This window comes from Rhizobium sp. WYJ-E13 (assembly GCF_018987265.1).
In the GTDB taxonomy this organism is placed as follows: domain Bacteria; phylum Pseudomonadota; class Alphaproteobacteria; order Rhizobiales; family Rhizobiaceae; genus Rhizobium.
In genome coordinates, this window is record NZ_CP076853.1 from 3,933,913 (window position 1) to 3,991,583 (window position 57,671).

Below are 57,671 nucleotides of genomic sequence, written 5' to 3' on the forward strand. Positions count from 1 at the left end.
ATCGAGTGGCAGTTTCTTGTCGATGACGGCCGCAAGGATCTTCGCAGCCGCCGCGCGCGCAGGCAGGCCGGGCTTTACCGGCGCTGGCGCTGAGCGTTCTGCGGAAGGCTTATATTTATGAACTGGCTTCTTCTTGCCGTCTGAATTCAAGACCACGGACCTTTTGGCGGTTGCGAGTCGCCGCGGCCAGAACCGGCATTCGGGACCGATCGCGATTTGCGTGTCGGATTAGCAGCGCGAACCGGCTGCGTCGAGACGTCGAAGCCTCCGCGCGCCATTTCCTGCAGGGCAGCGATGCGGTTTTCGGTGTCCGGATGGGTCGAAAACAGGTTGTCCATGCGCTCGCCGGAGAGCGGATTGATGATGAACATGTGCGCAGTGGCCGGGTTGCGCTCCGCATCATAGTTCGGCACATGTGCTGCACCGCGAGCGATTTTCCCAAGCGCAGAGGCGAGCCACAGCGGGTTGCCGCAGATTTCAGCACCACGCCTGTCGGCCGAATATTCGCGCGTACGGCTGATCGCCATCTGCACCAGCATCGCAGCAAGTGGGGCAACGATCATCGCGACGAGCACGCCGATGAAGCCAAGAGGATTATTGTTGTTTTCGCGGTTGCCGCCGAAGAAGAAGGCAAAATTGCCGAGCATGGAGATCGCACCGGCAAGCGTGGCCGTGATCGTCATGGTCAGTGTATCTCGGTTCTGAACGTGAGCAAGTTCATGCGCCATCACGCCCGCAACCTCTTCCGGCGAGAGAGCCGCCAGCAGGCCGGTCGATGCGGCAACAGCAGCATTTTGCGGATTGCGGCCGGTCGCAAAGGCATTCGGCTGAGGGCTGTCATAGAGATAGACCTTCGGTATCGGCAGAGCGGCATTACGGGCTAGATCGCGCACGATTCGGAAATATTCCGGCGCGTTGCGCTCATCGACCTCCTGTGCCCGATAGGCCGACAGCACCATCCGGTCGGCATTCCAGTAGGAGAAGAAATTCATGCCGGCAGCGATGAGAAAGGCGATCATCATGCCGCCCCGGCCGCCGATCAAAAAGCCGACAAACATGAAAAGCGCCGTCATGAAGGCAAGCAACATGGCAGTACGCACGAGGTTCATCAGAGGTCTCCATCTCCTTGATTGCGACGCGATGCTTTAAATCCCGGCGCCGACGCACTATGATTTGGTTATTCGCCAGCCATTTTCAATATTTTTAGGCGGGAGTGCAGCATGCAGACGGCCGATAACGACAATGTGGAAACCCCGGTGCCCGAAGGCTCCGAGCCGCCACGCAAGATGCTTTCTCCTGCTGCCAGGCGTGCGCTTGCCGAAGCCGAGGAACGTCGTAGGAACGTCAAGCCCGCCGAATTGCCGCCAGAGATCGGCGGACGGGGCGGGGCGGAACCCTCCCGCTTCGGCGATTATGAAATCAACGGCCGCGCGATCGATTTCTAAGTAAATATTCCTATTGACTTCCCGGCATGAAAGGAATTTATTCCTCTAATGCTCAAATTGACCCCTATTTTGTTCCTTCTCGCCATGCCGGCTCTTGCGGCAGGGAATGAGATCGACGGACCGGTTTCGGCCGAGATCATCAGGGTCATTGATGGAGATGCGCTGCTGGTCGCCGCGACACCCTGGCCACAGCAGACGATGGAAGTCTATGTCCGAATTCGCGGCATCGACGCACCCGAAATGCATTCGAAATGTCCTGAAGTCAGGAGAGCCGGTATCGAGGCGCAACACGCGCTGGAGCAGATGACCTCAGGCGTTACGGGCATCAAATTGACCGATATCAGTGGTGACAAATATTTCGGACGAATTCTCGCCAATGTCACCTTACCCGACGGGCGCAATCCTGCACGGGATCTGCTCACCTACGGGCTGGTCCGCTCCTATGTTGGCGGCCGCAAACCACGGATTTCCTGCACGGAAGAATGAGGCCGCTCCTCATGGTGGAGCGGCCCTTCAACTCAAGCCGTAGCCTTGTTCTGCCGGTTGGCGATCAGATCGTCGACGACAGCCGGATCTGCCAGCGTAGAAGTATCGCCAAGCGAGCCGAAATCGTCCTCGGCAATCTTGCGCAGGATGCGGCGCATGATCTTGCCGGAGCGGGTCTTCGGTAGCCCCGGTGAGAACTGGATCTTGTCCGGGGCCGCGATCGGGCCGATTTCGGCGCGGACATGTTTGACAAGCTGCTGGCGCAGTTCATCCGTGCCCTCATTGCCCGCCATCAGTGTAACGTAGCAATAGATACCCTGACCCTTGATTGCGTGTGGATAGCCGACGACGGCCGCTTCCGAGACGAGATTGTGCGAGACGAGGGCGGATTCAACTTCCGCCGTACCGAGCCGGTGGCCGGAAACGTTCAGAACGTCGTCGACGCGGCCAGTAATCCAGTAGTAGCCGTCCTCGTCGCGACGGCAGCCATCGCCAGTGAAATATTTGCCCTTGTAGGAGGAGAAATAGGTCTGGATGAAGCGCTCATGGTCGCCGTAGACCGTGCGCATCTGGCCCGGCCAGCTATCGGTGATGCAGAGATTGCCGTCGGCAGCACCTTCCAGCACCTTGCCCTCATTGTCGACCAGCTGCGGCTTCACGCCGAAGAAGGGTTTGGTGGCCGAGCCTGGCTTGAGGTCGGTTGCGCCCGGCAGCGGCGTGATCATGTGGCCGCCGGTTTCCGTCTGCCACCATGTATCGATCACGGGGCAACGCTGATCACCAACGACATTGTAATACCATTCCCAGGCTTCCGGATTGATAGGCTCTCCGACCGTGCCGAGCAAGCGGAGGCTCGCGCGCGAAGAGCGCGTCACGAAATCGTCGCCGGCGCCCATGAGCGAGCGGATGGCCGTCGGTGCCGTGTAGAAAATATTGACCTTGTGCTTGTCGATGATTTCCCAGAAGCGGCCCTGATCCGGGAAGTTTGGCACACCCTCGAACATTAGCGTGGTGGCGCAGTTCGCGAGCGGCCCGTAGACGATATAGGAATGGCCAGTGACCCAGCCGACGTCGGCCGTGCACCAGTAGACGTCGCCGGGGTGGTAATCGAAGACATATTCATGCGTCATCGCCGCATAGACGAGGTAACCACCTGTCGTGTGCAGGACACCCTTCGGCTTGCCTGTGGAACCCGAAGTGTAGAGGATAAAAAGTGGATCTTCCGCCTTCATCTTCACCGGCGGGCACTCAGGCTTCACCTCGGCGACTTCCTGATGATACCAGAGGTCGCGCCCCGGCGCCCAGCCTGTCTTGCCGCCGGTACGGCGCACGACGAGCACCTTGTTGACCGCCACATACTGACGGGCGGCGATATGGATAGCCGTATCCGTATTGTCCTTCAGCGGCACCGGCTTACCGCCGCGGATACCTTCGTCGCAGGTGATGACGAAGGTGGATTCACAGTCGACGATACGGCCGGCCAGCGCTTCGGGGGAAAAGCCGCCGAAAACGACGGAGTGAACCGCGCCGATGCGGGCACAGGCGAGCATCGCGTAGGCCGCCTCCGGAATCATCGGCATATAGATGGTGACCCGATCGCCCTTCTTGACACCATGCTTCTTCAGCACATTCGCCATGCGGCAGACATGCTCGTAGAGCTCGTTATAGGTGATCTTCTTGTCGATATAGGGGTTGTCGCCTTCGAAGATGATGGCGGTCTGGTTGCCGTTCGTCTTCAGGTGACGGTCGATACAGTTATAGGAAACATTGGTCTGGCCGTCTTCGAACCATTTGATCGAGACTTTGCCAGTAAAGGACGTGTTCTTGACCTTGGTATAGGGCTTGAACCAGTCGATGCGCTTGCCGTGTTTACCCCAGAACTTGTCGGGGTTTTCAATGCTTTCTTCGTACCATTGCTCGTACTTGGCCTGATTGATCAGCGCACGGGTCTTCACCGGTTTGGAAACCGGATAGATCTTCTCCGACATGGGAACTCCTCCTCACAAGGCTATGCAATGGCCGATGGTTCCAACGCAGCGACCGGGACTCGAATTGCGCAATTCATATCAGGTAGTCTGATGACGGCAATTAGACAAAGGTCATTTCATTTCTGAAGAATTGCAATTCTGCGACAGTGCGGTTATATAGCGCCATATTTCCCGGACATTGTGGTGACAATCCACGGACCGCGACCGGCGCGGACGATAGAAGGACTATATCCATGGCTCAACAGCTGCTCATGCCGAAGGCGACTGCCATCTGGCTCGTCGACAATACAGCCCTGTCTTTCGACCAGATCGCTCAGTTCTGCAAACTGCATCCGCTCGAAGTCAAGGCGATTGCCGATGGCGAAGCCGCACAGGGCATCAAGGGCCTCGACCCGATCGCCACCGGACAGCTTTCCCGCGATGAGATCGCTCGCGCCGAAGGCAACCCGAACTACAAGCTGAAGCTCTCCGAACCGAAGGTCCGCGTGCCGGAATCCAAGCGCCGCGGCCCGCGCTATACGCCGGTTTCCAAGCGCCAGGACCGCCCGAACGCCATTCTCTGGCTGGTTCGCAACCATCCGGAATTGAAGGATGCGCAGATTTCGCGTCTCGTCGGCACCACTAAATCGACGATCGAGCAGATCCGTGAACGCACTCACTGGAATTCGGCAAACCTGGCTCCGATGGATCCGGTCACGCTCGGCCTCTGCAGCCAGATCGATCTCGACATGGAAGTGGAAAAGGCGTCCAAGGGTCGCCCGCTGCCGACCGCTGCCGAACTCGGCGCAACGCTGCAGTCCGCTCAGGAAACAGAGCGTCTGACACCGAGCTACGAGCGCGAGGAAGAAAAGGAAATCGACGCCGATGCCGTCTTCCGCAAGCTGAGCTCGCTGCGTTCGACGCCTAAGGACGAGGATGAAGACGATCAGTTCTGAGATCGTCATGTCCTGAAATGAATAAACCCCGCCAATGGCGGGGTTCAGACCGCTGACAAACCCGTCGATTTTGTCGGCGGTTTTTTGTCGGAACGCCCGGTGAAGTGACGTTTTGCCGATGAGGTTGGTCTGATGAGAATTACGGCTGTCTGGCCTTATCCCCAGGCTGGCTTTGGGGTCTTGGTCAGCGCTATGGTGATCTTCTTGATGTTCTGGGCGGCAGCGGCCAGCAGGCATTGGCAGCGGACTCTGACGAGGCCTCGGAAGCGGGCGTAGCGGTGGCCGTGAAGTTGTTTGGCGTCGGCAAAGGAACGTTCGACGGTCTCTTTTCGCCGCTTATAGATTGCCTTGCCCCAGGGTGTCTTTCTGTTGGCATCTGTTCGTTCTCGGGCGTCTTGCCAGACATGGCGGGTGATGGTGCGCTCAGCCTTGGCATTGGACGTGCAGGAGGCAAGCAGCGGGCAGTTTCGGCAGATGGCAGGATCGGAGCGGTAGTGCTTGTAGCCGTTGCGGTCGGTGGTGGCATAGGTCAGCAACTGGCCCTCGGGGCAGCGATAGCCGTCCGTCTCGGGCTCGAACACGAACTTCGATTTGCGCATCATCCCGTCCTTGGGTGGGGTGGGATTGCGATAGCCGGTGACGCCGAGGATTTTTCTGTCCTCCAGTCCCTTGGCGATGCCTGATGTCGCATAGCCCGCATCGAGCCCGACCGCGCCGACATGCAAGTCGAAGCGGTCGCGCTGCCGGTCCAGCCGCTCCAGGTAGACGATCGAGTCATGCACATTGGCCGGCGTCACATGCGTGTCGGTGATGATGGCATGGCGACCATCGACGGTCCGATGATCGAGATAAAAGAAGCCCTTGGGCTTGCCGTCGCGCACCATGTAGCCGCTTTCAGGGTCGGTGCGGCTGACCTTGGTTTCCTTCACCTCGGGCTCGCGCGCCTTCTCCTTCAGCGGCTTCTGGCCATGCGCGGCCCGTTCGGCCTCGATCGCCCGGTCAAGATCGGCCCAGTAATCGGCCCGCGATTTCTGGAGCATCTCAAGATCATATTTGCCCTTGTTGGCATTGGCCTTCAGATGCGTGGAATCCGTATACAGTACCGTGCCGTCGACCAGGCCGTGCCGGATCGCCTGCTTCACGATCGCATCGAAGATGTCCTGGACCACGGACGTATCGTTGAAGCGGCGGCGACGGTTTTGCGACAGCGTCGAGGCATCGAAGACCGGCTCAGTCAGCTTCATCCGAAGGAACCAGCGATAGGCGACATTGACCTCGATCTCGCGCACCAACTGCCGCTCCGAGCGAACCCCGAACAGGTAGCCGATGAACAGAGCCTTGAACATTAAGGTAGGATCGAGCGGCGGACGCCCGTTGTCGGCGCAGTAGAGCCCGGCAACACGATCATGGATGAAGGAAAAGTCGATCACCGCATCGATCTTGCGAAGCAGGTGATCCTTCGGCACCAGGCTGTCGAGCGTCACCATCTCGAGAGCCGTTTGTTCGGGAGCAGGTTTCTTCAACATGTCCCAGTGAATCACAAACCCCTGGCTGTGGCCAGGGGTTTGTCAGCAGTCTGAAGCCCGCCAATGGCGGGGTTTTTTGTTGCCGTTCTCCTGCGCGCTATTAGCTGCGGAAGAGCGAGAGAATGTTCTGTGCCGAGGAATTGGCGATCGAGAGCGACTGGATCGCAAGCTGCTGCTGCGTCTGCAGGGCAGAGAGCTTCGAAGACTCTTCTTCCATGTCGGCGTCGACGAGGCGGCCGACGCCTGAGTCGATCGAGTCACCCAGGGCGCTGACGAAGGTTTCCTGCAGCTGAATTCGGGTCGAAATCGAGCCGAGCTGCGAGCCTGCATTCGTCAGGGCCTGGAGCACGAGTTCGACGCCGGAAAGCGCTCCGTCAAGCTGGCCTTGACTGAAATTGGTGATGTCGAGCGCGTAGATCGACGGCATGACGATAACCGTGTTGCCGTAGGTGCCGTTGAATGCAGTGCCAATGATGCCGCTCGTTGTCTGGATCGTGCCGTTGCTGTTCATGCCGAACAACACATTGCCGAGCGTACCGGCATCAAGAACATAGTCCGTCATCTTGACCGAAACGGCATTGGAACCGTCACGGACGAAGGACGAGACGACGCTCTTCGTCCCCGAAGCGCCGGCAACCCAATTTTCACCGGAGAAGGAAGCCGACTGGGCAATACTCACCAGCTGGTCCTGCAGCTGGTCGAGCTCTTCCTGGATCTTGGTCTTGTCGACGCCCTTTTCTGTGGCGGCGACGATCTTCGCCTTGATTTCCATAACAACGTCAATGGCGTTGTCCATCGCAGTATAGGCGGTGTCGACCTTGGCAGCGCCGAGACCAAGAGCGTCGGAAACGGCCGAAAGGGCCTTGTTGTCCGAACGCATGGTCGTTGCAATCGACCAGTAGGCAGCGTTGTCAGCAGCTTTGTCGATGCGATAGCCCGAGGAGACGCGGCCCTGGGTATCCTTGAGGCTGTCGTTTACGCCGCGCAGGGTCTGCAGCGCTGCCATGGCAGCGTTGTTGGTGAGGATGCTTGTCATGTTCCGTTTCCGCAATCAAAGTGAAAGGGGTCATCCGGACAAGTCCGGTAACGGCGACGCTTCATGCAAAACCCGAGAGAGCCGGGTCATTGCCGTTAACGAATGGTTGCGCCTAACATAGTTAATAATTCCTCAATTAGCCTTGCTGAAGATTTAATTTAAGCTCTTATTAGGGCTTGAGGCAGCAATCGATCGGCTTTGGGAAAGTTTCGGAAATCGGCAGGAATTCCCCAATGATTTAAGAAGCTTAGAAAGTTGTCACGGGTGCTGCTCAATGTGAGCTCAACCAGAGAAATCGCCCGCTTAAACTTTTTTTCGTATTAATGAATATTATCGCTTTCCAAACAACGGCCGCTGGATACCCACTCAAATCATGAGTAATCCTCTGATTCGAAGAGCGCTCTTGCGCTATTCGTTAACGTGCGCCGAAAATCGCCGAGCCGACGCGCACGCTGGTGGCGCCAAACGCTATGGCAGTTTCATAGTCGCCGGACATGCCCATTGAGAGCTTTTTCAGGCTGCATTTTTCGGCGAGCTTTGCGAGCAGGGCAAAGTGCGGGCCGGGATTGTCTTCTGCCGGCGGAATACACATCAGCCCTTCGATGGTAAGGCCGAGCTCATCGCGACAAAAGTTTATGAAAGCCGCTGCGTCATCTGGTGCTATGCCGGCCTTCTGTGGCTCCAGACCAGTATTGACCTGCACATAAAGGCGAAGCTCTTTGCCCTGCCGCTTCATTTCCTCGGCTATGGCGCGGGCAATCTTCTCGCGGTCAATGGACTCGATGACGTCGAAGAGCGCAACCGCTTCGGCAGCCTTGTTGGATTGCAGCGGACCGATGAGGTGCAACTCGATGCCGGGCATTTCCTTTTTCAGCTCCGGCCATTTTCCCTGGCTTTCCTGGACGCGGTTTTCTCCGAAGACGCGCTGGCCCGCTTTGATTGCCAGACGGATGGTATCGGCCTCGAAGGTCTTCGAGACAGCCACGAGTTCAACAGAGCGCGCAGAACGACCCGCATCCCGCTCCGCCGTGGCGATCTTGGATCGTACTTCGTTCAACCGCTCTTGAAGTTCCATCGCTCGGCCTCGACATCACACATAATTCACTGGCAATGCACTAATCACCTGCAGTGGCCTTGCCAAGACTTCTCTCCAAGATATCACCCCAAAGCCGAGATCGAACGTCTGAAGCGGCCGCAAAACTTGACGCTTGGTTGGTTTCATGGTGAAGGTCTCGACCAACCTCCCCTGATTTTCCGGAAATTCTGATACCATGGCTACCGAACGTTACAATCCGCGCGATGCTGAGCCCCGCTGGCAGCAAAAATGGAACGAGGAAAAGGTCTTCGAGACCGACAACTCCGATCCGCGCGAGAAATATTACGTCCTGGAAATGTTCCCCTATCCGTCGGGCCGTATCCACATGGGCCATGTCCGCAACTATGCCATGGGTGACGTGGTGGCACGTTACAAACGCGCCCGGGGCTACAACGTCCTTCATCCGATGGGCTGGGACGCTTTCGGTATGCCAGCAGAAAATGCGGCAATGGAGCGCGGCGTACACCCAGCCTCCTGGACCTATCAGAATATCGGCTCGATGAAGGCACAGCTTAAGGCGATGGGCTTGTCGCTGGATTGGTCGCGCGAATTAGCGACCTGCGACGTCGAATACTACCAGCAGCAGCAACACCTTTTCCTGGACTTCCTGGAAAAGGGTCTCGTTTACCGCAAGCAGTCCAAGGTAAATTGGGATCCGGTCGACAACACCGTTCTCGCCAATGAACAGGTCATCGACGGCCGTGGCTGGCGCTCCGGCGCGCTGGTGGAACAGCGCGAATTGACGCAATGGTTCTTCAAGATCACCGATTTCAGCCAGGACCTGCTGGACGCGCTCGATACGCTCGACCAGTGGCCGGAAAAAGTGCGCCTGATGCAGAAGAACTGGATCGGCCGCTCCGAAGGTCTCACGATCCGCTGGGAAATCGTTCCGGAAACCGCACCCGCGGGCGAAACTGAAGTAACGGTCTATACAACGCGCCCGGATACGCTGTTCGGCGCTTCCTTCCTGGCGATCGCCGCCGATCATCCCCTCGCCAAGGAGATGGCGGGCAAGAATGCCGATATCGAAGCCTTCTGCGAGGAATGCCGCCGCGCTGGTACTTCTCTTGCCGCACTCGAGACGGCCGAGAAAAAAGGCATGGATACGGGCATCCGCGTGAAACATCCGCTCGATCCTTCCTGGGAGCTGCCGGTCTATGTCGCCAACTTCGTTCTGATGGATTATGGCACGGGCGCCATCTTCGGCTGCCCCTCCGGCGACCAGCGTGACCTGGATTTCGCTCATAAATATGGTCTGCCGGTCGTGCCGGTCGTCATGCCGAAGGACGGCGATGCCGCAAGCTTCACCGTCGGCGATGTCGCCTATGACGGCGAAGGCGTAATGATCAACTCGCGCTTCCTCGATGGCAAGTCGACGGACGAAGCCTTCCAGGTCGTTGCCGACAAGCTGTCTTCCACCATGCTCGGTAATGCGCCGCAGGGCGAACGCAAGGTCAATTTCCGCCTGCGCGACTGGGGTATCTCCCGCCAGCGCTACTGGGGCTGCCCGATCCCGATCATCCATTGCGATGACTGCGGCGTCATCCCGGTTCCGAAGAAGGATCTACCAGTAAAGCTGCCGCAGGATGTGACTTTCGATCAGCCCGGCAATCCGCTGGATCGCCACCCGACCTGGCGTCACGTCTCCTGCCCGCAATGCGGCAAGGATGCGCGTCGCGAGACGGATACGATGGACACCTTTGTCGATTCGAGCTGGTACTTCACCCGCTTCACGGCACCCTGGGAGAAGCGGCCGACGGACCCGGCCGCAGCCAATCGGTGGCTGCCGGTCGACCAGTATATCGGCGGTATCGAACACGCGATCCTGCACCTGCTTTATTCGCGCTTCTTCACGCGGGCGATGCGCGAGACCGGCCATGTAGACGTCAAGGAGCCCTTCAAGGGCCTCTTCACTCAGGGCATGGTGGTCCATGAAACCTATAGCCGCGGCACCGGCATGCACCGCGAATGGATTTCGCCCGCCGATATCCGCATCGAGGAGATCGATGGGAAGCGCAGCGCCTATCTGCTTGATGGAGGCGAGGAAATCGCCATCGGCTCCATCGAAAAGATGTCGAAGTCGAAGAAGAACGTTGTAGACCCCGACGATATCATCGCGTCCTACGGCGCCGATACTGCGCGTTTCTTCGTTCTGTCCGACTCTCCGCCCGATCGTGACGTCATCTGGTCCGAAGCCGGGGTCGAAGGCGCTCATCGCTTCACGCAGCGCCTCTGGCGCCTGATTTCTGAAGCGGCAGAGGCACTGTCCGCCGTCGAACCCAAGCCGGCAAAGGAAGGCGAAGCACTGGCGATCTCGCAGCTTGCGCACAAGACGCTGAAGGCCGTCCAGAACGATTACGACAGGCTCTGGTTCAACAAGGCAGTCGCCCGCATCTACGAACTCGTCAACGCGCTGGCGGGCCCGCTGACGAAAGTGGCGAGCGGCGAGGGCGATCTAGCTTATCGGGCTGCTATCCGAAACGCGGCCGAGATCCTGGTCCAGCTCGTTGCACCTATGACGCCACACTTGGCCGAGGAATGCTGGATGACCCTCGGCAACAAGAACCTCATCGCCCATGCGGCCTGGCCGGATTATGATGAATCGCTCGTCATCGAAAACGACGTGATCCTTCCGGTGCAGATCAACGGCAAGAAGCGCGCCGAATTGACAATTTCGCGCGACGCAGATCAGAATGCCGTCACCGAAGCCGTGCTGGAATTGGACGCGGTGAAGAATGTCTTGAACGGTCAGGCACCGAAGAAAATCATCGTAGTTCCACAGAGGATTGTAAACATTGTCGTCTGATTTCGCCCGCAAGCTTGCGCGCCGCGCCGGCATCGTAACGATCCTTGCCTCCGCAGCGTTCCTTTCCGCCTGCCAGGTCCGGCCACTTTATTCCGAAAATACCGGCGTTACCGAAAAGCTCGGTTCCGTCGGCTTTTCCGAAGCAAGTACGCGTGTCGGACAGGTAGTTCGCAATCGTCTGATTTTCCTGGCTTCCCGCGGTGCCGGTGAAGTTGAGAAGCCGGATTACATGGTTGATATGCAGGTTTCGTCATACGTTGCCGATACTTTGCTTGTTCAATCCTCCGATACGTCTCGTGCAGGACGCGCGAACGTGACGGTCAGCTATACGTTGCGGACGACGAAAGACAATCAGATCATCAAGGCAGGTAGCCGCTCGGCAACGTCTCTCGTTGACTTCCCGAGCCAGGAATTTGCCAAGCAGCGAGCAATTCTCGATGCGGAAAATCGCGCGGCCAACCAGGCGGCCGAATTCGTGGGAGCGGATCTCGCCGCCGCACTCAGCCGCTAAGGGAGCGGTGGCGTGGCGGAAATCAAATCCCATGAGTTCGAAGGGTTCCTGCAGAAATCCGCACGTTTGTACCGCATCTATCTGATCTATGGTCCGGACCGCGGACTTGTTTCTGAGCGTGCCAGTATGATCGCTGGAAAGACTGGCATCGACCAGAACGATCCCTTCTCTGTCACCAAGCTCGATGTCGGCGATCTTCAGAAAGAGCCTGGCCGGCTGGTCGACGAAGCCCAGTCGATTGGTCTTTTCGGCGGTGAAAAGCTGATATGGGTGAGGGGTGCTGCAAACGAGAAATATCTCGTCGATGCTGTCTCATTTCTATCAGGTGCTTCCCTCGAGGCAGCCAGTATCATCGTTGAAGCAGGCGACCTGAAGAAGGGATCGGCCTTACGCAAGACGGTCGAGGCTGCCCGCAGCACAGCAGTCGCCATCCCCTGCTACGCCGATGATGGCCGCGCACTTAACGCACTGATCGACAGCGAACTCTCCGCAGAACGACTGGGCATAACCCCGGCTGCCCGGCAGGCTCTCATCACCCTGATCGGTGGCGACAGAATTGCGTCCAGAAATGAGATTCGCAAACTGGCGCTCTATTGCCGGGGCATGGGAACGATCGATGATCATCACGTCACCGAAATAATTGGTGACGCTAGCGCCATTTCAGTCGACGATGCTGTTGATGCGATATTAGGTGGCGACAGCAATACCTTCTTGCATGCAATGCAGAAGATCACGAGTTCCAAGACCTCGGTTTTTCTAGTTCTCCAGGCCTGCCTTCGACAATTTCAGCTTCTCGATACGATGCGCGCGGAGATGGATGAGAAGAGACTGCCGCTCGCGCAAGTAATGCAGACGCTAGGCAGGCATCTTCATTTCCGGCGCAAGCCGATTATAGAACAAGCGTTGAAAAGCTGGAGCGCAGACGCTATTTCCCGTGAAACAAAACGTCTGCAGGCCGCTGTCCTACAGACGAGACAGCGGCAAATATTGGAAGACAGCATCGCCATGCAGACGCTGCTCTCCACTACACTGCAATCGGGAAGGCGCCCCCAAGCCTGATTAGCGTCGCTCCAGAAGCCGGCAGACTTCCTCCAGCTGCTCCAGAGACTTGTAGGAAATACGGATCTGGCCGCCACTCGCCTTATGATTGATGGACACATCGAGCCCAAGCGTATCTGACAGCGTACGCTCCAGAGCCAACGTATCGGAATCCTTCTGATTCTTTTGAACGGGCGTCTGGGGCTCCGACTGCGCCTTGATGTCGTTCTGCGCGAGCTTCTCCGCATCGCGTACCGACATGCCCTTAGAGACGATTGTACGCGCGAGTGCGGAGGGATCCGACGTCGAAACCAGCGCACGCGCATGACCTGCGGACAGACTTCCGGCGGCCAGCATGTCACGGACAGGATCAGGCAGCTTCAACAGCCGCAAGGAATTGGCGACATGGCTGCGACTCTTACCGATAATCTCACCGAGATCATTCTGGGTATATCCATATTCGGCAATAAGCTGCTCATAGCCAAGCGCCTCTTCGAGAGCGTTGAGATCGGAGCGTTGGACGTTCTCAACGATCGCAATTTCCAGCGCCGTTTTGTCGTCCACGTCCCTGATGATAACAGGGATTTCGATCAAACCCGCCAGCTGGGCAGCACGCCAACGTCTTTCGCCGGCTATGATTTCATAACGATCCCGCGCCAGTGTTCTGACGACGATCGGCTGCACAATACCATGCTGGCGGATCGAACTTGCAAGATCGTGAAGCTCGGCATCATCGAAGAAACGACGAGGGTTGCGAGGGTTGCGAGTGACGAACTCAATGGGGATCATTCGGTCGGCGCTGACCGCTGACCGCTCCGCCTCAGCCGGAACAGGTTGATCCATTTCGCCTATAAGAGCTGCCAGACCGCGGCCAAGCCGTCTTTTCGATGTATCGTCATTCATGTCCAAAACTCGCTTACGCTGTCATCCACTCTTTCAGGCTGCCAGTCTCTGCCGCTCCCGCTGGATGACCTCCGATGCGAGCTGCAGATAGGCTTGGCTGCCGGCGCACTTCAGATCGTAGAGAATCGCCGGCTTGCCATATGAAGGCGCCTCTGAAACACGGACATTCCGCGGGATAAGCGTGTGATATACTTTCTCGCCGAGATGGGTCCGCACGTCGTTGACGACCTGCTGCGCCAGATTGTTGCGGGCGTCGAACATCGTCAGCACGATACCTTGGATGTCAAGCTGGGGGTTGACCGTCCGCCGCACCTGGTTGACCGTCTCCAGCAGTTGGCTCAAACCTTCAAGCGCAAAGAACTCGCACTGCAGCGGCACCAGTACCGAATGGGCAGCCGCCATGGCATTCATCGTCAGGAGGTTGAAAGAGGGCGGGCAGTCGAGGAGGATATAAGAAAAAGACATCGCCTCTAAAGAGGACAATGCCTTCCTGAGCTTGAAGACGCGATCGCTCTGCTGGGAGATTTCCATCTCGACCCCGAGAAGATCCATCGTCGACGGGACAATAAAGAGATTAGGAACAGCCGTTTCCAGCGCGGTCTCAGCGACGCCAGCGTCCCCAATCATCAGATCGTAAGAGGAAAGCTTACGATTGCGACGATCGATACCCAAACCGGTGCTTGCATTACCCTGTGGATCCAGATCGATAATCAGCACCCGCTCACCGATGGCGGCGAGGGCGGTTGCCAAATTGATTGCGGTGGTCGTCTTACCAACACCACCCTTCTGATTTGCGATGGTGATAATCCGATTACGTTCGCCAGCCATTGCCGCAATATCCGCTTTGTTAAACCAAGCGCCGGAGATTTGATATTTCGAGAATTACAGAATCTTGCTCAACAGCGCTATTGTGTTCTAGCAGATCGAAGGTCCAGCGACCATGCGCTTTCTGGATTTCCCTCTGGTAATCCCGGCCTTTATGAAAAAACGCGCGGCTATTTTCCTTGCCAACCATCCAGGGCGACGCAAATTCGATCAGCTTTTCGAGATCAGCGAGAGCTCGAGCGGAAATAGCATCGCAGGCAGGGACAGTAGCTGGTGCATCCTCGATTCGGATAGCATGCACCTCGCCTCTCGCGCCGGTTTCTCGCAGGGCGGTGCGCAGAAATGCTGCCTTCTTGTTGTTGCTCTCCAACAGATGGACCCAGCCGGCTCGCTGTTCCGCCAGGAAGATCGCGGTGATCACTCCGGGGAAACCGCCGCCACTCCCGAGATCGACCCAAGTTTGAGGGCGAGGGGAGATCTGGAAGATTTGTGCGCTATCGGCGATATGCCGGCTCCACAGATCGTCCATAGTGGAAGGAGCAACAAGGTTGATCGCCTTGGCCCATTTTGTGAAAAGCTCCGCGAAATACTGCAGACGCTGCTGTGTTTCACGTGAAACACGTAAACCGTTTAATTCCATTCCTGAAGACTCTCAAACCTTGCAGTCGCTATGCGACTTGCTTACCGGTACCCTCGCCACGACGCAGATATACCAGCAAGAGCGAAATTGCCGCTGGTGTCATGCCCTCCACCTTAATAGCCTGAGCGATATTAGCGGGCTTTTGTACACTGAGCTTATTCTTCAATTCGTTCGAGAGCCCCGACAAAAGGCTGTAATCAAAATCACCAGGGATCAAACGCGCCTCATCTCGTCGCTGTACTTCAATAGCCGCAGCCTGACGGTCCATGTAGACCGAATAGCTTGCTTCAATCTCCAGCGCCTCCACCACCTTCTTGGAGAAAGAGCCCAAACCCTCCCATATCTTGCCCAGATCCTCAAAACCATATTCGGGATAGGAAAGAAGTTCATAGGCTGTCCGGCGCTGACCATCCAAATTAAGGTTGAGGCCTGCACGACGAGCCTCGCTAGGCGTTACCGACAGCGATTGGAGCAGTGATCTGATACTCCGGAGTTCGCTCTGATATGCCGCAAACCGGTCGCGTCGATCTACGGAAATACATCCGAGATCGATTGCCATCGGCGTAAGTCGGGCGTCAGCATTATCAGCGCGAAGAGTCAATCGATATTCCGCTCGCGACGTGAACATTCGATATGGTTCCGTAACGCCGCGTGAAGTCAGATCATCGATCATCACACCGATATAGGAGTCCGCGCGGCTGAAGATACAGGGCGCAGAACTGCTGCTCGAAAGCGCAGCATTGAGACCTGCGGCAAGCCCCTGCGCGGCAGCCTCCTCGTAGCCTGTCGTTCCATTGATTTGGCCAGCAAGGAAGAGCCCCGGAAGTCTCTTGACCTCCAATGTCGCCGACAGCTCCCGCGGGTCTACATGGTCATATTCGATCGCATAGCCGGGATGCAAGATTTCCACATGTTCAAGGCCTGGGATTGTTCTGATAAAAGCGGCTTGCACGTCGGCAGGAAGCGAGGTCGAGATGCCATTCGGATAGACGGTGTCGTCATCCAGCCCTTCAGGCTCCAGGAAGATCTGGTGACCATCCCTCTCGCCGAACTTGACGAGCTTGTCCTCGATTGAAGGGCAATAGCGAGGGCCAATGCCTTCGATCTGACCCGAGTACATTGCCGATTTCTGCAGGTTCTCCACGATGATGCGATGCGTTGCCTCGGTCGTCCGCGTAACTCCGCACTCGACCTGCCGATTCACAATGCGATCCGTCATGAAAGAAAAGGGAATCAGTTCATCGTCCGCTGCCTGGCGCCCAACCGATTCCCAATCGATCGTCTTTCCACTCAGGCGCGCGGGTGTCCCCGTCTTTAGCCGACCCAGCTTCAGGCCCAAGCGCCCGAACGTCACCGAAAGCCCCAGGGAAGGCGGCTCCCCCGTGCGACCAGCGGGGGTCTTCTCGTTTCCTATATGGATAAGACCCCGTAGGAATGTGCCTGTGGTGATAACGACGGAAGGGCTCGCAAAAAGCCTTCCATCCTTCATTATTACGCCGGCGACTCGATTATCCCTTATATTTAGGTCAAATGCGTCACCTTCGATTACCTCAAGGTTTTCGATGGCCTCAATGGCATCCAGCATCGCAAGACGATAAAGCTTGCGATCGGCTTGCGTGCGCGGACCGCGGACCGCTGCACCTTTCTTCTTATTCAACATTCGAAACTGGATGCCCGCCGCATCAGCAACGCGGCCCATGAGACCGTCCATCGCATCGATCTCACGCACGAGATGTCCTTTGCCAAGCCCACCAATGGCCGGATTGCAGGACATGACACCAATCGTGTCGCGGCGATGTGTGATTAGAGCGGTTTTCGCACCCATTCTCGCAGCCGCTGCAGCTGCCTCCGATCCGGCATGGCCACCACCGATCACAATAACATCATAACTACTGGCGCTCATGCGCAACTCCAAAAGGTTTCACGTGAAACTATTCGCGTGCGGTCGCATCGAATGTTCCACGTGAATCATTTTCCGATACAGAACTCCGAAAAGATAACGCCAAGAAGATCTTCGACGTCAACGCGTCCGGTAATGCGCCCCAAATGATCACCTGCGAGCCTCAAAGATTCTGCTCTGATCTCCAAGCTCTGCTCCGTCTGATCGATTGCGGCCGATAGGGCAGTCAAACATTTCGAAAGTGACTCTTTATGCCGCTCACGTGTCGGGACGGATAAGGATAATCCCCCAAACTTCTGTTCGATGACGGAATAAACGTAGTCCCGAAGCTCCGGAAGACCCTCACCCGTCATTGTGGAAACCTGAAGCTTATAGGATTCGGCCGAAGGATAGAGATCGCGTTTGGTACCAACAATAACATGCGATGAGGCCCGCTCCAAGTCGGCAGGATCCACTGGTACCGCCGAACCCATATCAGTGAGGAAAAGGACGAGGTCGGCGTTGGTCAGTGCCGCCTGTGCCCTCTTGATACCTTCCTGCTCCACGACATCGACTGTGTCTCGCAGGCCCGCTGTGTCGTAGAGCTTGACCAGATAGCCATTCAGATTGATGTCCACATGAAGCACATCACGCGTCGTCCCGGCGATATCGGTAACAATTGCCACATCCCTTTGTGCAAACCAATTCATCAAGCTGGATTTGCCAGAATTGGGCGCCCCGGCAATAACGACCTTAAAGCCGTCGCGCACAATCTCTCCCATTTCCGCTAGGGAAAGATGATCCTCCATTTCTCTTCGGAGCTCCGTCAGCGACGTCCAGACCTGATCCGAAACAGACCCCGGAACGTCATCTTCGTCTGGAAAATCAAGTTCCGCCTCGATCAACGCTCGAGAATGCGTAATTCGTTCCGCCCACGAATCATATATGCGCGACAAACCACCCGAACTCTGCTCAAGGGCTAGGCGACGCTGCATTTCAGTCTCGGCCGCAATGAGGTCAGCTAGTCCCTCAACCTCAACGAGATCAAGCTTGCCATTCTCAAAGGCACGGCGGCTAAATTCTCCCTCCATCGCAAGCCGTGTTTGCTGAAACGACGATAATTCTCTCAAGAGAGTTGATATAACCGCTTTCGAACCGTGGACCTGGAACTCTGCGGAATCCTCTCCGGTGAAGGAGGACGGACCCGGAAAGAAGAGAACCACTCCAGCATCGATCGTCAAACCGTTCCGAGTCCGAATCGTTCGGTAGACAGCAGATCTTGGTGAGGGAACCTTGCCAATCAGATCTTCGAGGATAAGACGTGTCTGTGAACCACTGACACGAACAACAGACACGCCTGACGGCGGAGCGCCGCTTGAAAGAGCGAATATGGTATCGTTCCACATTTCCATACGGTCTTCAGCCTATCGGTTCATTTCCGGATCAATTTAAAACAGAAAAAGGCTGGCGGTCGCGTAACGACCCACCAGCCTCAATCTGAGGAATCCGGCTAATGATCAAGTATTCATCGAGTCGAAGAAATCACCATTATTCTTCGTCTGCTTCAGCTTGTCGATGAGGAATTCGATTGCATCAGTTGTGCCCATCGGAGCAAGGATACGGCGCAGGACAAAGATCTTCTGCAGATCCTGCCGCGGAACGAGCAGATCTTCCTTGCGGGTGCCCGACTTGAGAATATCCATCGCGGGGAAGATACGCTTGTCGGCAACCTTGCGGTCGAGAACGATTTCCGAGTTACCGGTACCCTTGAACTCTTCGAAGATGACCTCGTCCATACGGCTGCCGGTGTCGATGAGCGCTGTCGCAATAATGGTCAGCGATCCACCTTCTTCGATATTGCGTGCTGCGCCGAAGAACCGCTTCGGGCGCTGCAGGGCATTCGCGTCAACACCACCGGTCAGAACCTTACCCGAGGAAGGAACGACGGTATTGTAGGCTCGACCAAGGCGAGTGATGGAATCGAGCAGGATGACGACATCGCGGCCGTGTTCCACAAGGCGCTTGGCCTTTTCGATCACCATTTCGGCGACCTGAACGTGCCGGACCGCCGGCTCATCGAATGTCGACGAAATGACTTCTCCGCGGACCGACCGCTGCATGTCCGTGACTTCTTCCGGACGTTCGTCGATCAGCAGAACGATCAGATAGCATTCGGGATGATTCGCGGTGATCGAGTGAGCGATGTTCTGCAGGAGAACCGTTTTACCCGTACGCGGCGGAGCAACGATCAGACCGCGCTGGCCTTTGCCGAGAGGCGCCACGAGATCGATGACGCGCGGCGAAAGATCCTTGGAGGTTGGAACATCAAGTTCCATCTTGAAACGCTCGTTCGGATAGAGCGGCGTCAGGTTGTCGAAGTGGACCTTGTGACGGATCTTTTCCGGATCGTCAAAATTGATCGTGTTGACCTTTAGAAGCGCGAAATAGCGTTCGCCCTCCTTCGGACCACGGATCGGACCCTCCACCGTATCGCCGGTCTTCAGCGAGAAGCGACGGATCTGGGAAGGAGAGATGTAGATATCGTCCGGGCCGGGCAGATAGTTGGCATTTGCGGAACGAAGAAACCCGAAACCATCCTGCAGGACTTCTACAACGCCTTCGCCGATGATTTCGATATCCTGACTGGCAAGAACCTTGAGGATTGCAAACATGAGCTCCTGCTTGCGCATCGTGCTCGCATTCTCGACCTCGAGCGATTCGGCAAAAGCCAAAAGATCCGTCGGGGATTTACTCTTAAGTTCCTGAAGCTTCATTTCAGCCATGAAGTGACCAATACTCTTTATTTTAGAAGGGGAAAGGCGATGTTGGGTCGTATTCGGTACTGCGAAAGGGCTCGCAGGCGACTGAACTCTACACACATGCCACGAAGATGAGATGGCCGGAAAATAGCGAGTCGGAACCCGGCCCGCAAGGGGGCTGCTTAAAATGACTGAAATTTAACCCGCACCATCCCAGGCATCAAAAAGGCTTCACTACGACGAGGATCACGATGAGGATCATCAGCACCGTCGGTGCCTCATTCATGAAGCGCCAGTAACGAGCCGAGCGACGGTTCTCGTCCCGTTCGAACACCCGCACAGCCCTGCTGAAAAAGATATGGACAATCGTCAGAAGGACGACCAAGCCGATCTTTGCATGCAGCCAGCCCCCCTGAAAATCATAAACCGACCAGGCAAGATAAAGACCGAGAATCCAGGTCAGCATCATGGCCGGGTTCATGATGATCCTGAGCAGGCGGCGCTCCATCACCTTGAAGGTCTCGGATTGAACCGAACCGGGTTCCGCATCCGTGTGATAGATGAAAAGCCGCGGCATGTAGAAAAGCCCGGCCATCCACGAGATCACCGCGATGATGTGGAGAGCCTTGATCCAGAGATAGAGATTGTCGGGGTTCCAGGCGAAGAGCCCGACGGCAAGAAGTGCAAAGAAGATCAGCGCAAAATGCGCCCGCCGGCGGGCATAGGCACCCGGCTTTTGATCCGTCTGCTTTTCCATCACGCAGCCCCCGCGCCACGCACGCGCTCGACGAGCAGGCGCACATTCTCCGGATCCGCCTGCGGTGTGATGCCGTGACCGAGATTGAAGATCAGCGGTCCATTTCCAAGCACCTGAAGAATGTCGTCGATACCTTCCTCCAACGAACGACCGCCAGCCACGACCCTCATCGGATCGAGATTGCCCTGCACTGGTCCATCCTTCTGCAGCTCGGCCGCAAAGGCGAGCGGGACGGACCAGTCGAGCCCGATCGCATCCGCGCCCGTCTTCTGCCGATAGGTCTTCAGCATGTAACCCGCCCCCTTGGCAAAGGCGATGATCCGCGCCTGCGGCCGCCGCGCCTTGATGGAAGTAATCATGCGAGCAACGGGCCGAATAGCAAAAGCCTCGAATTCTCTCTCGCCGAGAACACCGGCCCAAGAATCGAAGATCTGCACCGCATCAGCGCCCGCATCGATCTGCGCCACGAGATAGTCGGCCGAAACATCAGCAAGCAACATCAGCAAATGCTCGAACGCGCGCGGATGCCTATAGGCAAAGAGACGGGCAGGCGCCTGGTCCGGTGTGCCGTGACCGGCAATCATATAGGTAGCCACCGTCCACGGCGCTCCGCAGAAACCGAGAAGCGTCGTCTCCAAAGGAAGCTCTTTCCTCAGACGCCGCACCGTCTCCAGCACCGGCTGCAGGTAGCCGACGACATTCTCTCCATCCAGACCGGCAATACCCGCCTCATCGATCGGATCCATTTCCGGACCATGTCCCTCGGTGAAACGCACATTGCGCTTCATCGCATCAGGAATAACCAGGATGTCCGAAAACAGGATGGCAGCATCAAAGCCGTAGCGCCGTATCGGCTGGAGCGTAACCTCTACGGCATAGTCCGGCGAATAACAGAGATCGAGGAAACTTCCAGCCTTGGCGCGTGTTTCTCTGTATTCAGGCAGATACCGGCCTGCCTGTCTCATCAGCCAGAGAGGAGGTGGGGTCAGAGTTTCACCGTCGAGAACCCGCATGATTTTCCGGCGCATTTCGCTCAAGCGCTTCTTCCCTATAAAAATCCAAAGATATTTTAAAAGGTTTCTATTTCTTAGAGTCGGTGTCTATCAAGGATTAAAATCCATCCACCACTGACGCCAATTGTCACGCAGCTCGGAACAATTAGAATAAAAAATTGCCTCTCGTTTTGAAAAGCATGGAAAATCCGAATCCTGAAAAGATTCCAGAGGCTTCGCCAATACCGGTTCGAAACGGTCTCTGTGGATAGGCTGTGGACCAATGAAGGACATATCGACATCGTCCCCTTGATTCACAAGCATCGAAGATATGACAACGCAAAAACCGGAATGTGGATAAAGAGGCAGGTTTTCCCTTGCCTCGGTCCACCCCGGCCCATTAGCTCTTCGCCATCCAGTCTTTTCAACAGGCGACGGAAAATAGCGTGGAGAACAGAACCAACTTCTTCCATCTGCATCTGATTTCTGACTCGACCGGGGAGACTCTCATCTCGGCCGGCCGGGCCGCATCAGCGCAATTCAAGTCCGCCCAGCCAATCGAACATGTCTATCCGCTGATCCGGAATCGCAGGCAATTGATGCCGGTTCTCCAGGCAATCGACAATGAACCCGGCATCGTGCTCTACACGATCGTCGACCGCGAACTCGCAAGCCTCATCGATGAGCGCTGTGCGGAGATGGGTGTGGCATCCGTCAATGTCCTGGAGCCGGTCATCGGTGCGTTCCAGATCTATCTCGGTGCGCCATCAAGGCGCCGCGTCGGCGCCCAGCATGTCATGAACGCCGGATACTTTGCCCGTATCGAAGCCCTGAACTTCACCATGGATCACGATGACGGTCAGATGCATGAAGACTATAACGAAGCCGATGTCGTCATCGTCGGCATCAGCCGCACGTCAAAAACACCAACCAGTATCTATCTTGCAAACCGCGGCATCAAGACGGCGAACATACCGATCGTCTATGGCGTGCCTTTGCCCGAGGGTCTGCTGACTGCAACCAGACCCCTGATCGTCTGCCTCATCGCCACCACCGACCGGATTTCCCAAGTTCGGGAAAATCGCCTGCTCGGAACGACACCCGGTTTCGACCGCGAGCATTATACCGACCGGGCGGCAATCTCGGAGGAGCTGAAATATGCACGCTCCCTCTGTGCCCGGCATAATTGGCCGATGATCGATGTGACGCGGCGCTCGATCGAGGAAACGGCGGCGGCCATCGTTGCCCTGCGGCCGAAGCTGCGTTAAGCGCTGAACAACTGAATTGTTGTCGAGGACCTGGATGACACCGAAGCTCGTTCTTGCATCGTCGAGCCCGTTCCGCCACATGCTGATGGAAAATGCCGGCCTCGCTTTCGAAGCACATGCTGCTCAGATAGACGAGCGGGCAATAGAAGCGCCGTTGGAAAAATCGGGGGCTACGCCGGATGAAGTAGCGCTCGTTCTGGCGGAGGCAAAAGCGGAATATGTCAGCCGGCGCTTCAGCGCCGCGCTGATCATCGGCTCGGACCAGACGATGTCACTTGGCTCTCAGGTTTTTCACAAACCGGAAGATATGACCGATGCTGCCAATCATCTGCGTGTGCTTGCAGGTAAGACACATCGCCTGAACAGCGCGATCGCAATCGTCAGAGACGGTGAAGTCTTGTGGCGGCACGTCGCGCACGCCGAACTGAAGATGCGACCGCTGACGGACGATTTCATTGCGCGTCATCTGGAACGCGTCGGTGTAAAGGCACTGGCGAGCGTCGGGGCCTATCAACTGGAGGGGGAGGGGATCCAGCTTTTCGAGAAAATCGACGGCGACTATTTCACAATCCTTGGCCTGCCGATGTTACCGCTCCTTGCAAAACTCCGGGAACTGGAAGCGATCGATGGATGATTCACGTGAAACACTAGGGCCGAAAGCGTTTGTCACGGGCTTTCCAGTCAGACACTCGCGTTCACCATTGATCCACGGTCATTGGCTGAAGACGCTCAATCTGCCCGGCAGTTACCGCGCCCATGAGGTCGCCCCGGAAGCCTTTGCGAATTTTATCGCCTCCCTGCGAGACGGCAGGGCCGGTTTCATCGGCGGCAACGTCACAATCCCTCACAAGGAATTGGCCTTCAAACTGACCGATCAGCCCGATGAGCTCTCGGAAGAACTCGGCGCCTCGAATACGCTGTGGCTGGAGGACGGAAAACTTGTCGCAACCAACACGGATGGCCGAGGCTTCACTGCTAATCTCGATGAACGCCATCCCGGCTGGGACCGGCACGATAGGGTCGTGATCTTTGGCGCCGGCGGTGCGAGCCGAGCGGTCATCCAGGCTGTCCGTGACCGAGGCTTCAGCGAAATCCACGTCGTCAATCGCACGGTCGAGCGGGCGCGGGAACTGGCCGACCGCTTCGGCCCGAAGGTCCATGCCCATACGATGGCGGCTCTCGGCGAAGTGATGAAAGGGGCCGGACTATTCGTCAACACCACGTCCCTTGGAATGGATGGGGACGCGGCACCGATGATCGACTTCTCGCCGCTGGCCTCGGATGCTGTCGGTACCGACATTGTCTATGTGCCGCTGAAAACGCCGATCCTCGCTCAGGCGGAGGAGCAAGGTTTTGTCATTGTCGATGGCCTTGGCATGCTGTTGCATCAGGCCGTGCCGGGATTTGAAAAATGGTTCGGCAAACGGCCCGTCGTCGATGAAACGCTGCGGGCTCTGATAATAGCGGATATGGAAAAACACTGATGCTGAAGATCGGTCTCACCGGCTCCATCGGAATGGGCAAGTCGACGACGGCGAAGCTCTTTGCGGAAGCTGGTGTTCCGGTTAACGATTCCGATGCGGTCGTCCATGATCTCTATGCTGGCGAGGCAGCCCCTTTGGTCGATGCCGCATTTCCCGGCACGATGAAAAACGGTGCTGTCGACCGTCAGGAGCTTGGCCGGCAGCTCGCGCAGAGTGCCGATGGCTTCAAAAGGCTGGAGCAGATCGTCCATCCTCTGGTGCGTAAACGGGAAAGCGAATTTCTGGAGCGACAGAAAGAAGTGGGGGCTGAGATGGTGGTCCTCGATATCCCCCTGCTTTTCGAAACCGGTGCCGAGCAAAGGGTTGATACAATCGTCGTCGTCAGCGCCGATCCACAGGTTCAGCGTGAAAGAGTGCTTGCGCGTCCGAACATGACGGAGGAGAAATTCAATATGATTCTCTCCCGCCAGATACCCGATGCGGAAAAGCGCCGCCGGGCTGATTACATCGTGGATAGTGGCCACGGCATCGAGGCAGCAAAAGAGCGGGTGGCTGAAATCATCGCCGACCTGAAAAGACGGATAGCGAAGGACCAAGCCCCGAATGCGTGAAATCATTTTCGATACGGAAACCACCGGCCTCGACAATCGCTCGGACCGCATCATTGAAATCGGTGGCATCGAACTCCTCAACCATTTTCCGACAGGAAGGACGATCCATCTTTTCGTCAATCCGGGTGACCAGAAGGTTCATCCGGATGCGCTCGCGGTGCATGGCATCACTGACGAATTTCTGAAGGACAAACCGCCCTTTGCTGATGTCGTCGACCAGATCCTGGAATTTTTCGGCGACGGCAAATGGATCGCTCACAACGCCACCTTCGATATGGGTTTCGTCAACTCCGAACTAGCTCGGATCGGCTTGCCACCCATCCTGCCGGATCGGGTCGTCGATACGCTCTCGCTTGCCCGCCGTAAGCACCCTATGGGTCCAAACTCGCTCGATGCGTTGTGCCGCCGTTATGGCATCGACAATTCGCACCGCACGAAACACGGCGCTCTGCTCGACTCCGAGCTTCTGGCCGAAGTCTATATCGAGATGATCGGCGGTCGGCAGGCAGCACTCGGTCTTGCGGGTCCCGCAAGCCAGCGCACGGGTGAAGTCGTGGTGGAAGATGTTATCGTCGCCACCATCATCGAACGGCCGCGGCCGCTGGCGCCGCGATTGAGCGAAGAGGAAGCCGAAGCTCACAACGCCTTGATCGCCAAACTTGGACAGAAGGCGGTCTGGTCGAAATACGATCAATTCGACTGAAACAAAAATGCCCGGGTTTTTGCCCGGGCATTTGAATATCCAGCCTGTGAGAGCCGCTCAGTTCGGAACGGCCTGAACCTTGGAGCGGGCCTGCTCTTCGGCAACGCGCTGCGCGAACATCTGCGCGAAATCGATCGGATCGATCATCAGCGGCGGGAAGCCGCCGTTGCGGGTGACGTCGGCAATAATCTGGCGGGCGAACGGGAAGAGCATGCGCGGGCATTCGATGAAGAGAACCGGCAGCATGTGCTCCTGCGGGAAGCCGGCAACGCGGAAGACACCTCCATAGACGAGCTCGGTATGGAATACCGTCTTATCGCCTTCCTTGGCTTCAGCGACCAGCGACAGCACGACATCGAAATCCGTTTCGGACAGCGGGTTAGCGTTGACGTTCACATTGATGTTGATCGCCGGTGCCTTGTCGCGGGCCTGAAGCGAGCGCGGTGCGCCCGGGTTTTCGAAGGAAAGATCCTTGACGTATTGGGCAAGGATCGAAAGGGTCGGGCTCGCTGCGCCGTTGCTGCTGTTATCGTCTGCCATGGGCTTTTCCTCGAGGGGCATTGAATGGTGCCGCCATCTAACATTTCGGGGATAGGCTTACAACCCTGGGCCTCCGGCGCAGTTAATACGCCGCCGCATTAGTCGCCGAGCTGTTTGCCGGACCAGGGCGACTTGCCGTTCGGCTCGCGATGATAGTCCTCTTCATCGAGATCGACCACCTTTGAATCGCTCGACTTGCCTGGTCGACCTCGAAAATCCGGACGCGAGGAAGCCGAAAAACCGCCGCCGGCCGTACCAACGACAACGAAACGCTTTGCGATCGACTGCCAAAGCAGATTGCGAACCTGCGGGATAAGAAGCAGGATCGCCAGTATATCCGAGAGAAAGCCCGGGATGATGAAGAGCAGCGCGGCGATTACAGTCATCGCCGGATTGAGCAATTCCCGTCCGGGCATGGTACCGCTGCGCCCTTCGGCGGACATGCGACGCAGGATGCTGATACCTTGCCGGCGCAAGAGGAATGAACCGACGACAAAGCCCAGCACGACAAGCGCCAGCGTCGCGGCAAGTCCAACTGCGCGGCCGACAATCACGAAGCCGGCGATCTCGGCAAGCGGCAGAAGCAGCCCGAAAACCGGCAGCATGGAAAAACGCATCTCTTTACCCCGAGTGGCTCGGGCTCCTCTTGGCACTGGCGAAGATACCAGCCATGATTTGAATCATTCGTATAGCCGGACTATATGGGGTTAGATATTAGGGATGTTAACAGCGAACGGCGGGATATGAGTTCAAACGACTTCATCACTTTATTTTTCTTGGTGGCGGCGGTGCTGATTTTCTTTCAGCTTCGGTCCGTTCTTGGACGTCGCACCGGAAATGAGAAGCCGCCGCGTGATCTCTATACGCCACGGGATGCCGCGCAGACCGATAGCGCCGATGCCGGCAAGGTCGTAACTCTGCCGCGGCGCGATGTGAATGGCGAAGAGGAAGACCGCTTTTCCGCCATCGACGCTTTCGCGCCGGCTGGCACGCCGCTGAACGAATCGTTGCGCGCGCTCAACCGAGCCGATGCCTCCTTCGACCCGAAGGAATTCTTGAATGGCGCCCGCATGGCCTACGAGATGATCGTCATGGCCTTTGCCGATGGCGACCGCAAAACGCTGAAGAATCTTCTCTCCCGGGAAGTCTATGACGGCTTCGACGCGGCGATCAGCGATCGCGAAAACAAAGGCGAGAAGATGAAGTCCACCTTCGTGGGCATCGACAAGGCCGAGATTACCCATGCCGAGACCAAGGGCAGCGAGGCGCAGATTACTGTGCGCATCATCAGCCAGCTGATCTCAGCGACTTACGACAAGAGCGACCTACTGATCGAAGGCGATGCCGAAAATGTCGCCGAGGTCAACGACCTCTGGACCTTCGCTCGCGATACGCGATCGCGCGACCCCAACTGGAAACTCGTCGCGACCGAATCGGAACATGAGTGACGCAGCCGGCTTTGCCCTTCAGGCGGTCAGTTTCGACGCAATGGAAGGCTGGAGGGATGACGATCCCTCCAGCCTTTTTGAAGTCATGGCTAGCTGTCGCCGTCATATTTCCGAAACGAACCCATATCGTACCGGTTCGCTGGGGCTGAGTTCAGCCGATCTTCTTCCATTGCTAGAGAAAGCAGAGGCGTTTCGTCCGTCCTCGGCAGAGGAAGCCCGCGCCTTTTTTGAAAAGCACTGTCAGCCGTTCCGGATTGTCCGGGCCGACGGCGTCAGTGGTTTCGTCACCGCCTTCTACGAACCGGAAATCGACGTTTCCGACAGACAGGATGCGACCTACCGTTTTCCCATCTACCGGCGCCCGGACGACCTCATCGACCTCGACGATCAAAATCGTCCGGGCAAGCTCGATGGTTCTTACGTTTTCGGGCGGTTGCGTGACGAGCTGATCGATGCCTATCCAGATCGTCGCGACATCGATCAAGGCTATCTCGAAGGCTGCGGACTTGAGATCGCCTGGGCGAAATCGAAGGTCGATCTTTTTTTCGTCCATGTCCAAGGCGCCGCTCGTCTGCATTATCCCGATGGCAGCATCGGACGTATCACCTATGCCGCCAAAGCCGGCCACCCGTTCTCGGCTATCGGCAAGCTGCTGATCGACCGTGGCGAAATTGACCGCGCCAACATATCCATGCAGTCGATCCGCGCTTGGCTTGCTGCCCATCCGGACCAGGTCGACGAAATCCTATGGCATAACCGTTCCTATATCTTCTTTCGGGAGGCGCCGGTGGACGATCCGAATGCGGGGCCGATCGCCGCAGCGAAGGTGCCATTGCTTGCGGGTCGCTCGCTCGCTGTTGACCGCCTGATCCATACTTTCGGCTTTCCATTCTTCATCCGTTCCGAAAGCCTGACGCATCTTGATGGCGGCAAGCCGTTTCAGCGGCTGATGCTGGCCCTGGACACCGGTTCGGCAATCCTCGGCCCCGCACGCGGCGACATTTTCACCGGTTCGGGTTATGCTGCGGGAGAACTGGCAGGGACGGTGCGCAACGATGCCGATTTTATAATTCTCATTCCGAATACCGCTGCAGCGAGGTTCCTCTGATGGCGAAGGACCGCAAGCTCAGCTCGGACGAAAGAATCCTCTGGGGCAGGGTAGCCCGCAGCACCCGGCCTATGCCTGGCAAGACGGATGAGCTGACCGCGCTCGACGCATTCCTGCTGGAAGCCGAAGCAGCGGCCGAACAGGAAAAGGCCGAAAAGCAGAAGACGGCTTCACCTCAGCTGCAGCAGCCAGCACCGCAGATGCCCGCAAAACAGCCATCGGGCGTCCACCATCCGCTGGAGCGGCCGGTCAAGCGCAAGATCGCAAAGGGCAAACTGGCACTGGAAGCGCGCATCGACCTTCACGGCATGGTCCAGAGCGAAGCACATTCCTTCCTGCTCGATTTCCTCATTCGGGCGCATGAACGCGGCATGCGGCACGTCCTCGTTATTACTGGCAAGGGCAGCTCCATGGGTAGCGAAGGCGCCTTGAAACGTGCCGTGCCGCTCTGGTTCTCCAAGCCGGAATTCCGCTTTCTGATTTCGTCCTATGAGTCGGCGGCCCAGCATCATGGTGGCGAGGGTGCGCTCTATATCCGCCTCTCCCGGCGCTCCGGAGAAACGTCGTGACGCCGTTTGCAGAAGCAGTCCGCAAGCTGCGCGCCCGCAAGGGCGTGACGCAGAAACAGATGGCGGCCGCCCTGAATGTTTCGCCTGCCTATCTCTCGGCGCTCGAGCATGGAAGGCGCGGCGTGCCGAGCTTCGATCTCCTGCAGCGCATCGCCGGCTACTTCAACATCATCTGGGATGAGGCCGAGGAACTCTTCCTCGTTGCAGGCTCTTCCGATCCGCGTGTGATCGTGGATACTTCGGGCCTGCCGTCCGAATATACCGAATTCGCCAATCGCCTTGCCAAGCGAATTCGCAACCTTGACAGCGCCGATATCGCCCGGCTATCGGCGTTTCTTGAAAATGGCGGCAAAGGGGACGGAAAAGCGTCATAATCCCCTGATTTATGCCTTGTTTTAGGGCCTTGCCATTGGGAACTCGCTGCAAAAAACCTATATTCAACATTGAAAAAGCCGGTGATTCGCAAGGCGCGCCGTTGCTGACGACAACAGGGAAAATCTCGACAGAATGACCGATGCACCCGCGACGGAAAACGGCGTAAACACCGAATATGGCGCAGATTCCATCAAGGTTCTGAAAGGCCTTGATGCCGTGCGCAAGCGCCCCGGCATGTATATCGGCGATACCGACGACGGCTCCGGCCTTCACCATATGGTCTACGAAGTCGTCGATAACGCGATCGACGAAGCGCTCGCCGGCCATGCCGATATCGTTACCGTTTCGCTTAATCCTGATGGTTCGGTGACTGTGACGGATAATGGCCGCGGCATTCCGACGGATATCCATAGCGGTGAAGGTGTATCGGCTGCCGAAGTCATCATGACCCAGCTGCATGCTGGCGGTAAGTTCGACCAGAATTCCTACAAGGTTTCGGGTGGTCTGCATGGCGTCGGCGTTTCGGTCGTCAATGCGCTATCGGTGTGGCTGAAGCTGAAGATTCGCCGCCAGGGCAAGATCCATGAGATGAGCTTCACCCACGGCGTTGCCGATGCGCCGCTGAAGGTGACCGGCGAAGCCGGTAACGAGACCGGCACGGAAGTTAGCTTCATGCCGAGCTCAGGAACCTTCACCATGACAGAGTTCGATTACGGCACGCTTGAGCACCGCCTGCGCGAACTGGCCTTCCTCAATTCCGGCGTCCGCATTCTGCTCACCGACAAGCGTCATTCCGACATCAAGCAGGAAGAGATGATGTATGACGGCGGCCTCGAGGCCTTCGTCTCCTATCTCGATCGCGCCAAGAAGCCGCTCGTCGAAAAGCCGGTCGCGATCCGCGGCGAGAAGGACGGCATTACCGTCGAAGTTGCCATGTGGTGGAACGACAGCTACCACGAGAACGTGCTCTGCTTTACCAATAATATTCCCCAGCGCGATGGCGGCACGCATATGGCCGGTTTCCGCGCCGCATTGACACGCCAGATCACCTCCTATGCCGATACCTCTGGCATCACGAAGAAGGAAAAGGTGACGCTGACCGGCGATGACTGCCGCGAAGGCCTGACCGCCGTCCTGTCGGTAAAGGTGCCGGATCCAAAATTCTCGTCGCAGACCAAGGACAAACTTGTTTCGTCGGAAGTGCGTCCGGTTGTCGAAAGCCTGGTCAACGAGGCGCTCAGCACCTGGCTCGAAGAACATCCCGGTGAAGCCAAGGTTCTCGTCGGCAAGGTCGTCGAAGCCGCTGCTGCTCGCGAAGCCGCTCGCAAGGCGCGCGAATTGACGCGCCGCAAGGGTGCGCTCGATATTGCTTCGCTTCCCGGGAAGCTTGCCGATTGCTCCGAGCGTGATCCGGCCAAGTCCGAAGTTTTCCTCGTCGAGGGCGACTCGGCAGGCGGCTCGGCCAAGCAGGGGCGCTCGCGCGAAAATCAAGCGATCCTGCCGTTGCGCGGCAAGATCCTGAATGTCGAACGCGCCCGCTTCGACAAGATGCTGTCGAGCCAGGAAATCGGCACGCTGATCACTGCACTCGGCACCGGCATCGGCAAGGACGAATTCAACGCCGAAAAGCTGCGTTACCACAAGATCATCATCATGACGGACGCTGACGTCGATGGCGCCCACATTCGCACGCTGCTGCTTACCTTCTTCTTCCGCCAGATGCCGGAGCTGATCGAACGCGGCCACCTCTATATCGCCCAGCCGCCGCTCTATAAGGTCTCGCGCGGCAAGTCGGTGCAGTACGTCAAGAATGAAAAGGCACTGGAAGACTATTTGATCGGCCAGGGTCTCGATGATGCGGCGCTGAAGCTCGCCAGCGGTGAGGTCCGCGTCGGGCAGGACCTGAACGAGGTCATTCACGATGCCCTGCGTCTGCGCGCGCTGCTCGACAATCTGCATTCGCGTTACAATCGCGCGGTCGTCGAGCAGGCAGCCATTGCCGGCGCGCTCAATGCCGAACTGGTCAGTAATGCCGAGCGCGCTCAGGAACTGGCGATAGAAGTGGCCAAGCGCCTCGATATTATCGCCGAGGAAACTGAACGTGGTTGGGAAGGCAGCCTCACCAGCGAGGGCGGCATTCGTCTGGAGCGCATGGTCCGCGGCGTCAAGGAAGTCATTGTGCTCGATATGGCGCTGATCGGCTCCCAGGATGCCCGTCTTATCGATCAACTGACACCACGCATGAAGGAAATCTATCAGACGCCGCCGGCACTGAGCCGGCGCGATGGCGATGTCGAAATTTCCGGCCCGCGTGCTCTTCTCGATGCGATTTTCGCCAGCGGCCGCAAGGGGCTGACGATGCAGCGCTATAAAGGCCTCGGCGAGATGAATGCGGAGCAGCTCTGGGAAACGACACTTGATCCGAACGTTCGCTCGCTGCTGCAGGTCAAGGTCAGCGATGCGACCGATGCCGACGGTCTCTTTGCTCGTTTGATGGGCGATGAGGTCGAGCCACGCCGCGAATTCATCCAGGAAAATGCGCTGAGCGTCGCAAACCTCGATATCTGACCGAAACCGGTCGCGAAAGAGCCCCGCAGCCATCAGGCTTGCGGGACTTTTTATTTGTAATCAATCGTTGCCGATGAAATGACCGTTGAAGGCGACTTCCGAAAGCGGCTTGCGCTGGCTCGGAAATTCGCGCTCGCGGTTGCGCTCGGAAAGGGTGTTCTTGTCGGCAATGCGACCGACGGCAATGCCGGCTTCGACGCGATAGCCATCGGGAACACCGAGTTTTTCCTTGATCTCGTCATGCTTGATGCCGCCCATGCCATGGGCATAGAAGCCGGAAATACGGGCCTGCATGGCAAGATGGCCCCAGGCTGTGCCGGCATCGAAAGAATGCGTATAGCTCGAGCGTCCCTCGCTGCGAGCGCCGTTGAAGCTGCGCGAGACCACAAAGATCAGCGCCGAAGCGTTCTTTGCCCATTCCTGGTTGGATTCGACGAGCAGGCTCACGAATTCTTCCCAATGCTCGGAGCCCTTCAATGCATAGAGGAACCGCCACGGCTGCATGTTTGCGGAGGACGGTGCCCAGTGTGCGGCATCGAGCAGTGTCAGCAGCTGAGCCTCTTCGATGACCTCGCCGGTAAAGGCGCGGGGCGACCAACGGTCGAGAAACATCGGATCGATTGCATATTCGGATTCGCGGCTATTGGTTTTCGTCATACTGGCTTCCGGAAGTTGGCGATGGACGGGGGTTCCACCGCAGAGATCGCTTAAGTGATATTTCCGCGCTCGCTTGCTTGGCAAGCAGAGTTTGGTCGCAGCCAGTGCACAATCTGTTTCCAGAAACTGGCCTTACGCGCGCGCGGAACTCCCGGTAAAGCAGCGCAAATCCGGTCGATCAGGAGATACGGCATGCTGGTGAATGGGAAATGGACCGAAGACTGGCAGCCGGTCCAGGCGAAGGACGAGAAGGGTGGTTTCGTCCGTCAGATATCGAGATTCCGCAATTGGGTCACGCCTGACGGCAGCGCGGGTCCGACGGGCGAGGGTGGTTTTTCCGCCGAGGCAGGGCGCTACCATCTCTATGTTGCCTATATCTGCCCCTGGGCTTCGCGCACGCTGATCGGCCGCACGCTCAAGGGGCTTGAAGACGCCATTTCGGTTTCGATCGTCGAACCGGCACTCAGCAAGCAGGGCTGGCGTTTTGGCGATTATCCTGGCGCGACTGCGGATAAGTTGAACGGTGCCACCTATATGCATGAGATCTACACCAAGTCGGATCCGGATTTCACCGGGCGAGCGACGGTTCCAGTTCTCTGGGACAAGAAGCGCGCAACGATCGTCAACAACGAATCGTCCGATATCCTGCGCATGTTGAACAGCGGCTTTGGTGATCTCGCGCATGGCGACATTGATCTCTATCCGGCCGCTCGGCGCAGCGAGATAGATGCCTTCAACGAGCGCATTTATCCGTCACTGAATAATGGCGTCTATCGCACCGGCTTTGCGACGACGCAGATCGCGTATGAGGAGGCTTTTGCGGAGGTCTTCGCATGCCTCGACTGGATCGAACCGCAGCTCGAGGGACGCGGCTTCCTTTTTGCTGAGCATCCGACGGAAGCCGATATTCGCCTGTTCGTCACGCTCGTGCGTTTCGATATCGCCTATCATGGCCTCTTCAAATGCAATCTGCGGCGCCTCTCCGATTATGCCAAGCTCAGGGCTTTCTGCCGCCGAATGCTGGATTGGCCCGGCATCGCCGAGACCGTGAATTTCGATCACATCAAGCGCGGCTATTATTCGATCGAAAGCCTCAATCCCACCCGCATCGTTCCTGTCGGACCGCAACTCACCGAAATTTTCTAGCCGGGCGTACCGCTTCCGCGGAAAGGCATAATGACACCGATGAATAATTCGTTCATAGGTGGCGCACCCGCTTTCCATGAGGAGGATATTCATGAAGCTGATGCGCGTTGGAGAAGCGGGCCGCGAAAAGCCGGCCCTGCTCGATGCCGATGGCAAGATCCGCGATCTTTCTGCCCATGTCGCCGACATCGGCGGCGAAGCGATCACGCCCGCAGGCCTTGCGAAGATTGCAGCCCTTGATCCGAAGAGCCTGCCGGAACTGGCCCCTGGCCGTATCGGAGCCTGCGTTGCCGGCACCGGAAAATTCATCTGCATAGGGCTGAATTACTCAGACCATGCGGCCGAAACGGGCGCGACCGTGCCCCCCGAACCCGTCATTTTTATGAAAGCAACGTCGGCGATCGTCGGCCCGAACGACAATGTCCAGATTCCGCGCGGTTCCGAAAAGACCGACTGGGAAGTCGAGCTTGGCGTCGTTATCGGCAAGACCGCCAAATATGTGAGCGAAGCCGAGGCCCTGGATTATGTTGCCGGCTACTGCGTCTCCAATGACGTTTCCGAGCGCGCCTTCCAGACCGAGCGTTCCGGCCAGTGGACCAAGGGCAAGTCCTGCGACACCTTCGGGCCGATCGGCCCCTGGCTCGTCACCAAGGATGAGGTCGAGAATCCGCAGAACCTCGGTATGTGGCTCAAGGTCAACGGGCAGACGATGCAAGACGGCTCCACCAAGACCATGGTCTATGGCGTCGCCTTCGTGGTGTACTATCTCAGCCAGTTCATGTCCCTGCAGCCTGGCGACGTCATTTCTACCGGCACGCCTCCGGGTGTCGGCATGGGCATGAAGCCACCACGTTTCCTGAAGGACGGTGACGTCGTCGAACTCGGTATCGAAGGTCTCGGCACTCAGAAGCAACTCTTTGTTGCGGATCGTTAACTGTTTTTCCTGCGGAAAAGCTTAAACTTTATGCGCCAAGGTAATGCCGGGAGATCAATTTTCCGGCATTTTTCTTTCAAACTGTAATGTTATGTTGCTGTGCAACAAAAAACTGTTAGCCTACGTTGTTGTGCCAGCATTAACGGAAAGAGTCCGACGCCCTTCAATTGGTGTCGTCTTGCCGGATAGAGAAAGGTGGCGCCCTCCATGTTCTACCAGCTTTATGAATTGAACCATGCAGCGTTAGCACCGTTCCGCGCTGCAGCCGATATCATGCGTTTTGCCTACTCCAATCCGCTGAATCCCTTTTCGCAGACCCCGATGGGCCGCACCATTTCCGCTAGTCTCGAAATGTTCGAGCGAACGACCCGCCGTTACGGCAAGCCGGAATTCGGGCTCAACGAAACTTTGATCGACGGCAAGAAGGTTGCGGTGCGCGAGGAAGTCGTCTGGGCGCGCTCCTTCTGTAACCTCCTGCATTTTTCCCGCGATGTCCCGGCCGGTCACAGCGACGATCCACGCATTCTCATTGTCGCGCCGATGTCCGGCCACTATGCGACCCTGCTGCGGGGCACCGTCGAGGCATTGCTGCCGAGCGCCGATATCTACATCACCGATTGGATCGATGCCCGCATGGTGCCGATGACGGAAGGCACCTTCGATCTTTCGGATTACATAGACTACGTTATCGAGATGCTGCATTTCCTTGGTCATGACACCCATGTCATCGCCGTCTGTCAGCCCTCGGTGCCGGTGCTGGCGGCGGCGGCCATCATGGAAGAAGTCAAGGATCCGCTGTCGCCGTCGTCCATGACGCTGATGGGCGGGCCGATCGACACTCGCATCAATCCGACGGCCGTCAACAAGCTTGCCAAGGAGCGCCCGCTCGAATGGTTTGCCGATAACGTCGTCATGAACGTGCCCTGGCCGCAACCGGGTTTTATGCGACCTGTCTATCCCGGCTTCCTGCAGCTTTCAGGCTTCATGTCGATGAACCTCGATCGGCATCTGATTGCCCACAAGGAATTCTTCATGCATCTCGTGAAGAACGACGGCGAGCCGGAAAAGCATCGAGATTTCTATGACGAATATCTCGCCGTCATGGACCTGACTGCGGAGTTCTATCTGCAGACTGTCGAACAGGTCTTCATGAAGCACGCGCTGCCGAGGGGCGAACTGATGCATCGCGGCAAACGCGTAGACCCTTCCGCGATCCGCAACGTCGCCTTGTTGACGGTCGAGGGCGAGAATGACGATATCTCGGGTGTCGGCCAGACGCAGGCTGCGCAGACCATCTGCGTGAACATTCCTCAGAAGATGCGCATGCATTACCTGCAGCCGGATGTCGGTCACTACGGCGTCTTCAACGGTTCCCGCTTCCGCCGCGAGATCGCGCCCCGTATCGTCTCCTTCACGCGCCAGCATTCCCGTGCGACGAAACCACCGGTACAGCGCGTCATCAAGGGCGGCAAATCGGTGTGAGTTAGAAAACGCTGATTTAATGTTATCGATTCAAAGCCTTGTCCGATTTAACCTGAAATCGTCTTGAAGGCCGGTTCGGCGGTAACCATCTGGTTTTCCAGCACTCGGCATCGTGTCGGGTGCTGAACGCAAGGATACCGCACGATGAACCAGTCAGCATTGCTTCGCCCGGATTGGACTCCGGCTACCGTTGCCTTGATGATCCTTGGCTTCATGGTTTTCTGGCCTTTGGGGCTGGCCATGCTTGCCTATATCATCTTCGGCGAGCGCCTGCGCGGCTTCAAGCGTGACGTGAACCAGGCGACCGATGGCTTCTTTGCAGGCTGCCGCCGTTCGCATGGCCGTCACCGCCCGCATTTCTCGACGGGCAACGTCGCCTTCGACGATTGGCGCAAGGCCGAGCTCGATCGTATAGAGGAGGAGCGCCGCAAGCTCGATGAAATGCGTGAGGAATTCGATTCCTACCTGCGCGAGCTCCGCCGCGCCAAGGATCAGGAAGAATTCGATCGCTTCATGCGCGAGCGCAAGAACGGCCGACGCGACGACAATGGCCCAGTCGCAGAGTACCAGACGCCGTAAAGTGTGATCACAAAAATCTACGGCCGGCATCGCTCCCGATGCCGGTTTTTCTTTGCGCGGATTTCCGCCGAATCGTATAGAAAATCCCTATGTTTCCGCTTCCGAAGATCCGCCGCCCGACAAGAAAACCGGCGCCGCCCGAAACGCGGACGCTCGATGTTGCCGGCCGCCTCATGCCCTTGACGATCAAGCAGCATGATCGGGCCACCCGGATTACGCTGCGTATCGAGCCGGGCGGCCGAGCCCTGAAGATGACTGTGCCAAAGGGGCTTGCCGCCCGCGAAGTCAACGCTTTCCTGGATAGACACCAGGGCTGGCTGCTGACCAAGCTTGCGAAATTCTCGACCGATACGGGTCTGCACGACGGCGGCGATATTCTCTTTCGGGGCGTCAAACATCGCATCCAGCATACCGGCAGTCTGCGCGGGCTGACCGAGGCCGTCATGGTCGACGGTAAAGCAGTACTTCGCGTCAGCGGCATGACGGAACATATCGGTCGGCGCATCGCCACTTTCTTCAAGAAGGAAGCCCGCGCCGATCTTGAGAGACTGTCGCGCCTGCATGCCGGCTCCATCAAGGCGCCGATCCGCTCGATTTCCATGAAGGATACCCGCAGCCGCTGGGGTTCCTGTTCTTCGGAAGGAAATCTGAGCTTCTCCTGGCGCATTGTCATGGCGCCACCTTCGGTGATCGATTACCTCGCCGCCCATGAGGTTGCGCATCTGAAGGAAATGAACCACGGTCCGCACTTCTGGGCGCTCTGCAAGAGGCTTTGCCCACACATGGAAGAGGCGAAGTCCTGGCTGAAGCGTCACGGCAGCCAATTGCACGCGATAGACTTCGATTAAGCGCCGCGTTAAATGCGGCCGGCATTGCAAATTGGCTCGACTCTTCGCCCGTTTCGTGTCACTTCGCTGCCATGCGACCGGATATCAAAATCTGCGGTTTGAAGACGCCTGAGACTGTCGAGCGCGCATTGAAGCGCGGAGCGACACACATTGGCTTCAATTTCTTCCAGAAGAGCCCGCGTTACGTTGAGCCTGATATTGCCGGCAAGCTCGCCGAGCCGGCGCGTGGCAAGGCGAAGATCGTTGCTGTCGTGGTTGATCCGACCAATGACGATCTCGATGAAATCGTTGCACTTTTGCGCCCCGATATGCTGCAACTTCATGGCAGCGAGAGCCCCGAGCGCGTGCTCACCATCAAGGCGATGTATGGCATCCCGGTCATCAAGGCATTGTCGGTCCGCACTGCGGATGACTTGAAGAGGGTCGAGGCCTATATCGGCATTGCCGACCGCTTCCTTTTCGACGCCAAGCCGCCGAAAGGCTCTGAATTGCCAGGCGGCAACGGCGTTTCCTTTGATTGGGGTTTGCTCACCTGGCTTGACGGCAACGTCGACTACATGCTTTCCGGCGGGCTTAACAAGGCCAATGTCGGGCAGGCGCTGGCGATGACCAGGGCTCCGGGTGTCGATACCGCTTCCGGTGTCGAGAGCGCTCCGGGCGTGAAAAGCCTGGACATGATCGATGAGTTTTTCGATGCGGTTGAACAGGCATGTATGCCTGAAACGACCTCAGGGAGTTGAAAGTGAACGAGACGCCTAAACCGAATTCCTTCCGCGCCGGTCCGGACGAAGACGGCCGCTTCGGCATTTACGGGGGCCGCTTCGTGGCCGAAACCCTGATGCCTCTGATCCTCGATCTGCAGGAAGAGTGGAACAAGGCGAAGGATGATCCGGAATTCCAGGCGGAATTGAAGCATCTCGGCGCCCACTATATCGGCCGTCCGAGCCCGCTCTATTATGCCGAGCGCCTGACGGAGCATCTCGGTGGCGCCAAGATCTATTTCAAGCGTGAAGAGCTGAATCATACCGGTTCGCACAAGATCAACAACTGCATCGGCCAGATCCTGCTCGCCAAGCGCATGGGCAAGACGCGCATCATCGCTGAGACCGGCGCCGGCCAGCACGGCGTGGCCTCCGCCACCGTCGCCGCCCGCTTCGGCCTGCCCTGCGTCGTCTACATGGGGGCGACCGACGTCGAGCGCCAGGCGCCGAATGTGTTCCGCATGAAGCTGCTCGGTGCCGAGGTAAAGCCTGTTACGGCTGGCAGCGGCACCTTGAAGGATGCGATGAATGAGGCGCTGCGTGACTGGGTCACCAACGTTGACAATACTTACTACCTGATCGGCACCGCCGCCGGTCCCCACCCCTATCCGGAAATGGTGCGCGATTTCCAGGCCGTCATCGGCACGGAAGCCAGAGAGCAGATCCTTGAGGCCGAAGGCCGCCTGCCTGATCTCGTCATTGCTGCCGTTGGCGGTGGTTCGAATGCGATCGGCATCTTCCATCCCTTCCTTGATGATAAGGAAGTCAAGATCGTCGGCGTCGAAGCCGGTGGCAAGGGCCTGCAGGGTGATGAACATTGCGCCTCGATCACGGCCGGCTCGCCCGGCGTGCTGCATGGCAACCGTACCTATCTGCTGCAGGACGATGACGGGCAGATCAAGGAAGGCCATTCGATCTCGGCTGGTCTCGATTATCCCGGTATCGGCCCGGAACATTCGTGGCTGAATGATATTGGTCGTGCCGAATATGTGCCGATCATGGATCATGAGGCGCTCGATGCCTTCCAGACGCTGACGCGACTCGAAGGTATCATTCCGGCGCTTGAGCCTTCGCATGCGCTTGCCGAAGTTATCAAGCGTGCGCCCAAGATGGGCAAGGACGAGATCATCCTGATGAACCTCTCCGGCCGCGGCGACAAGGACATCTTCACCGTCGGCAAGATCCTGGGAATGGGGCAGTAAGAGATATGACCGCACGTATGGATAAACGCTTCGCCGATTTGAAGGCGGAAGGTCGCCCGGCGCTCGTAACCTATTTCATGGGCGGCGATCCCGACTACGAGACCTCGCTCGGCATCATGAAGGCGCTGCCGGAAGCCGGTTCAGATATCATTGAACTCGGCATGCCGTTCTCTGATCCGATGGCCGATGGTCCGGCAATCCAGCTGGCCGGTCAGCGCGCCTTGAAGGGCGGTCAGACGCTGAAGAAGACGCTGCAGCTCGCCGCCGATTTTCGCAAGGTGAATGACGCAACACCGATCGTCATGATGGGTTACTACAACCCGATCTATATCTACGGCGTCGAGAAGTTCCTCGACGATGCGCTGGCATCCGGCATCGATGGCTTGATCGTCGTCGACCTGCCGCCGGAAATGGACGATGAGCTCTGCATCCCGGCGTTGAGGAAGGGCATTAATTTCATTCGTCTGGCGACGCCGACGACGGACGAGAAGCGCCTGCCGACCGTTTTGAGGAACACGTCGGGCTTCGTTTATTATGTCTCGATGAACGGCATCACCGGTTCAGCCTTGCCGGACCCGTCGCTGGTTTCGGGTGCTGTCAGGCGCATCAAGGAGCATACTGACCTTCCGGTCTGCGTCGGCTTCGGCGTCAAGACGGCGGAACATGCAAAGGTGATCGGCGCCTCGGCTGACGGCGTGGTCGTCGGTACCGCGATCGTTAACCAGGTGGCCACCAGCCTGACGGCGGATGGAAAGGCGACGGCAGACACGGTTCAGGCCGTTGCGACGCTGGTTCGAGGTCTTTCCACAGGAACGCGTTCGGCGCGCCTTGTTGCTGCCGAATAGTTTCCCCACATTGGCACTAGTCAATAGGAGTATTCGAGTTGAACTGGATCACTAACTACGTTCGCCCGCGGATCAATTCCATGCTGGGCCGTCGCGAAGTGCCGGAGAACCTCTGGATCAAGTGCCCGGAAACGGGCGAGATGGTCTTCCACAAGGACCTGGAAAGCAACAAGTGGGTTATCCCTGCCTCCGGCTATCATATGAAGATGCCGGCCAAGGCGCGCCTTGCCGACCTGTTCGACAAGGGCGAATACGAAGCTCTGCCGCAGCCGAAGGTCGCCCAGGACCCGCTGAAGTTCCGCGATTCCAAGAAATATAGCGACCGTCTGCGCGACAGCCGCCTCAAGACAGAGCAGGAAGACACGATCCTTGCCGGTCTCGGCAACGTGCAGGGCCTGAAGCTGGTCGCGGTCGTTCATGAATTCAACTTCATCGGCGGCTCGCTTGGCATGGCTGCCGGCGAAGCGATCGTCAAAGCCTTCGAACGCGCGATTGCGGAAAAGTGCCCGCTTGTCATGTTCCCGGCCTCCGGCGGCGCACGCATGCAAGAAGGTATCCTGTCGTTGATGCAGCTTCCACGCACGACGGTTGCCGTCGATATGCTTAAGGAAGCTGGCCAGCCCTATATCGTGGTCTTGACCAATCCGACCACCGGCGGCGTGACCGCATCCTACGCCATGCTTGGTGACATTCATCTGGCCGAACCGGGTGCCGAAATCGGCTTTGCCGGCAAGCGCGTCATCGAACAGACGCTGCGTGAAAAGCTCCCCGAAGGCTTCCAGACATCGGAATATCTGCTGGAGCATGGCGTGGTCGACATGGTCGTCAAACGTCACGATATCCCCGAGACGCTGGCACGCCTCTTGAAGATCCTGACCAAGAAGCCGGCAACGGCAGCAAATGATGCCAATGGGGTGATTGCTCTGGCGGCGAGCGCCTGAGCAGCAGACCTCACAAGATAGGGCGGGCCGATGACGGACAGAGGCCAGATCTCGGTGAGTGAGGCGGCGCAGGAGATCGAAAAGCTCATGGGATTACATCCTAAGGGCTACGATCTGTCATTGGACCGCATCAAGCGTCTTCTGGAAGCACTCGGCAATCCCGAGTGCAATCTTCCTCCCGTCATTCATATCGCCGGTACCAATGGCAAGGGTTCGACATCGGCCTTTTGCCGCGCACTTCTGGAGGCAGGCGGCTACGCCGTTCATGTCCATACGTCCCCACATCTCGTAAATTGGCATGAACGCTACCGTCTGGGCGTTGCCGGTGGGCGTGGGCAATTGGTTGACGATGCCGTCTTTGCCGAGGCCTTGCGGCGAGTGGCGAAGGCCAATGATGGTGAGAAGATCACCATCTTTGAGATCCTGACGGCCGTCACCTTTGTTCTGTTTTCCGAACATGCGGCCGATGCCGCAATCATCGAAGTTGGTCTCGGCGGTCGTTTCGATGCGACGAATGTCGTCGAGGACCCCGCCGTTTCGGTTATCATGCCGATTTCGCTGGATCACCAGCCTCATCTCGGTGATCGCGTGGAACTGATCGCGGCGGAAAAGGCCGGTATCATGAAGCGTGGCCATTCCGTCGTCATCGGCCATCAGGAATATGACGCGGCACTTGACGTGCTGATGTCGACTGCCGAGCGGCTGAACTGCCCAAGCGCCGTCTTCGGCCAGGATTTCATGGCCCATGAAGAATATGGCCGGCTGATCTATCAGGATGAATTCGGCCTCGCCGACCTGCCATTGCCGCGCCTTCCCGGCCGGCATCAATATGCGAACGCCGCAGCCGCCATCCGTGCCGTCAAGGCTGCGGGCTTTACCGTTACCGAACCGATGATGGAAAAGGCGATGGAAACGGTGGAATGGCCTGGCCGCCTGCAGAGGCTGACGAAAGGCAAGCTGTTGAGCCATGCACCGGCGAAATCGGAAATCTGGGTCGATGGCGGCCACAATCCGGGGGCTGGTGAAGTGATCGCCGAAGCCATGGCGAATTTCGAAGAGCGTCAACCCCGTCCGCTGTTCCTGATCTCGGGCATGATCAACACTAAGGATCCGGTCGGTTATTTCAGGGCTTTTGCAGGATTGGTGGAAAAGGTCTATTGCGTGCCGATCCGCGGCAGCGAAGCGACGATCGATCCGGTCATTCTCGCCAATACTGCCTGCGATGCCGGCCTTGTCGCAGAACCGATGTCATCCGTCACCGACGCTCTGGACGCCATCGCCTCGGCCGTTGACCCGGCAGCGCCACCGCCCCGCATTCTCATCGGCGGCTCGCTCTATCTCGTCGGCGATGTGCTGGCGGAAAACGGCACGCCGCCCAAATGAAAAAGCCCGACATATGCCGGGCCTTTCTCATCGAATTCATCGATATCGTTAGGATGCGCTGGAAATCCAGTTGGAAAGCGCCGTCTTCGGCTTTGCACCGACGGAGATGTCGGCAACTTCGCCGCCCTTGAAGATCGCAAGCGTCGGGATCGAGCGAACGCCGAACTGGGCAGCCAGTTCCGGGTTTTCATCGATGTTGAGCTTGGCAACCTTGACCTTGCCGGCCAGTTCCGTGGCGATTTCTTCAAGACTTGGAGCAATCATTTTGCACGGACCGCACCACTCGGCCCAGAAATCGACGACGACGGGTTCTGCCGATTCCAGAACTTCTGACTGGAAGTTGTTGATATCGACCTTAACGGTAGCCATAGGCTGCTCCTTTACCGGAATTTGCTGTTGGACAAGATGTGAGGGTGCGGTGCCGGAATTTCAATGTCCGATATTTCACTTTGTGTTGAGTCCTGCAAGTGCAGAAGCCAAAGCCTGCTCACTGAGCATATGGATGGTAGCATTTTCCGTATATACCAGCATGCAGTCGATCCGCTTGGCAGGATAGAGCGGCTTCAGGATTTCCCGGTAGAGCGCAAGCTGGGCCTTGTGCGCGAAGGGGATGGCCTCGTCGCTTACCGGCGGCACACGATTTGTCTTGTAGTCCATGATAACGACGCTTTCGGGCAGGACGGCAAGCCGGTCGATGCGGCCGGAAACCGCATATTCCCGCCCCTCCAGCGTCAACGTTCCCATGATCGAAATCTCGGCCTGCGCATGGACGTTGAAGACGGCTCGTAGCCTTTGATCTTCCAAAAGTTTCACGACCGAATCGACCAGAGCTCTCCGCTCGACTGTCGGCCAGAATCGCGCCGCGCGTTCGGCATAACGTTTTGCCGCCTCAGCCCGCTCCTCCACTGGAATATCAGGAAGTGCCTGCAGCATCCGGTGAATGAGGCGGCCCTTTTCCAGAGAGCGATCGCTGCTTTCAGGGTCGCCGAAGAGCGGTGAGGTCACCAGCAGATTATCGGCCTCCTCATCAATGATCGTGCCAGCGCCGGAAGGACTGAGGGGCCGCGGCAATTGTTTCTGCGGCGGAAGAGGGCGGAAAAGGTCCGGCGGGACCGTTTCGCCGCTTGCCTGTTCCGGGCTGCGATCCATCCGCTCGAAGCTGCGTTCGACCTGTGGCACACGCCAGCGGACGCCTTCCCATTCCCCATCAGGGCCTGAAAAGCTCGCCTTCTGGACATGCGGATGCTCTTCGCTGAGCGCGGTGGAAATCATTAGATGCCAGGTATCGTTGTTCAACCGTACGCCGCGATAACCGCAGACGATCAGCCGATCGGCTGCGCGCGTCATTGCGACATAGAGCAGGCGCCGGTATTCCTCCTCGGCAAGCAGCTGAATGCGGGTCGTATCGCTTGATGTCAACGAATTGCCGAGATCGCTGACCGGAATCCAGAGCGGTATCGGCGGCTCGCCAGGTTCGGTATCGATCAGCCGCAGTTTTGGCAGATGCGTGTGAGTGAAGGCCTTGGAACCTCCGTCCACCAGAAAGACGATCGGCGCTTCAAGACCCTTGGAGGCATGCACCGTCATGATGCGCACCTCGTTTCGGCCCTTGTCCTGCTCGCGTTTCACTTCAGGCGCCTCGAGCTCCAGTGTCGAGATGAAGGATTGCAGGCCCGGAAGCGCCGACGTCTCGTGATCGAGCGCAAAAGTGAGGAATTCGTCTAGGATATCGCTGACCTCGGTGCCGAGCCGGGCCAAAAACTGACGCCGGCCGCCATGGCTGCCGAGAACCCGGGCATAGAAATCATGGACTGAGAGATTTCGCGACTGGGCGAGAAAGAGTTCTAGCCTTGCGACGGTCGCGCCAAGCCGCTCGTTGCCGTCGGCCGCGTATTTGCGAAGATGGTCCCAGACACTTTCATTGTCGTCACGCAGCGCAGCGATCGCAAAAATATCCTCTTCCGAGAGATCGAAGAGCGGGCTCTTCAAAACGGCAGCAAGCGAAAGATCGTCTTCCGGCAAGAGAAGAAAACGCCCAAGTGCCATCAGATCCTGGACGGCGATATGGCTGGTCAGCACAAGCCTGTCCGCGCCGGCAACGGGAATGTCGCCGCGCCGTTTGAGCTCGCGCGTCAGCGCATTGACGAAGGCGTCGCGTTTGCGGACGAGAACAAGGATATCACCGGCCTCGATGAAGCGTTCCTTGCCTTTTTCGATAATCGTTTCGTGGCCGACGAGGGTACCGATCGTATGGGCGATGCGCCGCGCCAGGATGGCCGCTGGGGCGCTTTCTGGTGTCGCGTCGAAGGGAGCGGTCCAGTCTTCATCCCTCACGATGACATCAGGCACGACCATTTCCCAGAGATCGACAGCGCCGGGATGGCCGATACGGCTGGACCGATGGACGACCGGCTCCATGCCGAGACCTCGCGCATTGTCCGGCGGGGTGAAGATATGGTCGACAGCGAGCAGGACGTCAGACGTGGAACGGAAGGAGAGCGGCAAACGAACCGTCGAGAAGTCAAGGCCGCTGTTCAGCACCCGGCGCTGCGTCCGCTCCTTCTCTTCAGAAAACCGCTCCGGCCGTGCGCCCTGGAAGGAGTAGATCGACTGCTTTTCGTCGCCCACCGCAAACAGCGTGCGAACCACGGGCCGCGAACTTTCGCCGGAGAAGAAATCCTCCGCCAGCGACTGGATGACGCTCCATTGAATGGGGCTGGTATCCTGCGCTTCGTCGACGAGAATATGGTCGATTCCCTGGTCGAGCTTGTAATGGATCCACGGGCCGACGCCGCTCTTGGTGAGCAGATCGGCAGTGCGGGTAATCAGATCTTCGAAGTCGAGATGGCTGCGCTGCTTTTTCAGCTCCTCGTAATCCCCGTTTAGGCGATCTGCGAGCACGAGAGCGGCATGCGTCGCCGTATGCATCCGCATTATCTTCAGCCGGTTCCGACAATTGACGACATGAGCGCGTGCCGTGGCGATCGCATCGGCAAGCTGTGGCGCCTCGGCAAGCATGGCCTTCACGAAGAATTGCCCGTCCGTCTTCGGCTCACCCTTTGACGTCAGAAAAACCTTCTCCAGAATCTGCACCCGTATCGCGATGTCGGATTCGCGCGCTGCGCTGCGCAGGCCTTCGGCGACGTCCTGCGCCTTCGCTCCGCCCTTGCCAGCTGCGAGCGACAGGTAGAGATCAAGCACCGTACCCGAGAGCCCCGGAAGCGGCCAGTATCGTTCGGCCAGTCTCTGTTCCGTATCATCGGGTGAGAGCCCGAGCTTCTTTCGCAGCAACATGTCGGCGCCGCCGTGCTGTTCGGCTGCGGTCATGAAGCGGCGTATGGCGTTGCGGTTGGCAACGATCTCGCCGAGCAAATTTTCAAGCCCGGATTCATCGCCGAGATTGAGCACATAGGCGAAGGCCTCAGCGAGGTCCCGGTCATTCTCCGGAGCCGTTGCCGTCAGCAGCGAGCGGCGCGCATCGGCCAGCAGCGTTGCGGCTGCTCGGTCGTCGAGAACCGAGAAGTGCCCGGCGACGTTTGCTTCCAGCGGAAACTGGTGCAGCAGCGCTTCGCAAAAAGCGTGGATCGTCTGGATCTTCAGCCCACCTGGCGTTTCCAGCGCTTTGGCGAACAGGCGCCGAGCTTCTGCAAGTTTCAGAGAATCCGGCTCACGACCTTCGATCTGGGTGATGCGCTTGGAGAGTTCTTCATCGGGGAAAATCGCCCATTCCGCCAACCGCTCGAAAACACGGTTCGACATTTCGGAAGCGGCGGCCTTCGTATAGGTGAGGCAGAGGATCGCAGACGGACGTGCGCCGGCAAGCAGCAGCCGGATGACCCGCTGCGTCAGGACGTGTGTCTTGCCGGAGCCGGCATTGGCCGATACCCAGGCCGAGCGGGCGGGATCGGAGGCAATCGCCTGCTGGATCGTCGTCCAGCCGATCCAGGTGCCGGGATCGTCACCCTCGGGAAGCGCGGTCGGATCAATCATCGCCGCCTCCATCCGGATCGGCGGTCGCCCATTCCGCAACGCGGGCGAGATGGTCGTAATGGCCACCGAAGTCGAATTGCTGGGCGGGGATCAGCCGGGAGGTAAAGCCCTTTTCGCCCGACTGCAACAGGGTGACGAATTTCACGAGTTGATCGATCGATTCCTCAGCGAGCTGCATCGCCGATTTCGCCTTGTCGCTGCTCGCTTCCTCGTTGTTGACCTTATCGACTAGGAAGCGGCTGCCCGGCCGCAGGCGGACATAGAGAAGATCGTTGGGTACAAGGCTGCCTGCATCGCGGAAGGCACCTGCGCGAAGCGCGGCTGCCTCGAGCGCAAGCTGCGGGTCCAGCAATGCGCGGGCTTGCGTCGGAGAGGGGTTGTAACCGGTCTTGTAGTCGATGATATCGGCACTGGCAGGCCCTTTGATATCGATGCGATCCGCAACGCCAGTGAGCCGGATATCGATACCGTCGAGTTCGACTCCGCCTCTCACTTCCGTCAGCCTCTTCTGAATATCGGGCTGTCGTCCGGCCTCCCACTTCATGAAGGCACGTGCGACTTCGCGGAAGCGTGGCCGCCAGACGGCGTCGATATGCGGCGGCAGCTTCTCCATATCGAAGAGCTCGGTCAGAATGACTTCCATCGCCGTAGCCGCTTCTCGTGTCCCGGCTATATGACCCTCGCGGACAAAGCGGTCGATGATCTTATGATAGAGCGTGCCGCGTTCTGCCGCGCCGGGATCGCGATTGAAGGCGTCGATGGGATCGAGTCGCAGTACACGCCGCGCATAGATAGCATAGGGGTCGCGACGCAGCCGGCCGACTTCACTGAAGGAATAGGATTTGGGCTGCAGCTCCCGCGGCGGCCTGGGCGAAGGTCTTTGTGCCGCTGCCTGGCTGTCGCCTTGATCGATCTGGCCCGCCCAGTGAACGAAACGGGCGCCACGCTCGCGCAACTGCCCTTCAAAATGCTCTCCGCCGAGCGCCAGAAGCCTCTGCAGCCATCGGGAGGCGACCGTCGGCGTCGAGCCCTGGCGCAGCGCGCGTGAATAGATGAGGTGGCGTGTGCCATTCGCCATCTCGAAGTCATGTGCCAGCTGGCCGATGCGCCGTTCCGGCGGCTCCAGCCCGATTTCCGTCTTCATCATGCGGGAGATGAAGGGGTTGTTGGCGGTCTGGCCGGGCCACGATCCTTCATTGAGACTGCCGAGGATCAATGTATCGACATTCTGCAGACGGGCTTCCAGCGTACCGAAGATGAAGAGGCGAGGGTGACTGAGCGCACCAGGCTTGACGGCATGTCCGGCCGACAGCGCCTGCATGATATCGATCCATTGCGGCCCCTCCGCCTCCATCTGGCCGTCAGTGTCGATCACCTCACCAAGCAGGCTTGCAAGGGCATCGCCAGCCTCTCCGGACCAGAGGCCGGCCAGATTGCCGTGTTCATCGGCAGCGACGCCTTCCAGAGCACGGCCCGTTCGTTCGGCCCATTGCGAGAGCGTAATGCCTTTCGGCTGGCCGCCGTTACCGGGATGCCGCGCCAGCACCGATAGGAGCGGCTCGACGGCGCGTCCCACCTGCCGGGCAAGCTGTCGGGCCATATCGATTGCCCCTGGCGGCAACGATTTGCGCCAAACCGGCGCATGCCTGTCGAGCGCCTGTTCCGCAAGCTGGTGGTCGAGCAAGGGTTCGAGCGATCCTATATCCACCTCCGCCACGCCGCCGCGCAGCGCCAGAAGCTCCAGCGCTTCCACCGAGCTAGTCAGAAAGTCGCGCTCCAGCCCGAAGCGGGCAAGCGGGTGTTTCAGCAGCGAGACGATGGCAACGGGATCGCCGGGACGCAGACTCGCCTCCAGCAGCAATTGCAGCAGCGTTCCCTGTGGCGTCGCCGAAAGCGGCGTACCAGCCGAATCGTCGGCGAGAATGCCGAACCGGGAAAGCTCCGCCATGACCCGGCGGGCAAGATTGCGGTCGGGCGTGATAAGCGCCGCCCGGCTTTCGTCGTCGCTGCCCGGCCGCTCGAGCGCAAGCCGCAAGGCAACGGCGATTGCGGTTGCCTCCTCACGTTCGTTTGCGGCTTCGATCATCGAAACATCCGCGAACGCGTCGGCGACGGCTCCTTCGGGCAAGTCTTTTTTCCATTCGCCCCATTCGCTTGTCGCTTCGGATGGCGTCAGCGCGCGTGAGAGCATTTCGGCACGGAAGCGCAGGGCGGCCTCGGATTCCGCGATCGGCTGCACATCCCCGCGAGTAAGCTTCAGGCGCTTCAAGAGTATGGCAAGACCGTATTGCGGATGTGTGCGACTCGCCGGATTGGCCCGCTGGCCCGGCAGGAGATCGGGTGCAACCAGACGCCAGTGTTCCTCCGGCATGGAAAGATCGAGACCAGGGAGTACGATAACGCCTTCAGGCAGGCTGGCCACGGCGCTGATGAGGTCGGCGGTGGCAGGAAGCGAACCCGTCGAACCGGCAATGATGATCGGCCCGGCAGGCTTTATCGTCGAAAGCCTGGCGGCCTCGGCGCGCAGAATGGCATTGCGATGGCGGGCCGGCGAGGAACGGCCGAGCTCGACAAGCCGATCCGGCCAGAAGGCGCTGGCGATCTGTAGGAATTCGGCCGTCAATTGCCACCAGGCCGCATAGTCACCGGTATCGAGCTTTGCGAGCTCAGACCATGCGAGGTCTTCGGTCTCGATCGAATCGATCAGTTCCGCCAGGTTGCGGGCAAGCCAGATGGCGTCCGCCGGGCTGGCGGGCGCGACGAGGGGCGATTCCGAATGGATGTGCCGGACGATCTCGGGCAGCTTGTTGCGCCAGGCAAGGATGAGCCGCGCCAGCTCCAGGAGCCGTGCCGTATTGGAAAGCGGCTGCGCAAGGTCGATCGTTGCGGGCAGCGCCTCGTCAAAATACCCGCTGTCGTCATCTGTCTCTCCCAGCGGGCGAATGACCGGCAGGATTGCCGAACGGCCGCCAAGCAGATCGACGAATTCCGAACGTAGCACGCGTACGGCTCGCCGTGTCGGCAAATAGATCGTCACCTTGGCAAGAGACAGCGGATCGCTAGGATCATGCCGGAAGAGTGGCGTCAGGCGTCCATCGCAGAGCGATGCCGCCAGCGTTTTCAGGAAGGGAACGCCAGACGGGATCGTGAGAATGCGTGGCTGGTGCCGCTCCGCCATTCGTCACGCAAACGTCCGGAACCGCCGGATCGTTTCCTCTGCTTCGCCGATCGCATCAGGCGTGCCAACGGTCAGCCAATGGCCGTTCATCAGCATGCCGAAAAGTCTGCCTCGGGCAATCGCCCTGTCGAAATAGATATTGAGGTTGAAGGCATCTTCAGGCGCATCGTCGAGCAGCGCAGGGTTCATGACGATCGCGCCGGCATAGACGACTGGATTGGAGGGATCGTCGCGATAGCGCGTCAGCCGTCCGTCGGCAGCAAGGCTGAAATCGTTCTTGCCGTTGTGACCCGTCGTGTCTTCGATACGCACGCAGAGTAGCGCCATATCCATACGCTCCGCATCGAAGAATCCGGCTAAGCGCCGTAGATTGCTCGGTTGCCCCGCGGGTTCACCGATCCAGAAAAGGTCGGCATTCATGACGAAGACCGTCTCCCGATCGAGCAGCTTGAGACCTTTTGCCAGACCGCCGCCGGAATTCATCAGCGCATCGCGCTCATCGGAAATGAGGATATCGAGTCCGCGATAGTGTCTCAGATGGTCTTCCATCTGATCGGCGAAATGATGAACATTGACGGCCGCGCGTTCGACGCCGGCATCAACGAGTGAATCCAGCGCATAGTCGATCATCGGCTTTCCGCTGATTTTCACCAGGGGTTTCGGAATCGTGTCGGTGATTGGGCGCATGCGGGTTCCGAGCCCCGCGGCCAGCACCATGGCTTGTCTGACGGTCATGCTGATCCGGTCTTATGATTCGACTGGGACTATTCCAGTCCTTGTGCACCATTCGCGCAAGGGGGCAAGCGCCTCGTGTTCCAGCGCCACCTTCAGATAGGACAGCGTGCGCGGCATATGTTGCAGATAGCCGGGTTTACCGTCTCGCTGCAAGAGCCGTACCCAGAGTCCGACGAGTTTGCAGTTGCGTTGCGCTGACATGATTGCCCATGCCTTCAAGAATCCGGCTTCGTCGAAACCACGCTCAGTGCGCCGCAATGACAGATAATCGTCCATCAGGTGCCGGAAGAGATCCGGCTCGATGGTGACACGGGCGTCTTGAACGATGGAAGCAAGATCATAGGCAGTCGGCCCGATCATCGCATCCTGGAAGTCGATGATGCCGATCTTGCGGATACCGCTTTCGTGTCCGCGCCAGATGATGTTCGGCGAATGGAAATCGCGCAGCAGGAGATTGGTTTCTGCCGATTGCAGTTCGTCGATCAAATGGTCCCAGATCGCGAGATATTCCTCGCGCTCTGCGTCGGTGGGCGGGGTACCGCGCTTCCAGGCGATATGCCAGTCGAGCACGAGCCGCACTTCCATCTTCATCGCCGTGCGATCGAAGTCTGGAATATGATGGATATGCGTGGGCGAAACCGGGATATCCTGTGGAATCTGCATGGAATGAAGATGGGCAAGGCAGGCGACGCTTTGCCGGTAGCGCTCGGCGATTGGTCGCCCGCTGGTATCGAGCACGCCTTCAGTGCCGAGATCCTCGATCAGCAGGATGCCTTGGTCGTAATCGACCTTGTAAATCTCCGGCGTCGCAAAGCCCCGCTGCCGCAACGCACCGGCAATTGCTACGAACGGATAGGCGTTTTCCGCAAGGTGCGCGACCTTGGGGTAAGGCTTGCCGTCCAGAACCGGCGGACCGTCGGGTAACGGCGGCCAGTCCATCAGGATCTTGCGATTGCCCTTCCCGGGATAGATCGATTCGTAGGCGCGGAGTGACGCGTCGCCAACAAGGAACCGCCGCTTGGCATCACCACAGCCGGCGGCGGCGAGGAAGTTGCGTATCGCCAGCACGCGACGGATACGTGCCGCGGTTTTCTCCGGTGCCGTGATTGTCACCCGCCTGCCGGCAGCCTCGTGTTCAAGCCGCAGCGAGATGCGTGTTTCAGGCAACTCACTTTCTGCCATCTCGGGCCATTCGACGATGCAGATGCCGTTATCGAGCGCCTCGTCGAAGCCGAGTTCGGTCAACTCGGAGGGATCACCGAGCCTGTAGAGATCGAAATGCGAGACCGGAATGCGCAGCTCGTAGGATTGAACCAGCGTGAAAGTGGGGCTTGGAACTTCCAGCCCGTCGTCATCCGCCATCGCGCGCAGGAATGCGCGTGCGAGTGAGGATTTTCCGGCGCCGAGATCGCCTGATAATGCCAAGCAATCGCCCACTTTCAGCGCCAGCGCCAAATCGTTGCCGAGGCAGATGGTCGCTGCCTCGTTTTCCAGAAAAAGCGAGATTTCGTCGCTTTGCGTCATTCGGCGGCGACGGAATGCGGCATGTCGATGGAAGGGATGCGGCAGGTCACCGTCGTCCCCTTGCCCGGCTCGCTGTCGATGCCGACCTCGCCGTTGTGCAGGCTGACGAAGCTGTCGACGATCGAAAGGCCAAGCCCCGCTCCGCTGCGCTTTCCGCTCTTGGCACCGGTCGCGAAGCGATCGAAGACCGTAGCCACCATTTCGGGAGAAATGCCGGGGCCGCGATCCCTGACAGAGAAGACGAAATCCGTGCCTTCCCGGCGGCATTCGAGCGCAATCGTTGTACCCTCGGGCGAGAAGTTGGCGGCATTGGCCAGAAGCTTCAGCAGGATCTGCTTCAGCCGCTGCGGGTCGGCAACGATCGAGCCGAGATAGGCCGGAGCGGTGATTTCAAGTGAAACACCACTTTCCTGCAGCCGGTCGGCGATCTGCAGGGAGACGTCGTCCAGAAGATCGGCAAGATCGATTTCCGCATAGTTGAGCCGCATGATGCCGGCATCGACGGTGGCGAGATCAAGGATGTCATTGACGAGCGTCAGCAGTACCGACGACGAGGTGGCGATATGGTCGATATATTCCGCCTGCCGTTCATTCAGCGGGCCGACGCCCGGCGTGCGCAACAGATCGGTGAAACCGATGATATTCGTCAGCGGCGAGCGCAGTTCGTAGGAGACGTGCTGCACGAAGTCATTCTTCAGCTCGTCTGCCTTGCGCAGCGCCTCATTCTTTTCCGTCAGTGCGCGTTCGGCGCGAACGTTGTCGGTCATGTTGACAAAGGTCAGCATGGTCTGCGCGTTCGGCAGCGGGATGACCGCGAAGTCGAGAACGAGGCCGGACAGCAGTTCGAGCGTTCCCTGACTGGAACGGCGCTCATCATCGAAGCTGGTGATCAGCTCGGCAAAGGTCTTCCAGCCGTCGGGCTGGTCATAGGACGGCGCACAGGCCTCGCCGATCGCACGAATATGCGTGCCGGGCTTGGCTTCCGCCTCGGTAACGCCCCAAAGAGCCCGGAAGGCTGGGTTGGAGAGGCGAATACGGCCGTCAGGTCCGAAGACCGCAACACCTTCCGACAGATGATCGATCGTTTCGCCCTGAACCTTCACCAGCGTGTTGTAGCGCGTTTCGAGATCGACCTGCTCCGTAAGGTTCTCGAAGACCCAGGTCGCGCCGCCCTGCGGATGCGCCGTGGCGAAGACGCGCAGCGTCTGCCCGTTCGGCAGGTGCCAGAGGTCAGATTGCGTATCGAGCGAACGATAGACGGAAAGCGCTGTTTCCTTCCACGATTTCCAGTTCAACTGGTCGGGCAGTTTCTTGGCGGCGCGCAGGCGCTCCAGGAGTTCGCTATTGTCGGGCTTGCTCTCAAGGAACGCGATATCGAGTTCCCAGAGTGCGACGAAGGCCTGATTGTAGAACTGCAGTCGGCGGTCGCCGCCGAAGATGGCAACGGGCGTCGCCAAATGGTCGAGCGTCTCCGCATGGCTTTTCAGTGTGCGTTCCAACTCGGCGCGAACCGCTTCGACATCGGAGACGTCGACGGCAATGCCGGCAGAGCCACTCGGGACCTTGACGTCAACCACGTCGAAGAACGTGCGGTTGCCACGCACGACGGTCGAAATCGTGTCATGGAAAGGCGATTCCGGCATTGCCGTGGCGCGGATCCGCTCACGGGCAACGGTTGTCAGGATTTCGCGGCCTTCATTAACGGCCTGTTGGGGTGATTGCGCTTCGACGGCATCGCCATAGGCATGGTTGACCCAGGTCAGGCGGCCGGCGGTATCGCGCTGCCAGGCCGGCATGTCGATCGCATCGAGCATGGTCTGGAAGGCGGAAATCGACGTCATCAACCGATCGCGCTCGATCTTCAGTTCGGCGAGTTCAGCGCGCAGATTGTTGAGCGCCACGAAGCGAACGAAGGCGCGGCCCCCGGAAACGCGGCCCTGGGCCTCAAGCACTTCGTCCCGGATTGTTTCGACCACCATGTCGAAGCTTTCGGCCTGCTCACGCAGCCGCCCGATCGCCCGTTCCAGTTCGGAAGCCGAGCGTGCCTTCAGCCAGAGACCAAAGGCAAGGAATTCATTGTCCTGCGGCGCGCCGGTTTCCGGTGGAAGCTGACCGAGGAGTTCAGGCCGAGCGACGCCGTCCCAGATGACGATACGCCGGTTCTTGTCGGCAATAAGCGCCTGATATTGGGAAATGCGCTGCTGCGCATCCGAAAGCGCCGAGCGAATCTCGCGGCTCTCATTTTCGAGATTTCCACGCTGGCGCACCAGCCAGAGCGTCGAAAGCAGGGCAGCCGAAATCACGCCAATGACGACGGAAAGGCCGACAACCTGCGAGGAGGTGAAAAGATGCGCCGACCCGCCGATGACGGGCTCTGCTTGCGCCAGAACCGGCCAAGCCGGGACGAAGATCGCGGTGCTCACAGCGCACAGCTTTGCAATACGTGCCAAAGACCAGTTTTTTTGCCTTGCAGTCAAGAAGACCGCGGCAAACCCATATTTTTGGCCTGCCGGAAGCGGGCGGTCAGCAGCATAAGCGCTATCCTCCGCCTGACCGAGCAGGCTGTGTTTCATTTTCGACATCGGCGGTATGTCTCCGTCCTTTAATGTGCCGCATCACGACAAGACATCCCATTTTCGTGGAAAACGAAGAACTCCGAGCCACGAATCAAGTCTTAAAATAATACTTCGGAAGGGAATCGTCGGAAAGAGAGCGCCCAAAAAATAAGCCCCGGCATTTGTCAATGCCGGGGCCACCACATCTTGTGGATATCTAAGACTTGATCAGTACCTGTAGTGGTCCGACTTGAAAGGACCCTGCGGCTTCACGCCGATATAGGCAGCCTGCTCTTCGCTGAGCTGGGTGAGCTTCACGCCGAGCTTGTCGAGATGTAGGCGCGCAACCTTCTCATCCAAGTGCTTCGGCAGGATGTAGACCTTGCTTTCATATTGGCCGGGCTTGGTGAAGAGCTCGATCTGCGCCAGCGTCTGGTTGGTAAAGGAAGCCGACATGACGAATGACGGATGGCCCGTCGCATTGCCGAGGTTCAGCAGGCGGCCTTCAGAAAGAAGGATGATGCGATTGCCCTTCGGGAACTCGATCAGGTCGACCTGCGGCTTGACGTTCGTCCATTTGAGGTTACGAAGTGCTGCAACTTCGATTTCGTTGTCGAAGTGGCCGATATTGCCGACGATCGCCATATCCTTCATCTGACGCATGTGGTCGATACGGATGACATCCTTGTTTCCGGTCGTGGTGATAAAGATATCGGCCGAGGAAACGACGTCCTCGAGCAGAACGACTTCATAACCGTCCATGGCAGCCTGCAGGGCGCAGATCGGATCGGCTTCCGTAACCTTGACGCGGGCGCCGGCACCGGAGAGCGAAGCGGCAGAACCCTTGCCGACATCGCCGTAACCGCAGACGACGGCAACCTTGCCGGCCATCATCACGTCGGTGCCGCGGCGGATACCGTCGACCAGCGATTCCTTGCAGCCATACTTGTTGTCGAACTTCGACTTGGTGACGGAGTCGTTGACGTTGATGGCCGGGAACGGCAGCAGGCCCTTCTGGCTCAGCTGATAGAGGCGGTTGACGCCCGTCGTGGTTTCTTCGGTCACGCCCTTGATGGCATCGCGCTGCTTGGTAAACCAGCCCGGGGAAGCGGCGAGGCGCTTCTTGATCTGCGCGAAGAGGATCTCTTCTTCTTCAGAATGCGGGTTGGAGAGAACGTCCTCACCGGCCTCGGCGCGGGCGCCAAGCAGGATATACATGGTGGCGTCGCCGCCATCATCGAGGATCATGTTGGAGAGGCCGCCATCGGCCCACTGGAAGATCTTGTCGGTGTAAACCCAGTAATCTTCAAGCGACTCTCCCTTGATCGCGAAGACCGGAACGCCGGAAGCGGCGATTGCTGCTGCGGCATGGTCCTGCGTCGAGAAGATATTGCACGAAGCCCAGCGGACTTCGGCGCCGAGGGCAACCAGAGTCTCGATGAGAACGGCGGTCTGGATCGTCATGTGCAGCGAGCCGGTGATGCGTGCGCCCTTCAGTGGTTTCGATTCACCGAATTCGGCGCGGCAGGACATGAGGCCGGGCATTTCGGTTTCAGCGATGGTGATTTCCTTGCGTCCGAAATCTGCAAGGCCGATATCGGCGACGACATAATCTTTTTCAATGCTCATTAGGGCTCTCCAGGCTGAAACGTCTCAAAACCATCGCAAGGACGCGACGATGACCGCAACGGATTGAACGCGTGCGGAATGCACATCATGCTCGCCGTTTAGCAGGCTTCGTTCGGGAAGGCAACGGGGATATAAAGAAGTCTTTATATCTTTATATGGCGCTGGAGATCAGATCTCTTCGCCGAACTTGTTCTGGATGAGCTCGTCGAGGGCATTCAGCGCTTCAGCCGCCTGGTTGCCGGTCGCCGAGACGACGACGCTGGAGCCGGGGCTCGCCGCAAGCATCATCAGACCCATGATCGAGGTGCCGCCGACCGTCATGCCGTCCTTGGAAACGGTGATCGTTGCATCGAAGGCATCGACAGTCTGGACGAATTTTGCCGAAGCGCGCGCGTGCAGGCCACGCTTGTTGATGATCAGGAGTTCCCGGGAAAGCGGTGTCATGGAGGTTTCTTACTTTCCGCTCAGGACCCGGCTCGCAACGTTGATGTATTTGCGGCCGGCCTCGGAAGCCTCGGCAAGCGCCTTTTCCATATTGTTCTCGCCGCGCACGCCGGCGAGCTTGATCAACATCGGCAGGTTGACGCCGGCGATGACTTCGGTATGGCCGCTGCTCATGACCGAGATTGCGAGGTTGGAAGGTGTACCGCCGAACATGTCGGTGAGAATGACGACGCCATGGCCGTCGTCTGCGCCGGAAACGGCTTCGAGAATGTCCTGTCGTCTCTGGTCCATATCGTCTTCCGGTCCGATGCAGACCGTTTCGATGAATTTCTGAGGACCGACGACGTGCTCTACGGCATGACGAAACTCTTCAGCCAGCTTGCCATGAGTGACAAGCACAAGTCCGATCATGATATTACTGCTCCCATGGCATACGCAAACCGTGGCCCCAATATCGCAACGCAGCAATTACGTCCACCGGTGGGGGCACATCTTGGCGATCAAAAGCCGAAGTGCAAGATAAAAATATAAATATATAAGCC

At 58.2% G+C, this 57,671-nt stretch carries 52 protein-coding genes (1 of these 52 running past the window's edge); 26 read left to right on the forward strand and 26 right to left on the reverse strand.

All coding sequences use genetic code 11. The annotated features are described in order from the left end of the window. Positions 1-156, reverse strand: the beginning of a protein-coding gene (locus KQ933_RS19475) for an RsmB/NOP family class I SAM-dependent RNA methyltransferase (protein WP_216756376.1). The gene continues 1,236 nt to the left of window position 1, outside the view; only the first 156 of its 1,392 coding nucleotides appear in the window; the start codon lies at positions 154-156; the stop codon falls past the left edge of the window. Then, positions 147-1,109 carry a zinc metalloprotease HtpX gene (gene htpX, locus KQ933_RS19480; protein WP_216756377.1) on the reverse strand — a complete coding sequence of 321 codons (963 nt, stop codon included), beginning with the start codon at positions 1,107-1,109 and terminating at the stop codon, positions 147-149. Before htpX ends, KQ933_RS19475 begins: the two co-directional genes overlap by 10 nt. 111 nt (positions 1,110-1,220) lie before the next feature. On the opposite strand from htpX, the gene KQ933_RS19485 reads away from it, so the two are divergent. Both KQ933_RS19485 and KQ933_RS19490 read left to right on the forward strand, forming a co-directional pair. Beyond that, positions 1,221-1,445: a DUF1674 domain-containing protein gene (locus tag KQ933_RS19485; protein ID WP_216756378.1), complete on the forward strand. Its 225-nt coding sequence runs from the start codon at positions 1,221-1,223 to the stop codon at positions 1,443-1,445. 48 nt (positions 1,446-1,493) lie between these two features. Next, complete coding sequence (locus KQ933_RS19490; protein WP_216756379.1) at positions 1,494-1,931, forward strand: thermonuclease family protein; 438 nt, start codon at positions 1,494-1,496, stop codon at positions 1,929-1,931. 32 nt (positions 1,932-1,963) lie between these two features. On the opposite strand, the gene acs is transcribed toward KQ933_RS19490, so the two are convergent. After that, entirely contained in the window at positions 1,964-3,919 is a 1,956-nt protein-coding gene (acs, locus tag KQ933_RS19495; RefSeq protein WP_216756380.1) for an acetate--CoA ligase, read from the reverse strand. A gap of 233 nt (positions 3,920-4,152) precedes the next feature. Between acs and KQ933_RS19500 the strand changes: the two genes are divergently transcribed. Further along, the gene (locus KQ933_RS19500; RefSeq protein ID WP_112544952.1) at positions 4,153-4,854 is read left to right on the forward strand and encodes a DUF1013 domain-containing protein; all 702 of its coding nucleotides are present in this window, start codon (positions 4,153-4,155) and stop codon (positions 4,852-4,854) included. A 155-nt stretch (positions 4,855-5,009) separates the two neighbouring features. Here KQ933_RS19500 and KQ933_RS19505 read toward each other — a convergent pair whose 3' ends face one another. The 3 genes from KQ933_RS19505 to KQ933_RS19515 form a co-directional block, all read right to left on the reverse strand. Further along, complete coding sequence (locus KQ933_RS19505) at positions 5,010-6,380, reverse strand: IS1182 family transposase (RefSeq protein ID WP_216755122.1); 1,371 nt, start codon at positions 6,378-6,380, stop codon at positions 5,010-5,012. Positions 6,381-6,480: 100 nt separating this feature from the next. Further along, positions 6,481-7,416: a flagellin gene (locus KQ933_RS19510; RefSeq protein WP_216756381.1), complete on the reverse strand. Its 936-nt coding sequence runs from the start codon at positions 7,414-7,416 to the stop codon at positions 6,481-6,483. 415 nt (positions 7,417-7,831) lie between these two features. Further along, positions 7,832-8,491: a YggS family pyridoxal phosphate-dependent enzyme gene (locus KQ933_RS19515; protein ID WP_216756382.1), complete on the reverse strand. Its 660-nt coding sequence runs from the start codon at positions 8,489-8,491 to the stop codon at positions 7,832-7,834. Between the two features lie 196 nt (positions 8,492-8,687). Between KQ933_RS19515 and leuS the strand changes: the two genes are divergently transcribed. The 3 genes from leuS to holA are packed head-to-tail and all read left to right on the forward strand — an operon-like array spanning position 8,688 to position 12,888. Next, positions 8,688-11,318: a leucine--tRNA ligase gene (gene leuS / locus KQ933_RS19520; RefSeq protein WP_216756383.1), complete on the forward strand. Its 2,631-nt coding sequence runs from the start codon at positions 8,688-8,690 to the stop codon at positions 11,316-11,318. Beyond that, positions 11,308-11,829, forward strand: a complete 522-nt coding sequence (gene lptE, locus KQ933_RS19525; RefSeq protein WP_216756384.1) for an LPS assembly lipoprotein LptE — start codon at positions 11,308-11,310, stop codon at positions 11,827-11,829. Before leuS ends, lptE begins: the two co-directional genes overlap by 11 nt. Before the next feature lie 12 nt (positions 11,830-11,841). Further along, positions 11,842-12,888: a DNA polymerase III subunit delta gene (holA, locus tag KQ933_RS19530; RefSeq protein WP_216756385.1), complete on the forward strand. Its 1,047-nt coding sequence runs from the start codon at positions 11,842-11,844 to the stop codon at positions 12,886-12,888. Here holA and KQ933_RS19535 read toward each other — a convergent pair whose 3' ends face one another. The 8 genes from KQ933_RS19535 to hemE all read right to left on the reverse strand — a co-directional run bounded on the left by KQ933_RS19535 (position 12,889) and on the right by hemE (position 21,667). Beyond that, positions 12,889-13,770 carry a ParB/RepB/Spo0J family partition protein gene (locus KQ933_RS19535; RefSeq protein WP_216756386.1) on the reverse strand — a complete coding sequence of 294 codons (882 nt, stop codon included), beginning with the start codon at positions 13,768-13,770 and terminating at the stop codon, positions 12,889-12,891. A gap of 33 nt (positions 13,771-13,803) precedes the next feature. Then, positions 13,804-14,598, reverse strand: coding sequence for a ParA family protein (locus tag KQ933_RS19540; RefSeq protein WP_216756387.1), 795 nt, complete (start codon positions 14,596-14,598; stop codon positions 13,804-13,806). A 19-nt stretch (positions 14,599-14,617) separates the two neighbouring features. Then, a complete protein-coding gene (gene rsmG, locus KQ933_RS19545) occupies positions 14,618-15,235 on the reverse strand; it encodes a 16S rRNA (guanine(527)-N(7))-methyltransferase RsmG (RefSeq protein WP_216756388.1) in 618 nt (205 codons plus the stop codon). 28 nt (positions 15,236-15,263) lie between these two features. Then, positions 15,264-17,138: a tRNA uridine-5-carboxymethylaminomethyl(34) synthesis enzyme MnmG gene (mnmG, locus tag KQ933_RS19550; protein WP_216756389.1), complete on the reverse strand. Its 1,875-nt coding sequence runs from the start codon at positions 17,136-17,138 to the stop codon at positions 15,264-15,266. 65 nt (positions 17,139-17,203) lie between these two features. Continuing rightward, a complete protein-coding gene (mnmE, locus tag KQ933_RS19555; protein WP_216756390.1) occupies positions 17,204-18,526 on the reverse strand; it encodes a tRNA uridine-5-carboxymethylaminomethyl(34) synthesis GTPase MnmE in 1,323 nt (440 codons plus the stop codon). Positions 18,527-18,631: 105 nt separating this feature from the next. After that, a complete protein-coding gene (rho, locus tag KQ933_RS19560; protein ID WP_029868909.1) occupies positions 18,632-19,897 on the reverse strand; it encodes a transcription termination factor Rho in 1,266 nt (421 codons plus the stop codon). Positions 19,898-20,093: 196 nt separating this feature from the next. Then, entirely contained in the window at positions 20,094-20,630 is a 537-nt protein-coding gene (gene hemJ / locus KQ933_RS19565) for a protoporphyrinogen oxidase HemJ (protein WP_216756391.1), read from the reverse strand. Next, positions 20,630-21,667 carry a uroporphyrinogen decarboxylase gene (gene hemE / locus KQ933_RS19570; protein WP_216756392.1) on the reverse strand — a complete coding sequence of 346 codons (1,038 nt, stop codon included), beginning with the start codon at positions 21,665-21,667 and terminating at the stop codon, positions 20,630-20,632. Before hemE ends, hemJ begins: the two co-directional genes overlap by 1 nt. Positions 21,668-22,068: 401 nt before the next feature. On the opposite strand from hemE, the gene KQ933_RS19575 reads away from it, so the two are divergent. The 5 genes from KQ933_RS19575 to dnaQ are packed head-to-tail and all read left to right on the forward strand — an operon-like array spanning position 22,069 to position 25,688. Then, positions 22,069-22,890 (forward strand): pyruvate, water dikinase regulatory protein, encoded by an 822-nt coding sequence (locus KQ933_RS19575; RefSeq protein ID WP_216756393.1) that lies wholly within the window; start codon positions 22,069-22,071, stop codon positions 22,888-22,890. Positions 22,891-22,924: 34 nt separating this feature from the next. Beyond that, positions 22,925-23,524, forward strand: a complete 600-nt coding sequence (locus tag KQ933_RS19580) for a Maf-like protein (RefSeq protein WP_216756394.1) — start codon at positions 22,925-22,927, stop codon at positions 23,522-23,524. After that, complete coding sequence (locus tag KQ933_RS19585) at positions 23,517-24,374, forward strand: shikimate dehydrogenase (RefSeq protein WP_216756395.1); 858 nt, start codon at positions 23,517-23,519, stop codon at positions 24,372-24,374. The genes KQ933_RS19580 and KQ933_RS19585 overlap by 8 nt, the downstream gene beginning before the upstream one ends. Continuing rightward, complete coding sequence (gene coaE, locus KQ933_RS19590; protein WP_216756396.1) at positions 24,374-24,985, forward strand: dephospho-CoA kinase; 612 nt, start codon at positions 24,374-24,376, stop codon at positions 24,983-24,985. The genes KQ933_RS19585 and coaE overlap by 1 nt, the downstream gene beginning before the upstream one ends. Next, positions 24,978-25,688 carry a DNA polymerase III subunit epsilon gene (gene dnaQ / locus KQ933_RS19595; protein WP_216756397.1) on the forward strand — a complete coding sequence of 237 codons (711 nt, stop codon included), beginning with the start codon at positions 24,978-24,980 and terminating at the stop codon, positions 25,686-25,688. Before coaE ends, dnaQ begins: the two co-directional genes overlap by 8 nt. Before the next feature lie 57 nt (positions 25,689-25,745). Here dnaQ and secB read toward each other — a convergent pair whose 3' ends face one another. Together secB and KQ933_RS19605 are read right to left on the reverse strand one after the other, a co-directional pair. After that, entirely contained in the window at positions 25,746-26,228 is a 483-nt protein-coding gene (gene secB / locus KQ933_RS19600; protein WP_216756398.1) for a protein-export chaperone SecB, read from the reverse strand. Positions 26,229-26,326: 98 nt separating this feature from the next. After that, positions 26,327-26,845: an FxsA family protein gene (locus KQ933_RS19605; protein ID WP_216756399.1), complete on the reverse strand. Its 519-nt coding sequence runs from the start codon at positions 26,843-26,845 to the stop codon at positions 26,327-26,329. A gap of 126 nt (positions 26,846-26,971) precedes the next feature. On the opposite strand from KQ933_RS19605, the gene KQ933_RS19610 reads away from it, so the two are divergent. The 5 genes from KQ933_RS19610 (at position 26,972) to gyrB (ending at position 32,296) form a co-directional block, all read left to right on the forward strand. After that, entirely contained in the window at positions 26,972-27,676 is a 705-nt protein-coding gene (locus tag KQ933_RS19610; protein ID WP_216756400.1) for a Tim44/TimA family putative adaptor protein, read from the forward strand. Further along, positions 27,669-28,784, forward strand: a complete 1,116-nt coding sequence (locus tag KQ933_RS19615; protein ID WP_216756401.1) for a murein transglycosylase A — start codon at positions 27,669-27,671, stop codon at positions 28,782-28,784. The genes KQ933_RS19610 and KQ933_RS19615 overlap by 8 nt, the downstream gene beginning before the upstream one ends. Continuing rightward, positions 28,784-29,353, forward strand: a complete 570-nt coding sequence (locus KQ933_RS19620) for a Smr/MutS family protein (RefSeq protein ID WP_216756402.1) — start codon at positions 28,784-28,786, stop codon at positions 29,351-29,353. Before KQ933_RS19615 ends, KQ933_RS19620 begins: the two co-directional genes overlap by 1 nt. After that, positions 29,350-29,727, forward strand: a complete 378-nt coding sequence (locus tag KQ933_RS19625) for a helix-turn-helix domain-containing protein (RefSeq protein WP_216756403.1) — start codon at positions 29,350-29,352, stop codon at positions 29,725-29,727. The genes KQ933_RS19620 and KQ933_RS19625 overlap by 4 nt, the downstream gene beginning before the upstream one ends. 133 nt (positions 29,728-29,860) lie before the next feature. Then, positions 29,861-32,296, forward strand: a complete 2,436-nt coding sequence (gene gyrB, locus KQ933_RS19630; RefSeq protein ID WP_216756404.1) for a DNA topoisomerase (ATP-hydrolyzing) subunit B — start codon at positions 29,861-29,863, stop codon at positions 32,294-32,296. Positions 32,297-32,356: 60 nt separating this feature from the next. Here gyrB and KQ933_RS19635 read toward each other — a convergent pair whose 3' ends face one another. Further along, positions 32,357-32,953 carry a nitroreductase family protein gene (locus KQ933_RS19635; RefSeq protein WP_216756405.1) on the reverse strand — a complete coding sequence of 199 codons (597 nt, stop codon included), beginning with the start codon at positions 32,951-32,953 and terminating at the stop codon, positions 32,357-32,359. A gap of 192 nt (positions 32,954-33,145) precedes the next feature. On the opposite strand from KQ933_RS19635, the gene KQ933_RS19640 reads away from it, so the two are divergent. The 10 genes from KQ933_RS19640 (at position 33,146) to KQ933_RS19685 (ending at position 43,074) form a co-directional block, all read left to right on the forward strand. Continuing rightward, on the forward strand, positions 33,146-34,099 hold the full coding sequence (locus KQ933_RS19640) for a glutathione S-transferase family protein (RefSeq protein ID WP_216756406.1): 954 nt from the start codon (positions 33,146-33,148) through the stop codon (positions 34,097-34,099). A gap of 91 nt (positions 34,100-34,190) precedes the next feature. Further along, positions 34,191-35,033: a fumarylacetoacetate hydrolase family protein gene (locus tag KQ933_RS19645; RefSeq protein WP_216756407.1), complete on the forward strand. Its 843-nt coding sequence runs from the start codon at positions 34,191-34,193 to the stop codon at positions 35,031-35,033. Positions 35,034-35,240: 207 nt separating this feature from the next. Continuing rightward, positions 35,241-36,515, forward strand: coding sequence for a polyhydroxyalkanoate depolymerase (locus KQ933_RS19650; protein ID WP_216758955.1), 1,275 nt, complete (start codon positions 35,241-35,243; stop codon positions 36,513-36,515). Between the two features lie 144 nt (positions 36,516-36,659). After that, positions 36,660-37,094: a DUF2852 domain-containing protein gene (locus KQ933_RS19655; protein ID WP_183734600.1), complete on the forward strand. Its 435-nt coding sequence runs from the start codon at positions 36,660-36,662 to the stop codon at positions 37,092-37,094. Positions 37,095-37,183: 89 nt separating this feature from the next. Beyond that, positions 37,184-37,942, forward strand: a complete 759-nt coding sequence (locus KQ933_RS19660) for a M48 family metallopeptidase (protein WP_216756408.1) — start codon at positions 37,184-37,186, stop codon at positions 37,940-37,942. 71 nt (positions 37,943-38,013) lie between these two features. Then, positions 38,014-38,682, forward strand: coding sequence for a phosphoribosylanthranilate isomerase (locus tag KQ933_RS19665; RefSeq protein ID WP_216756409.1), 669 nt, complete (start codon positions 38,014-38,016; stop codon positions 38,680-38,682). A gap of 2 nt (positions 38,683-38,684) precedes the next feature. Beyond that, positions 38,685-39,905 carry a tryptophan synthase subunit beta gene (gene trpB, locus KQ933_RS19670; protein ID WP_216756410.1) on the forward strand — a complete coding sequence of 407 codons (1,221 nt, stop codon included), beginning with the start codon at positions 38,685-38,687 and terminating at the stop codon, positions 39,903-39,905. A 5-nt stretch (positions 39,906-39,910) separates the two neighbouring features. Then, entirely contained in the window at positions 39,911-40,750 is an 840-nt protein-coding gene (gene trpA, locus KQ933_RS19675; RefSeq protein ID WP_216756411.1) for a tryptophan synthase subunit alpha, read from the forward strand. A 38-nt stretch (positions 40,751-40,788) separates the two neighbouring features. After that, positions 40,789-41,691 carry an acetyl-CoA carboxylase, carboxyltransferase subunit beta gene (accD, locus tag KQ933_RS19680; RefSeq protein ID WP_216756412.1) on the forward strand — a complete coding sequence of 301 codons (903 nt, stop codon included), beginning with the start codon at positions 40,789-40,791 and terminating at the stop codon, positions 41,689-41,691. A 30-nt stretch (positions 41,692-41,721) separates the two neighbouring features. Next, complete coding sequence (locus KQ933_RS19685; RefSeq protein WP_216756413.1) at positions 41,722-43,074, forward strand: folylpolyglutamate synthase/dihydrofolate synthase family protein; 1,353 nt, start codon at positions 41,722-41,724, stop codon at positions 43,072-43,074. A gap of 48 nt (positions 43,075-43,122) precedes the next feature. Here the strand turns inward: KQ933_RS19685 and trxA are convergent, their stop codons facing one another. The 9 genes from trxA to KQ933_RS19730 form a co-directional block, all read right to left on the reverse strand. Then, positions 43,123-43,443, reverse strand: coding sequence for a thioredoxin (gene trxA / locus KQ933_RS19690; RefSeq protein WP_183806440.1), 321 nt, complete (start codon positions 43,441-43,443; stop codon positions 43,123-43,125). Positions 43,444-43,518: 75 nt separating this feature from the next. Further along, positions 43,519-47,064 carry a double-strand break repair helicase AddA gene (gene addA, locus KQ933_RS19695; RefSeq protein ID WP_216756414.1) on the reverse strand — a complete coding sequence of 1,182 codons (3,546 nt, stop codon included), beginning with the start codon at positions 47,062-47,064 and terminating at the stop codon, positions 43,519-43,521. Then, positions 47,057-50,242 (reverse strand): double-strand break repair protein AddB, encoded by a 3,186-nt coding sequence (addB, locus tag KQ933_RS19700; RefSeq protein WP_216756415.1) that lies wholly within the window; start codon positions 50,240-50,242, stop codon positions 47,057-47,059. The genes addA and addB overlap by 8 nt, the downstream gene beginning before the upstream one ends. Positions 50,243-50,245: 3 nt before the next feature. Continuing rightward, on the reverse strand, positions 50,246-50,977 hold the full coding sequence (locus KQ933_RS19705) for a nucleotidyltransferase family protein (protein ID WP_216756416.1): 732 nt from the start codon (positions 50,975-50,977) through the stop codon (positions 50,246-50,248). Positions 50,978-50,989: 12 nt separating this feature from the next. Further along, a complete protein-coding gene (gene tsaE / locus KQ933_RS19710) occupies positions 50,990-52,501 on the reverse strand; it encodes a tRNA (adenosine(37)-N6)-threonylcarbamoyltransferase complex ATPase subunit type 1 TsaE (RefSeq protein WP_216756417.1) in 1,512 nt (503 codons plus the stop codon). Beyond that, a complete protein-coding gene (locus tag KQ933_RS19715; protein WP_216756418.1) occupies positions 52,498-55,083 on the reverse strand; it encodes a PAS domain-containing sensor histidine kinase in 2,586 nt (861 codons plus the stop codon). Before KQ933_RS19715 ends, tsaE begins: the two co-directional genes overlap by 4 nt. A 201-nt stretch (positions 55,084-55,284) precedes the next feature. Further along, positions 55,285-56,685 carry an adenosylhomocysteinase gene (ahcY, locus tag KQ933_RS19720; protein WP_216756419.1) on the reverse strand — a complete coding sequence of 467 codons (1,401 nt, stop codon included), beginning with the start codon at positions 56,683-56,685 and terminating at the stop codon, positions 55,285-55,287. Positions 56,686-56,853: 168 nt separating this feature from the next. Continuing rightward, positions 56,854-57,129, reverse strand: a complete 276-nt coding sequence (locus KQ933_RS19725) for an HPr family phosphocarrier protein (protein WP_183734613.1) — start codon at positions 57,127-57,129, stop codon at positions 56,854-56,856. A 9-nt stretch (positions 57,130-57,138) separates the two neighbouring features. Beyond that, on the reverse strand, positions 57,139-57,540 hold the full coding sequence (locus KQ933_RS19730; RefSeq protein ID WP_007813746.1) for a PTS sugar transporter subunit IIA: 402 nt from the start codon (positions 57,538-57,540) through the stop codon (positions 57,139-57,141). Between the last annotated feature and the right edge of the window lie 131 nt (positions 57,541-57,671).

Coding starts and splice junctions, on each gene's coding strand:
- mnmG (WP_216756389.1), bottom strand. CDS start 17,138: ATGAGCGCCAGTAGTTATGATGTTATTGTGATCGGTGGTGGCCATGCC.
- KQ933_RS19645 (WP_216756407.1), top strand. CDS start 34,191: ATGAAGCTGATGCGCGTTGGAGAAGCGGGCCGCGAAAAGCCGGCCCTG.
- trpA (WP_216756411.1), top strand. CDS start 39,911: ATGACCGCACGTATGGATAAACGCTTCGCCGATTTGAAGGCGGAAGGT.
- secB (WP_216756398.1), bottom strand. CDS start 26,228: ATGGCAGACGATAACAGCAGCAACGGCGCAGCGAGCCCGACCCTTTCG.
- rsmG (WP_216756388.1), bottom strand. CDS start 15,235: ATGGAATTAAACGGTTTACGTGTTTCACGTGAAACACAGCAGCGTCTG.
- KQ933_RS19705 (WP_216756416.1), bottom strand. CDS start 50,977: ATGACCGTCAGACAAGCCATGGTGCTGGCCGCGGGGCTCGGAACCCGC.
- KQ933_RS19500 (WP_112544952.1), top strand. CDS start 4,153: ATGGCTCAACAGCTGCTCATGCCGAAGGCGACTGCCATCTGGCTCGTC.
- KQ933_RS19635 (WP_216756405.1), bottom strand. CDS start 32,953: ATGACGAAAACCAATAGCCGCGAATCCGAATATGCAATCGATCCGATG.
- KQ933_RS19580 (WP_216756394.1), top strand. CDS start 22,925: ATGACACCGAAGCTCGTTCTTGCATCGTCGAGCCCGTTCCGCCACATG.
- KQ933_RS19730 (WP_007813746.1), bottom strand. CDS start 57,540: ATGATCGGACTTGTGCTTGTCACTCATGGCAAGCTGGCTGAAGAGTTT.
- leuS (WP_216756383.1), top strand. CDS start 8,688: ATGGCTACCGAACGTTACAATCCGCGCGATGCTGAGCCCCGCTGGCAG.
- KQ933_RS19515 (WP_216756382.1), bottom strand. CDS start 8,491: ATGGAACTTCAAGAGCGGTTGAACGAAGTACGATCCAAGATCGCCACG.
- trxA (WP_183806440.1), bottom strand. CDS start 43,443: ATGGCTACCGTTAAGGTCGATATCAACAACTTCCAGTCAGAAGTTCTG.
- dnaQ (WP_216756397.1), top strand. CDS start 24,978: ATGCGTGAAATCATTTTCGATACGGAAACCACCGGCCTCGACAATCGC.
- coaE (WP_216756396.1), top strand. CDS start 24,374: ATGCTGAAGATCGGTCTCACCGGCTCCATCGGAATGGGCAAGTCGACG.
- KQ933_RS19725 (WP_183734613.1), bottom strand. CDS start 57,129: ATGACACCGCTTTCCCGGGAACTCCTGATCATCAACAAGCGTGGCCTG.
- KQ933_RS19490 (WP_216756379.1), top strand. CDS start 1,494: ATGCTCAAATTGACCCCTATTTTGTTCCTTCTCGCCATGCCGGCTCTT.
- htpX (WP_216756377.1), bottom strand. CDS start 1,109: ATGAACCTCGTGCGTACTGCCATGTTGCTTGCCTTCATGACGGCGCTT.
- KQ933_RS19605 (WP_216756399.1), bottom strand. CDS start 26,845: ATGCGTTTTTCCATGCTGCCGGTTTTCGGGCTGCTTCTGCCGCTTGCC.
- KQ933_RS19510 (WP_216756381.1), bottom strand. CDS start 7,416: ATGACAAGCATCCTCACCAACAACGCTGCCATGGCAGCGCTGCAGACC.
- KQ933_RS19540 (WP_216756387.1), bottom strand. CDS start 14,598: ATGGCTGGCGAACGTAATCGGATTATCACCATCGCAAATCAGAAGGGT.
- gyrB (WP_216756404.1), top strand. CDS start 29,861: ATGACCGATGCACCCGCGACGGAAAACGGCGTAAACACCGAATATGGC.
- KQ933_RS19640 (WP_216756406.1), top strand. CDS start 33,146: ATGCTGGTGAATGGGAAATGGACCGAAGACTGGCAGCCGGTCCAGGCG.
- addA (WP_216756414.1), bottom strand. CDS start 47,064: ATGATTGATCCGACCGCGCTTCCCGAGGGTGACGATCCCGGCACCTGG.
- tsaE (WP_216756417.1), bottom strand. CDS start 52,501: ATGACGCAAAGCGACGAAATCTCGCTTTTTCTGGAAAACGAGGCAGCG.
- KQ933_RS19505 (WP_216755122.1), bottom strand. CDS start 6,380: ATGTTGAAGAAACCTGCTCCCGAACAAACGGCTCTCGAGATGGTGACG.
- KQ933_RS19615 (WP_216756401.1), top strand. CDS start 27,669: ATGAGTGACGCAGCCGGCTTTGCCCTTCAGGCGGTCAGTTTCGACGCA.
- KQ933_RS19715 (WP_216756418.1), bottom strand. CDS start 55,083: ATGTCGAAAATGAAACACAGCCTGCTCGGTCAGGCGGAGGATAGCGCT.
- addB (WP_216756415.1), bottom strand. CDS start 50,242: ATGGCGGAGCGGCACCAGCCACGCATTCTCACGATCCCGTCTGGCGTT.
- KQ933_RS19655 (WP_183734600.1), top strand. CDS start 36,660: ATGAACCAGTCAGCATTGCTTCGCCCGGATTGGACTCCGGCTACCGTT.
- KQ933_RS19660 (WP_216756408.1), top strand. CDS start 37,184: ATGTTTCCGCTTCCGAAGATCCGCCGCCCGACAAGAAAACCGGCGCCG.
- KQ933_RS19685 (WP_216756413.1), top strand. CDS start 41,722: ATGACGGACAGAGGCCAGATCTCGGTGAGTGAGGCGGCGCAGGAGATC.
- rho (WP_029868909.1), bottom strand. CDS start 19,897: ATGGCTGAAATGAAGCTTCAGGAACTTAAGAGTAAATCCCCGACGGAT.
- KQ933_RS19535 (WP_216756386.1), bottom strand. CDS start 13,770: ATGAATGACGATACATCGAAAAGACGGCTTGGCCGCGGTCTGGCAGCT.
- KQ933_RS19665 (WP_216756409.1), top strand. CDS start 38,014: ATGCGACCGGATATCAAAATCTGCGGTTTGAAGACGCCTGAGACTGTC.
- KQ933_RS19485 (WP_216756378.1), top strand. CDS start 1,221: ATGCAGACGGCCGATAACGACAATGTGGAAACCCCGGTGCCCGAAGGC.
- KQ933_RS19650 (WP_216758955.1), top strand. CDS start 35,241: ATGTTCTACCAGCTTTATGAATTGAACCATGCAGCGTTAGCACCGTTC.
- acs (WP_216756380.1), bottom strand. CDS start 3,919: ATGTCGGAGAAGATCTATCCGGTTTCCAAACCGGTGAAGACCCGTGCG.
- ahcY (WP_216756419.1), bottom strand. CDS start 56,685: ATGAGCATTGAAAAAGATTATGTCGTCGCCGATATCGGCCTTGCAGAT.
- hemJ (WP_216756391.1), bottom strand. CDS start 20,630: ATGGAAAAGCAGACGGATCAAAAGCCGGGTGCCTATGCCCGCCGGCGG.
- KQ933_RS19585 (WP_216756395.1), top strand. CDS start 23,517: ATGGATGATTCACGTGAAACACTAGGGCCGAAAGCGTTTGTCACGGGC.
- mnmE (WP_216756390.1), bottom strand. CDS start 18,526: ATGGAAATGTGGAACGATACCATATTCGCTCTTTCAAGCGGCGCTCCG.
- KQ933_RS19620 (WP_216756402.1), top strand. CDS start 28,784: ATGGCGAAGGACCGCAAGCTCAGCTCGGACGAAAGAATCCTCTGGGGC.
- KQ933_RS19610 (WP_216756400.1), top strand. CDS start 26,972: ATGAGTTCAAACGACTTCATCACTTTATTTTTCTTGGTGGCGGCGGTG.